The organism is Streptomyces sp. NPDC041784 (genome assembly GCF_055591025.1).
This window is the reverse complement of record NZ_JBVJAB010000003.1, coordinates 1-57,671: the sequence shown is the minus strand read 5'-3', so window position 1 is coordinate 57,671 and position 57,671 is coordinate 1. Positions and strand designations below refer to the sequence as shown.

The following is a 57,671-nucleotide window of genomic DNA, read 5'->3' as shown; positions in this document are numbered from 1 at the left end:
ATCGTCACGTTCACGGACGCGCTCCCCAAGGGTGCGACCGGCAAGATCCTCAAGCGCGAGATCGTCGTCGTGGAGCGGACGGGCACGCGGGACTCCGGCGGCCAAGAGCCGGTCTCGTGATGAACGAAGCGGCCGCTCATCACCCTCGGTCCGTCCCGGACACCACGCCCCGGTCCACCGAGGGTGCTCGGACCCCCTCGGCGGCCGGCACCCGGCCCGCGCCCGGCTCCCGGATACCCGGGCTCGCCCTCACCCTGGTCGTCGCCGTGGCCGCCACGGGAGTGGGCAGACTGCTCCCGGTCCTCGGCGGTCCGGTGAGCGGCGTGGTCATCGGCGTACTCGTCGCCGCCGTGTGCAAGCCGGGCCCACGGCTGCGTCCGGGGATCAGCGTCGCCAACAAGCCCGTGCTGCAGGCCGGAGTGGCCCTCCTCGGCGCCCAGCTGTCGCTCACCCAGGTGCTCCGGGTGGGCGGAAGCTCACTGCCGATCATGATCGGCTCGTTGGCCGCCTGCCTGACCGCCGCCTGGTTCATCGGTCGCCGCCTCGGCATCGGCGGCGACCTGCGGACCCTGATCGGAGCCGGCACCGGAATCTGCGGGGCGTCGGCGATCGCCGCGGTCACACCGGTCATCGGCGCCGCGAGCGTGGAAGTCGCCTACGCCATCTCGACGATCTTCCTGTTCAACATCGCCGCGGTGATCGCCTTCCCCGTGATCGGCCATCTGCTCGGGATGGGTCCCGATGCCTTCGGCCTCTTCGCCGGAACCGCGGTCAACGACATGTCGTCCGTGGTCGCCGTCGCCTCCGCCTACGGGCCCGCGGCGGCTGACAACGCCGTCGTGGTCAAACTCACCCGCACGCTGATGATCATCCCGATCTGTCTGGGGCTGGCGATCCTGGCCGGGCGCCGCGCCCGCGCCGCCGGCCGGGCCGCCTCCTCACCCAAGGTGCGGCCGGCCGGGCTGGTGCCCTGGTTCCTCGTGGCCTTCCTGCTGGCGGCCGCGGCCAACAGCGCCGGCCTCATCCCGGCGGCGGCCCATCCCGGCCTCAAGGAGGTCTCGGTGCTCCTCGTCACCGTCGCGCTCTGCGCGGTCGGCCTGTCCACCGACCTCTCGGCCCTGCGCCGTACCGGCCCTCGCCCGCTGCTGCTGGGGGCCTGCCTGTGGGTGGTGGTCTCCGTCTCCAGCCTCGCCCTTCAGTACGGCGTCAGGTGCCTGTGAAGAAGGCGTAGGGGCGCAGCCATTCCGTGGGAGGAGCACCCGGCGTACCGCGCCGGGTGCTCCTCCCGCAGGTGTTTCCTGGCGGGTCTCTCTCCGTGTACGGCATCGGGGTCCCGTCGAGCGTGGCCTTCCCGAGCGTGGCTTTCCCGAGCGTGGCCTTCCCGAGCGTGGCTTTCCCGAGCGTGGCCTTCCCGAGCGTGGCCTTCCCGAGCGTGGCCTTCCCGGGTGTGGGTTTCCGGGCCTGGGCGTCCTCAGCCTCGGCAACTCCCTCCTCGAAGGGGGGCGTTCCGGTGCCGAACCGGCCGCGGCGGGACACAGCCAGAAGCCGCAGGTGCGGTCCACTGGAGACACACCTGCGGCTTCGGCTGCGCCCGGCCGTGGCCGGTTCGGCGGGGTTCGCGGGACTTCGGGGCCCGCTCACCCGCCCGGCATCGAGCGGCCCGCGTAGTCGGCGAACCAGGCCAGCATCTCGGGATGGGTGACGGCGCCTTCGCTGCTGACGTCGGCGACGCGGGCGCCCTGAAGGATGCGTTTGACGGGCACCTCCAGCTTCTTCCCGGTCAGGGTGCGGGGCACGGCGGCGATCGGCACGATGGCGTCGGGCACATGGCGTGGCGACAGCCGGCGCCTGACGGCCGCGGCGATCCGCTCACGCAGCCCGTCGTCGAGAGCGGTGCCCTCGGCGGTCACGACGAACAGGGGCATGAAGTAGCCGCCGTCCGGGCGTTCCACGCCGACGACGAGGCTGTCGGCGACCTCGGGAAGCTGTTCGACGACCGCGTAGAGGTCGGCGGAGCCCATCCGTACGCCCATGCGGTTGAGCGTGGAGTCCGAGCGGCCGGACACGACGACCGACAGGTCGGGATGGACGGTGACCCAGTCGCCGTGCCGCCAGACGCCCGGGTAGGTGTCGAAATAGCTGGCCCGGTAGCGGGCCCCGTCGGGGTCGTCGACGAAGTGGAGGGGCATGGACGGCAGGGGCGCGGTCACCACGAGCTCGCCCTGTTCGCCGGCCAGCGGCTGCCCGGAGGGGTCCCAGGCGGCCAGCGCGACACCGAGCGAGGGGCAGGGGATGCGGCCCACCCGGACGGGCAGCAGTGGGGAGCCTCCCGCGAGGACGGAACAGATGTCGGTCCCGCCGCAGATCGACTGGAGCCAGGCGTCCGGCGCGAGCCGGTCGTGGACCCACCGCCAGGTGCTGTCGGGCAGCGACGACCCGGTCTGGAGGATGGAGCGCAGAGCGCCGAGATCCAGTTCGGCCGCCGGATGCGTCCCGGACTTCTCCACGGCGGCGAGGTAGGCCGCACCCACACCGACCATCGTCGCGCCGGTCTGTTCGGCGACGCGCCAGGCGCCGTTGACGTCGGGGAAGGTGGGACTGCCGTCGTAGAGGACGATCGTGCTGCCGTGCAGCAGTCCGCCGACCAGGAAGTTCCAGACCATCCAGCTCGTGGACGTGAGGAAGAGATAGCGGTCCTCGGCCCGCAGGTCGGCGCCGAGGCCGAGGGCCTTGAGCAGTTCCACCACGATGCCGCCGTGGCCCTGCACGATCCCCTTGGGCACACCGGTGGTCCCCGAGGACCACAGGATCCACAGCGGGTGGTCGAAGGGCACGTCGGCGAATTCCAGCGGCCCGTCGGCGGCCGGCAGCGCGGACCAGGAGTGCTGTGCGACCCCTGCCCGCCGCGACCACGGCTCGTCGGGCGCGGGGAAGAGCCGGTCGACCGCGAGGACGTGCCGGACGGTGGGCAGCCCGTCCACGAGTTCGGCGACGGCCGTGCGTCTGTCGTACTCCTTGCCGCCGTAGCGGTAGCCGTCCGCGGCCACGAGGACGACGGGTCGCGCCTGCCGCAGTCGGGCCAGGACGCTGGGGGTGCCGAAGTCCGGGGAGCAGGCCGTCCACACCGCGCCGACGGCGGCCGTGGCCAGCAGGGCGACGACGGTCTGCGGAAGGTTGGGAAGGTGGCCGGCCACGCAGTCGCCGGGGCCGACGCCCATCCGGCGCAGCGCCGCGGCGACGTCGGCGACCTGGTGGCGCAGTTCCGCCCAGGAGGTGTCCACGGGCGTGCCGCCCTCGGCCACGCAGACCAGCGCCGGGCGGGCGTCGGTGGCCTGCGCGAGGCACCGTTCGGCGAAGTTCAGCCGGGCCCCGGGAAACCAGGTGGCGCCCGGCATGGACGAGTCCGCCAGCACCTCGTCGTAGGTGGTGACGGCGTCCAGGCCGTAGAACTCCCACACCGCGGACCAGAAGCCGGGCAGGTCGGTGGAGCTCCACCGCCAGAGTTCCGCGTAGTCGTCGAAGCGCAGCCCCCGGTCGGTACCGAGCCACCGTATGAAGGACGCGACGGCGGAGTCCTCGGTCTCGCGGCGGCCGGGAGACCACAGCAGGTCGGGGTCGGTGTTCATCGTTGCCTTTCCGGGGGCTGCGGGTCGGATCGGGGGTTCAGCCGATGTCGAGGCGGCGGAGCAGTTCCTCCGCCTGCGGCCAGGGACCGTGGCCGGATACGGGGTTGAGGTGGCCGACCGCTCCCAGCTCCTCGAACCGGCTGCCCCAGTGCCCGGCCAGCTCGCGGACGCGCTCGACGCTGCCCAGGGGGTCGTCGGAGCTCGCCGCGACGATGCTCGGGAAGGGCAGCGGCGCCCGGGGCACCGGTGTCCAGCCGTTCTCCTCGAGTACCTCGGGCGCGGGATAGCCCTCCGGCAGCGGAGTCTCGAAGTCGGGCGGGGTGGCCAGGAGCGCGCCCCGGACGTCGGCCTTGTGCTCCTGGGACCAGTGCACGGTGGTGATCACACCGGCGCTGTGGGCGACCAGCACGACGGGCCCCGTGATCTGGGACATCACCTTGTCCAGGGCGGCGACGCGGGCCTGGCGGCTGAGCCCGTCCCGCGTCAGCGGGGGCACCGTGCGGACCGTGCGGCCGGCCTCGGCCAGCCGGCCGGCGAGCAGCGTCTGCCAATGCTCCTCGACATGGTCGCGCAGGCCGGGGACGATCACGACCGTCGATTCGGTGGTGCCGTTCATGAGGGCAGCTCCGATTCCTTCGCCTCCGGCTCGGCCGGCAGGTGGTTCTGTGTGATGCGGCGCAGGTCGCGCTCGTAGTAGTGGCGGCCGATCAGGAAGGCCGCGGTGGCGGCGATCGCGATGAGCGGGACCAGCCGCAGCGCGCCGAGCAGGCCCATCCGGTCCGCGAGCATGCCCGTGACCGCGGGGCCGGGCGCCAGGCCGAGCAGGCTGTTGGCCAGGGTGAGGGTGGCGAACGCGGTCGCGGAGATGGTCACGGGAGTCAGGTTCGCCACCATGGCGGCGGCGGGACCGGCCGTGCCGGCCGACAGCAGGGCTCCCGCCGCCAGCGCCGCGATCTGAAGGGGGCCGACGGGCAGCCGGAAGGCGGTCACCAGCAGGACGAGCGCGCCGAGGCTGCAGGTGATGGCGACGGCCCACTTCCGGATCGGGAGCACCTTGCTGATCCGGTCCGAGGCGATCCCGCCGGCGATCATCCCTATGCCGATGATCAGAGCGAAGACCCCGGCGGCCGCACCGGCCTTCGCGGTGGGCAGGTCGTAGTAGCGGCTGAAGTAGCTGGGCAGCCAGGCGATCAGGGTGCCCGCGATGAACAGCTGGAGTCCGCTGCCGACGTACGCGCTGATCACCGAGACGGAGGAGAACAGCCGTGGCAGCAGGGCGCGGAGGTGCTCGCGCGGGGCGGCGGCCCCGTCCTCGCCGGCGTCCGGGGCCGCGGCCGCCCGGGGGCGCAGTCTCTTCTCCGTGACGACGACGCCGTAGACGGCGGCGAGCACCAGCCCGAAGACGCCCATCACGCCGAACGCCCAGCGCCAGCCGAACTGCTGGGCCACGGCGCCGCCGATCGACACGCCCAGGACCGAGCCGAAGGCGCCGCCGGCGATGAAGGCACCGGAGAGCGAGGCCCTCAGCGTGGTCGGGAAGACGCTCAGCACCACGGCGATCCCGACGCTCCCGTAGGCCGCCTCCCCGATGCCGACGAAGAGCCGGCCGACGAACATCTCCCCGTAGCTCGCGGACACGGCGCACCCCAGGGTCGCCAGGCTCCACATCGTGGCGGCGAGCAGCAGGCTCTTCACCCTGCCCCAGCGGTCCGCCATGAGCGACATGGGAAAGGTGAGCAGGCCGACCATCAGTGCCACGACACCGCTGAGCGAGCCCAGCCTGGCGTCGGAGAGCAGCCATTCGGCCTTCAGCATCGGGAAGACGGCGTTGAGCACCTGCCGCGACATGTAGTCGGACAGCAGCAGCCCGAAACTCAGGGCGAAAACGATCCAGGCATAGCGGCGGGAAACCGGCCATCCGGACGGAGACGTCGTCTCCGTCTCCGGGACGGACTCCGCAGTGGTGTGAAACCCCATTGTCATCACCTCACGCGCTTCTGAAGGACAGGTCAGAACGGTCTGTCGCCCACGATCCCGGCGCGCTCCATCTTGCGGACGGCGGGCCAGTAGTCCTGGACGGCGTAGTGCTGGGTGGAGCGGTTGTCCCAGATGGCCACGCTGTTCGGCTGCCAGCGCCAGCGCACCTGGTACTCGGGGATCGCCGCCTGGCTGAGCAGGTAGTTCAGCAGGAGGCCGGCCCCGGGGGCGTAGTCCTGCCCGAAGCGCACGTTCTCGGGCGTGTGGAAGTTGACGAAGTGTGTGGCGAAGCTGTTGACGAAGAGGATCTGCTCGCCGGTCTCGGGGTGGGTGCGCACCACCGGGTGCTCCGCGTCGGGGAAACGGGCCTTCAGCTCGCGGCGCTTCTCCTGCGGCATGACCGCACCGAAGCTCGCCTCGATGCTGTGCCGGGCCCGCAGGCCCTGGATCTGGGTCTTGATGTGCTCCGGCAGCCGGCGGTAGGCCTCCACCATGTTGATCCAGATGGTGTCCCCTCCGACCGGGGGCGACTCCACGCAGCGCAGCACGGCTCCCATGGCGGGTGCTTCCCGCCAGGTTCCGTCGGTGTGCAGGGCGTTCTCGTAGTGCTCTGCCGGGCTGTCGAGGTCCTTGTAGATACGGACCAGGCCGGGGTGCTCCGGGTCGCTGCCGGCCACCGGATGGTCCTCCAGCGGGCCGAACCGCTCGGCGAACGCGATGTGCTCGGCGCGCGTGATGTCCTGGTCGCGCAGGAACAGGACCTTGTGCCGCAGGAGCAGGGCCTTGATCTCGGCGAACAGATCGTCGTCGCGCGAGGCGTCGCCGAGGTTCACGCCGAAGAGCTCGGCGCCGATGGTGCAGGTCAGTGGTTCGGCCTTGACCGAGCCGCGGGAGTGGGCGCGCACCAGTGCGGGTGCGCCCTCCAACTGGGTGAGGGTCTTTTCCATGGTGCTTCCTCCTGGAGAGGGTGCGTGAGGCACGCGGCCGGCCGCGTGCTCAGAGGACGAAGACGGACGATCCCGTGGTCTGGCCCGCCTCCAGCTCGCGGTGCGCCTGGGCGGCGTCCTCGAGCGCGAAGTGCTGGTTGACCTCGATGGCGATGCGCCCGGAGGCGACGTGGTCGAAGAGCTCGCCCGCCAGCTCGGCCCGCTCCGCGGGGTCCGCGATGTAGTCGGCCAGCGCGGGCCGGGTCACGAACAGCGAGCCGTTGACGGCCAGTTGCATGGCGTCGATGGGCGGCACCGGACCGGAGGCCGTACCGAAGCACACCAGCAGGCCGCGCCGGCGCAGCGATGCGAGGGAGCCGGCGAACGTCGACTCGCCGACACTGTCGAAGACGACGGGTACGCCTTCCCCGCCGGTCAGTTCGCGCACACGCTCGGCGACGTTCTCGCGCCGGTAGTGAATGACGTGGTCGCAGCCGTGGGCGCGGGCCAGTTCGGCCTTCTCCTCGGTGGAGACGGTGCCGATCACGGTGAGCCCCAGCAGCTTGGCCCACTGGCAGACGATGAGGCCCACGCCACCCGCCGCCGCGGTGAGCAGAATCGTGTCGCCGGCCTTCAGCGGGTGGATCCTGCGGAGCAGGTACGCGGAGGTGAGACCGCGCATGGTCATCGCCGCGGCGGTCTCGAAGCCGATCGCGTCCGGCAGCCTGATCAGGGAGCCGGCCGGCATGACCCGTTCCGTGCTGTACGCGCCGAGCGGGCTCCCGGTGTACGTCACCCGGTCGCCCTCGGTCACGTGGGTCACTCCCTCGCCCACGGCCTCGACCACGCCGGCGGCCTCGACGCCCAGTCCGGCGGGCAGCGGCGCCGGATAGAGACCGGTGCGGAAGTAGGTGTCGGCGAAGTTGAGTCCGACTGCTTCGTGCCGGATGCGCACCTCGCCCGGGCCGGGGTCGCCGACGACGACCTCTTCCCAGCGCAGGACGTCGGGTCCGCCGGTCTCCTTGAAGCGAATGGCGTGGGCCACGGTCGTGCTCCGTTGTTCGTCGCGGGCACGTCTCGCACAGGAGCGGCCGCGGGGCAGTGGGGTGAGAGGAGGAGGGCCGCCGGAGTCAGGGGAATGCTCCGGCGGCCCCCGGATCTCGGTCGCCAAAGCCGTGAGCGGGGCGGCTGCGGCGGCCGAGCGGAACCGCGCACGCCGGCTGCGGCGCGGTGGGTCCGGCGCCGCGATCAGACGTCGCGCAGCATGAATCCGCGCTGACCGGGACGGCGGTTCGGCACCATGCCGAGCCGGGCCAGGGTCTCGTCGGCGTCCGCGTAGTACTCGCCGAGCTGGTAGATCTTCTTGGCCTCGGCACCGGTCGCGATGTCACGGCCGAGCGCCTCGGAGATCTGGACCATCTGCTCGACCTGCTCGACGGTGGTCATGCGCTCACCCTTGCGGCGCCACAGGTTGTCCTCGTTGCCCACGCGCACATGCACGCCGAGCGCGATACCGATCGCGTTCATCGGCGCCACGGCACGCATCGAGCTCTCGATGGTGAGGACCGCACCGTCCGGCGTGCGGCGGACGAACTCGATCAGGTCGGCCGGGTGCCGGCCCGCGAAGCCGCCGCCGATGGCCACGTAGTTGAGGATCAGGGGACCGGTGTGGACACCGGACCGGATCAGCCGCTCCACGGTCTCCAGCTGGGCCAGCGTGGCCAGCTGGAAGTGCGGCTGGATGCCCTTGGCGCGCAGGCGCTCGAGGTGCTCCAGGTAGAAGTCGGGGCCCGCCTCGACGACCATGTCGCGGTAGGCCTTGTAGTACTCCGGCTTCGCGATCGAGGTGCCTTCGAGGTCGTCGTCGTTCATGATCTCGACGATGTTCATCTGGCTGGTGTTGATCGCGATCGTCACCTGGTCCGGCGCGGGGGTGAGGTCGGCCAGCAGGTGACGGGTGTCGTAGCTGAGCCACTTCGCCTCACTGCCCTCGTCCTCGGGGGCGAACGAGATCGACCCGCCGATCTGCAGGACCATGTCCGGCACGGCCTCGCGCAGCCGGCCCAGCAGCTCGTTGAACATGGACATCCGCTTGGAACCCTTGCCGTCGAGCTCGCGCACGTGGATGTGCAGCACGGTGGCGCCGGCGTTGTAGCAGTCGACCGCCGCCTGCACGTGCTCGTCCATCGTGAGGGGAAGGTCGTCGGCGTCACCGGGCAGCCACTCCGGCCCGTAGGGAGCGGCCTGGATCACCAGCTTTTCCTGGTTCTCGGGGAAAAGTGAGTCGTCGTGGAAGTGCACGGTGCGTCTCCTTCGTCGTATCGGTGATCACTCGCCGGGCGCGTCCGCGCATGCGGCGCGGCGCGAGGACGGGGGATGCGGGGCGAGGATCGAAGCGGGGACCGAGGACGCGGGCACGTGGCGACCTGGTCTACGGCCGACCGGCCCGAAGGGGGTGTGCACCAAGGGGAGTGGCATGCCCCCTCCGGCGGCCGACCGCGTCTCTGCGGTGCTGCCACGGTAGAGGCGACGGGCCGGGACCGCTTGACCCACGGAGACGAGCGACTTGCCATTTGGGGACAGCGCCCTGTTTGGAGTCGCGGGTGCACGGGGGTTGCGCTCGTGGGCCGGGGTGGAGGAAGGACTCGCTTGCGACGCCGGCCGCGGTGGCCCGCACCGCTCCCGGGCCCTGGATCAGGGTCCGGTCGGGCGCCCCGTCTCCTCCTGGCCTGCCACCATCGCCCGGATCACGAAGACGTCGATCGCCATCACCGTGATCGACCAGAAGGGCTGGTACGGCAGGAACAGGAACTGCGCGACCAGGCTGAGGGCCGCCAGGAGGACGGCCGGCCGGCGGGCCCGGGCGGCGTCCTTGAGGAGGCCCACCCCCGTCGCGGTGGCGAGGACGCCGAGGACCAGGTGGATCCAGCCCCAGGCGGTGAGGTTCAGGCCGTAGACGGAGGAGCCGGGGCGGGTGTAGCCGCCGTCCTCGGTGAGGGCCGGGATGCCCTGGAGGACGGCGAGGACACCGCCGCACAGCATCAGGACACCGGCGAAGGCGACGTCGCCGGTGACCCGGCCGGCGGGCGCGGGCGGCGCGGGGCGACGCGGGCCGCCGGGCGGGACGGACCAGGCGGTGCCGATCTCACCCCGAGGGTTCCTGCGGTGCGGGTCACCGGCCGACGGGGTGGGGCGCCGGCTCATGCCGGGGCCTCCCCTCCGGGGTCGCCGGTGGGGGCTTCGGCGGGTTTTTCGGCGGACAGGAAGTCGACGACGCTCAGGGCGAGGAGCAGGGCGAGCGCCAGGCCGATGACCACCCAGCCGGTCGGGTAGGGCCACAGGAGATAGGTCAGGACGGCCGCCGCGACCAGGATCCAGGTGATCCACGGACGGAATCGTCGGACGAACGGGCCGACGGGGCCGGTGCGCAGCCCCGCGCGGTCGGCGGTCGTCCGGACGGCGCCGATCCCCGCGTGCCACAGGTGCCGGACGAGGGCGGCCCGACGGCCCGGCCCGGTGAGCCAGGCGGCCACGGCGACCACCACGCCGAGGGCGACCACCACCCGCACGCTGGTGCGCAGGAAGCGGGTCAGCGTGTCGTACACGGACGCGGCGGCGGGCTGGGAGAGGCCGGCCGGGAGGGCGTCCAGGTAGACGACGCGGAACACGCTCAGGGCGACGGCGAGCAGCAGGGTGGCGAGGGCGAAGCAGAGGGCGGAGACGATCAGGGCGCGGCGGCGGTGGGTGGCGAGCAGGACGCCCGCCGCGACCAGCAGCACGGCCACGACCGGCAGCCAGAGCCCGGCCAACTCCAAGAGTCGGACGTACGTACGAATCCTGCCGATGTCGTCGGAGCGGACGAGCGTGAAGTCGGTGTGGACGGTGGGGATGCGGCGGGCGACCGTCAGGCCGTCGTCGGCGAGGCGCTTCTTGACCTCCTCGACGACCGGCGCGAGATCGAGCGTGACGCTGTCCTTCTCCAGCCTGACCGCGCCGTCCCCGCTGCCGGTGAGGGCCTTGTCCAGGGTGTCGTGGACACGGCGGTTGGCGTCGGCCCAGATCCGCTCGAAGGCGGCGGAGGCGACGACCGCCCGGGCCTTGTCGTGGACGAAGCTGCGCACCGCGTCCTGCAACGGCTCCTCCAGCGCGCCCAGGGCCTTCTCCGCCAGCGGCCGCTGGGTCGGGGCCACGCTCTGGAGCAGGGCCGGGAGGTCGAGGCGGGACATGACGGCGTCGGTGACACCGGCCGCGGCGGCGTTCTGGATGTCCGGGTCGGAGGCCAGGGGGCGGACCGTGTCGACATAGCGGTCGGTGTCCCCGACGAGTTCGGCGCTCCAGGCGGCTACGACGCCCAGCGGGGCGAGCAGACAGCCCAGCACGACGAGGACGACCGCGAGCAGGGAGCGCAGGCGGTGGCGGGCGGGGCGGAGCGCCTCGACGGGCGGGGCGGACGGGGTGGCGGGGGCAGCGGCGGTGGCGCGGGCCGTGCGGAGTTCCGTCTCCAGTACGGCGACCCGGGCGCGCAGCCGCGCCACTTCCCGTGGGTCGGCGGCACCCCCGGGCTCGGAGGGCGCACCGCTGTCCGGCATGGCGCGCTCCCTCGTCCGTCGCTCAGGTCCGGTGGCTGCTGCCAGGACATCCCGGGCGTCCGGGGACGGCGAGCGCGGCGGGGCCGTCCGGGTGAGCGGCCCCGCCTCCGGCTCACATGTTGATCATGTGGCCGGCCAGGCCGTGGACCGCCTCCTTGACAGCCTCGCCCAGCGTCGGGTGGGCGTGGACGTTGCGGGCGACCTCGTGGACGGTGAGGTCCCACTGCTGGGCCAGGGTCAGCTCCGGAAGGAGTTCGGTGACGTCGGGACCGATGAGGTGCCCGCCGATCAGCTCGCCGTACTTCGCGTCGCTGATGAGCTTGACGAAACCGGTGGTGTCGCCGAGGCCGTGGGACTTGCCGTTGGCGGTGAACGGGAACTTCGCGACCTTGACGTCGTAGCCGAGGTCGCGGGCCTGGGCCTCGGTGTAGCCGAAGCTGGCGATCTGGGGCTGGCAGTAGGTGGCGCGCGGGATCATCACGTAGTCGAGTTCCATGGTCTCGGCGTCGGCGAGGGTCTCGGCGGCGATCACGCCCATCGCCTCGGCGGCGTGCGCGAGCATCAGCTTCGCGGTGACGTCGCCGATGGCGTAGATGTGCGGGACGGAGGTACGGCAGCGGCCGTCCACGTCGATCGCGCCCCGGTCGGTGACCCTGACACCGGTGTTCTCCAGGCCGTAACCGGTGACGTTCGGGGCGAAGCCGATCGCCTGGAGGACCTTGTCGGCCTCCAGGATCTGCGGGCTGCCGTCCTTGGGTGTGACGGTGACGCGGACCTGGGGGCCGGACTCGTCGATGGCGTCCACGCGGGTGGAGGTGAGCACGTCGATGCCCAGCTTGCGGTACTGGCGGGCGAGTTCGGCGGAGACCTCGGCGTCCTCCAGCGGGGCCATGCGGTCCAGGAACTCGACGACGGTGACCTTCACGCCGTAGTGGTGCAGGACGTAGGCGAACTCGATGCCGATCGCGCCGGCGCCCGCGATGACGATCGACTGCGGGAGGTCCTCGGCGAGGATCTGCTCCTCGTAGGTCACCACGCGCGCGCTGCGCTTGGTGCCGGGGAGCAACTTGGGGGTGGCGCCGGTGGCGATGATGCAGTGGTCGAAGCCGAGGGTGCGGGTGTTGCCGTCGTAGTCGGCCACCTGGAGGGTGTGCGCGTCGACGAAGGTGCCGCGGCCGTCGAACTCGGTGATCTTGTTCTTCTTCATCAGGTAGTGGACGCCCTTGACGCGGCCGTCGGCGACCTTGCGGCTGCGGCGGTAGGCCTCGCCGTAGTCGAAGGTGACCTGGCCGTCCACCTTGATGCCGAAGGTCTTCGCCTCGTGGGTGAAGATGTGCGCCAGCTCGGCGTTGCGCAGCAGGGCCTTGGTGGGAATGCAGCCCACGTTCAGACAGACCCCGCCCCAGTACTTCTCCTCGACGACCGCGACGCGTTTGCCCAGCTGGGCGGCGCGGACCGCGGCGACGTAGCCGCCGGGGCCGGCGCCGAGGACCACGACGTCGAAGCGTTCGTCCTGCTCGACCATGGGAGGTTTCCTTTTCCGTGGAGTGCGTGACGGGTGGTGCGTGCTGCCGGTCCGATTCTTCCGCGTCGTCGGGGAGAATGCGCGAGTGATCGAACACTGCTGTGCGGAGATGGCCCGCCGGGTGGACGGGCGGTGCGAGGCGCACGCCGACGTCTTCGCCTGCCCGGACGCGCTCGTACTCTTCAGTCCGCGGTTTCGGGAGTACGGGCTGATCGTCCATGACGGGGGCACCGCGACCATCGAGATCGAGTTCTGCCCGTGGTGCGGGCGGCGCCTGCCCGAGTCCCTGCGGGACCGCTGGTTCGACGAGCTTCAGGCGCGCGGGATCGACCCGTGGGAGGACGAGGTTCCCGCGGAGTTCGAGGACGGGAGATGGCTGGGCACGGTCACCGAGGGGTGACCGTGCCCGGGCGTGCGGCGGGGGAAACGGTCACTCGGTGGTCGCCGTCGGCCGGCGCGAGGCCCGCATCGCCTCGTCGACGTCCTTCAGCGGCCGCAGCCGGTAGGTGTACGCGTAGTCGCGGTCGGCGAACAGCTTGTACTCGTCGTGGGTGTGCGCGCCCCAACTGTTGTCGCCGCCGACGCCCATCTGGCGGTGGTTGACGCGCAGTACGACCTCGGGGCGCGGGGTGAGCTGGTAGTCGTGGCGGGCCCCGACGGACAGGTCCTCGGGCGTGAAGTGCGAGGCGTTGACCTCCAGGAGCGGTTCGCCGGATACGAGCAGGCCGGTGCCGTCGCGGTCGGTGAGGGCGATCCAGCGGACGTCCGTCTTGTTGCCGTTCTCCTGCGGGCGCAGATAGGAGGTCCACTGCCCGGTGACGGTCCCGGAGTACAGGCCGACGTCGGTGGCGTTGTTGCGGTCCCAGTGGTTCTCCTCGGGGCCGCGGCCGTAGTAACGCAGGTTCTCCAGGCGGGCGGGCAGGAACAGCAGGGTGCCGACCTCCGGGATGTACGGCAGGGAGGCCGCGCCCGGGTGCAGGGTGTTGTCGACCTTGATCTCACCGTTTCCGAAGACGGTGTAGGTGGTGGTGTACGTCGATTCCGTCGTCGTGGGCAGGGTGCCGGCGACCTCGATCTCGACGGCCCGGTCGCGCAGCGCGCGGACGCTCACGCCGGTCACCGTGCGCCGGGCGCCCGCGTCGCGCCAGGTCTGGTTGCGGGTGTGCTGGCCGTTGCCCCGGTCGTTGTCGGTGGGGGCCCGCCAGAAGTTCGGGACCGGTCCCGAGGAGATCAGCTCGGCGCCGCCGGCCCGGTACGAGGTGATGACACCGGTCTTCTTGTCGACGGTGACCGAGAAGTCCCGGCCGGTGACGGTGACCGCCCCGTCGGCGTCCGTGTGGGCGAGCGCCGGGACGGCGTCCAGTGACACGGGGGTGACGGCGGGGCCGCCGGCGTCCACGGCGAGCTGCTGCCTGGCCACCTCGAAGCCGGCCGCGGCCCACTTCGTGGCCTCGCGGGTGGTGAAGGACAGCCGGAGGAAGTACTCGGCGCCCGGCGCCGGGTCGCCCGGCAGCCGGAAGGGCACGGTGACGTCCTTGCTCGACAGCGGTGCCACGTCCAGCTGGGCGCGGGTCAGCCTGCCGCGCCGGACCACCTTTCCGTCGCCGACGAGTTCCCAGTGTCCGTCGAACTCACGCAGGCCGGTGAAGAGGTACTCGTTGGTGAGGGTGACGGCCGCGCCGGGGGCGAGCCGGTCGCCCGTGGCCGGTGCGGCGCCGACGGCCTGGTAGATCCGCTTGACCTCGGCGGACTTGCCGGTGGCGCCGCGGTCGGCGGTGACGATGCCGTCGCCGGAGAAGGCGCCGTCGTTGGGGTTGTCGCCCCAGTCGCCGCCGTAGGCGAGGAACGTCTTCTGCCGGGGCTGCTTCTCGGTGACGCCGACGGTGGCGGCGTCGAACCAGAACCGTACGCCGTCGTCGTCGGGGCCCCGGCTGTCGGAGGCCAGTTCGGCGGCGGTCAGGGCGCGGGCGTGGACGCGGGCCCGGCGGATGGTGCCGCTGAACTCGCGGGTCGGGTTGTCGACGTCGGTGGCGAGGGCGAGGGACGCGGTGTTGACGCTCGGGCGCCGGGTGGTGGTGCGGGTGGCCCGCACCGCGCCGTCGACGTACAGGGTGAGGGTGCCCGCGTCCGCGTCGAAGACGCCCGCGACCTGGTGTTCGCGGCCGGTCCAGTCGTCCGGGAGCGCCCAGGTGGCGGTGATCCACTGGCCGCCGCCGTGGATGAAGAACTCCAGGTTCCGGCCCGACTGCTTGAGGGCGTACTGGGTGTCGCCCTTGGCGATGATCGGCTGGTGGTAGCCGGTTGTGCCGGGGGTGATCCAGGCTTCCAGGGTGAGGGAGCCGGTGAGGTCGAGGCGTTCGTCGCGGGCGAAGACGGTGCCGCCGTAGACACCCTTGTCCCGGCTGAAGGTGCCGGCGGGGGCGATGATCTCGCCGGTCAGCGCGCCGGGCCCGGTCTCGGTGAAGACCGTGCGGGCCGGGGTGGGCCAGCTCAGCGCCTGGTCGACGAAGTCCCAGATCCAGCCGCCCTGGAGCACGTCGTGACGGCGGACGAGGTCCCAGTACTTCTTGAAGTTGCCGTTGGAGTTCCCCATGCCGTGCGAGTACTCGATCATCACGTACGGCCGGGTGTCGCTCGTGTCCTTCGCCCGGGCCTCGACACGGGAGGGGGTGTCGTACATCTCGGAGCGGATGTCGCTGATGCCGGGGCGGTCGTCGCCCTCGTACTGGATGACGCGGGTGGTGTCGTAGGAGCGGATCCAGTCGTACATGGCGGTGAACGTGCTGCCGCCGCCCGCCTCGTTGCCGAGCGACCAGATGACGACCGAGGCGTGGTTCTTGTCGCGGTGGACCATGTTCTGGGCGCGGGCCAGGCACGCGGTGGTCCACTCGGCGTGGTTGCCGGGGTACTCGGAGCGGATGCCGTGGGTCTCGAGGTTGGTCTCGTCGACGAGGTACAGGCCGTACTCGTCGGCGAGTTCGAGCCACAGCGGGTTGTTGGGGTAGTGCGAGGTGCGGACGGTGTTGATGTTCAGCCGCTTGATGACCCCGATGTCCTGCACCATGTCGGCGCGGGTGAGGGCCGAGCCGTGGACCGGGTGCATCTCGTGCCGATTGGTGCCGCGGAAGGAGACCGGTCTGCCGTTGATGCGCATCAGGCCGTCGCGCAGCTCGAAGGTGCGCAGGCCGACGCGGTGGGAAAGGGTTTCGATCACCTTTCCGGCCGGGTCGCGCAGCCGGAGCACGGCGGTGTAGAGGTTCGGGTGTTCGGCCGACCACAGCCGCGGCTCGGGAACCTCTTTCGCGGCCTGGACGGTCTCTTCGCCGCCGGCTCCGAGGGCGACGGCCTGGGTGAGCGGTCTGGGCCACACCGGGTGCCCGTCGGCGTCGTACAGCTGGGTCTCGACGGTGTAGCGGCCGGCGCCCTGTCCGCCGTAGTCCCGCACGCTCGCGGTGACCGACAGCCGCGCCGCCGTGAAGTCGTCGCTCAGCGGGGTGTCCAGCCGGAAGTCGCGCAGGTGGACGGCCGGGGTGGAATACAGGTAGACCGAGCGGAAGATGCCGCTCAGCCGGATCATGTCCTGGTCCTCGAGCCAGTCGCCGTCGGAGTAGCGGTAGACCTCGACGGCGATCTGGTTGGTGCCCGGTTTCAGGTGCGGGGTGATGTCGTACTCGGCCGGGTCGTAGGAATCCTCGTGGTAACCGACCAACTGGCCGTTGATCCATACATAGTGGGCGGACTTGACGCCTTCGAAGTGCAGGAACGTCCGCCGCCCGGCCCAGTCCCGCGGGACGGTGAAGGTGCGGCGGTACTGGCCCACGGGGTTGTAGCGGGTGGGGGCGGCAGGCGGCTGCGCGTCCTCGCCGAGGCCGTTGGCGCCCCACCACGGATAGGTGATGTTGATGTAGATCGGGCGGTCGTACCCGTGCAGCTGCCAGACCGAGGGGACGGGAATGGTGTCCCAGCCGCTGTCGTCGACGTCGGTGCGGTGGAAGTCGGCGTCGCGGTCGTCGGGACGGTCGGCGTGGGCGAACTTCCAGGTGCCGTCGAGGCTCAGCCGGTACGGCGAGCGGGTGCGGTCGGCGGCGAGGGCCTGGGCGAGTGTGCCGTACGGCATCAGGGTGGTGTGCGCGGGTTCGGTGCCGAGGCGGAAGACGTCGATGTGGCCGTTCCACTCGGGGGTGGTGTCGGCCGCGGCGGCCCGGTGGGCGCCGGCGGGGGCGGACAGGGCGAGCGCGCCGAGGACGGCGGCGGATCCTTCGAGGAGACGACGGCGGCTGACGACCACCCGCTGGGGGCGGTCCGGCCGGTCCATGGACGACACGTGCGGGTGCGACATGACCACGACCTTCCTCGGGGCGGACCGTGCGGCTGCACGGACGGAGGGTGCGTCAGATCTTGTCGGATAGTGTTGATAAACCGAACAGTGGCGCGCCGTGATGGCCAGATTTCAACTCTCTTCGGCGCAACGCCACTTGGCCCACCCGGTGGCCGCCCGTCCCCGGCGTCAGTACACGTCCCGCACGTACCGCTTGTCGGCGGCGAGCTGCTTGACGTACGCCGCCGCCTCCCCCTCACCGAGGCCGCCGTGGACGACGGCGACCTCGCGCAGGGCCTGGTCGACGTCCTTGGCCATACGGGAGGCGTCGCCGCAGACGTAGAAGTGGGCGCCGTCCTGGAGCCAGGACCACAGCTGGGAGCCGTGCTCGCGCATCCGGTCCTGGACGTAGACCTTGGCGCGCTGGTCGCGGGAGAACGCGGTGTCCAGGCGGGCGAGGGTGCCGTCGGCCGTCAGGGCGGCCAGTTCCTCCTCGTAGTAGAAGTCCGTCGCCCGGCGCTGCTCGCCGAAGAACAGCCAGTTGGGTGCCCGGTGGCCGCGGGCCCGGCGCTCCTCGAGGAAGCCGACGAAGGGCGCCACGCCCGTGCCGGGTCCGACCATCACCATGGGTGTGGCCGGGTCGGCCGGCGGCCGGAAGTGCGGGGCGCGCTGGACGTGCACGGGGACCTCGGTGCCCGGCGCGGCGTCCGCGAGGAAGGGCGAGCAGACGCCGTGGCGGGGGCGGCCGGCCAGGTTCTCGTAGCGCACCACGGAGACGGTGAGCGAGACGAGGTGCGGGTCGGTCAGCGGGCTGGAGGATATGGAGTACAGCCGGGGCTGGAGCCGGCCCAGCACCTCGGCCCACTCCTGGGCACCGGCCCGGATCCCGAACTCGGCGGCCACGTCCACGGCCTGCCGGCCCCAGGACCACTTCGCCAGCTCCCCCTTGTTGTCCGGGCGCAGCAGCTTGCGCAGCTCGCGCGGGTCGCGGGTCCGCTCGGCGGTGAAGCGCAGCAGGGCCGGGGTGATCCGGGTGATGTCGAGGTGGCGCAGCAGCGCCTCGCCGAGGGCCAGGTCGTCCGTCCCGCCGATCCGCACCGGCGTGTGCGCGTCGAGTCCGGTGACGGTCAGCCACTCCTCCACCAGGGCCGGGGAGTTGAGCGGCCGTACGCCGAGGGCGTCGCCCGCCTCGTACACCAGCGGGGTGTCGCTGTCGCGGGTGTCGAAGGTGAAGCGCCGGACCTCCTTGCCGGAGCCGGCCAGGCTCAGCAACCGGTTACCGGTGAGGCGCGCGACGACGGGGGCGGGGCGCTTCGAGCGCGCGGGGGCAGCGGTCGGTGTCGCGGCGGGGGCAGCGGTCGGTGCCGCGGCGGGGGCGGCCTCGGTGACCGTCGTGGGCGCCGCGGACTCGACCCCCGCCGCTTCCTTGAGCGCCGTGAGCACCTGGTCCAGCCAGGCCTCGGCCTGCGGCTCGAAGTCCGGTTCGCAGTCGGTGCGCGGGGCCAGCCGGACCGCGCCGAGTTCGTCCATACGGTCGTCCAGGCGTCGGCCGTGCCCGCAGAAGTCGTTGTAGGAGGAGTCGCCGAAGGCCAGCACGGCGTAGCGGCGACCGGTGAGGCGGCCGGTGTCGAGGGCGGCGAGGCCGTCCCAGAAGCCGGCGCCGTTGTCGGGGGCGTCGCCGTCGCCGAAAGTGCTGGTGATCAGGAGCAGGTCGGCGCCGGAGGGCAGGGTGGCGGGGTCGGCCTCGTCCATGGCGACGAGGGAGGCCGCGTGGCCGCCGGCGGCGAGCCGTGCGGCGGTGGTGGCGGCGAACTCCTCGGCGTTGCCGGTCTGCGAGGCCCACAGGATCACCACGCTGCGGCGGGGGGCCTCCTCGGGCGCGGCGGCGACGGGGGCCGTGCGGGAGTACATGCCGGCGAGGGTGCCGTTGACCCACAGGGCGTGCTCGGGACTGAAGGGCGCGTCCGGGGGCAGCACGGGGACGCCGGGTGCGCCGGCCGGGATGCCCGCGAGGAAGCCGACGAGGTACTGGCGCTCGCGTTCGGTGAGGACCGGCGGCGGGGCGGGCTCCAGACCGAAGACGGAGGCGGCGGAGGGCAGGACGGCGGTGGGCAGGAGGGCGGGGGCCGAGGTGACGGTCGACGACGGTGTCACGGTCGCCGGGGCCGTGGTCGCCGGGGCCTGCACGCTCACCGGTGTGGACACCTTCGTCAGCGACACCGCGCACACCTTCAGCTCGGGCTGGAAGGAGAGCGGGTCGACGGCGTCGCTGGTCACCGCGTTGACGCTGAGGTACTCGCCGAACAGGTCGTTCCAGTGGAACGGCGCGAAGCAGGAGCCGGGCAGCACCCGGTCGGTGACCACGGCGGGCAGCACGGCGCGCCCGCGCCGTGAGGCGACCTCGACCGAGTCGCCGTCAACGACGCCGAGCGCGGCCGCGTCCTCGGGGTGGATCTCGACGAACGGGCCGGGGTCGAGCTTGTTGAGCTTGGCGACCCGGCCGGTCTTGGTCAGGGTGTGCCACTGGTGCTGGAGACGGCCGGTGTTCAGGACGAACGGGTAGTCGTCGTCCGGCATCTCGGCGGGGTCGAGGTGCGGGCGGGCGTGGAAGACGGCGCGGCCCGACGCGGTGGCGAAGGTGAGCGAACCGTCGGGGCCGACGTACCGGACGGGGTTGCGGGCGGGGCCCTCGGCGGTGGCGGCGGGCCACTGGACGGGGGTCTCGCGGAGCCGGTCGTAGGTGACTCCGCGCAGGTCGTAGCCGGTCTGCGGGTTGTGGAAGCGCTTGATCTCCTCGAAGATCTCCGCCGCGGAGTCGTAGGAGAAGCCGTCCTCGTAACCCATCGCGCGGGCCACGGCGGCGATCAGGCGCCAGTCGGCGGTGGCCTCGCCGGGCGGGTCGGCGGCGGGGCGGGCCAGGGTGAGACTGCGCTCGCTGTTGATCAGGACGCCCTCGGTCTCGGTCCACAGGGCGCCGGGCAGGACGACGTCGGCGTACGCGTTGGTCTCGGTGTCGGCGAAGACGTCCTGGACCACGACGAACTCGGCGGCCTCCAGGCCCTCGATGACGGTCCTGCGGTTGGCGACGGAGGCGACCGGGTTGGTGCAGATGATCCAGCAGGCCTTGATCTCGCCGTCGGCCATCTTCCGGAACATCTCGATGGTGCCCTTGCCGACGCCGTCGGCCCGGATCGTGCCGGGCTGAAGTCCCCACACCTCCTCGGTGAGGGCGCGGTCGGCGTCGACGAGCACGGAACGCTGGCCGGGCAGGCCGGGGCCCATGTACCCCATCTCGCGCCCGCCCATGGCGTTGGGCTGGCCGGTGAGCGAGAACGGGCCGCTGCCGGGGCGGCAGATCTTGCCCGTCGCGAGGTGCAGGTTGATCAGGGCGTTGGTGTTCCAGGTGCCGTGGGTGGACTGGTTGAGGCCCATGGTCCAGCAGCTGGTCCACTCCCCCGCCTCGCCGATCAGCCGGGCGGCCTCGCGCAGATCGGCCTCGGGGATGCCGGTCAGCTCCGCGACGGTGGCCGGCGGGTAGTCGGCGAGGAGGTCGGGCATCGCCTCCCAGCCCTCGGTGTACGCGGCGACGAACTCGGGGTCGGTGTGACCGTTCTCGTGCAGGAGGTGCAGCAGGCCGTTCAGGAGGGCGAGGTCGGTACCGGGCCTGACCTGGAGGAACAGGTCGGCCTTGGCCGCCGTGGCGGTGCGCCGCGGGTCGACGACGATCAGCTTCGCGCCCGCTTTCACCCGTTCCATCATCCGCAGGAAGAGGATCGGGTGGCAGTCGGCCATGTTGGAGCCGATGACGAAGAAGACGTCCGCCTTGTCGAGGTCCTCGTACGAACCGGGCGGGCCGTCGGCGCCCAGAGACAGCTTGTAACCGGTTCCGGCGCTCGCCATGCAGAGCCGGGAGTTCGACTCGATCTGGTTGGTGCGCAGATAGCCCTTGGTGAGTTTGTTCGCGAGGTACTGCGCTTCCAGGCTCATCTGGCCGGAGACGTAGAGGGCGACCGCGTCGGGCCCGTGCTCGTCGACGATCGCCCGCAGCCGCCAAGCCGTCTCGGCGACCGCCGCGTCCACGGGGGCGGGCTCCGGTTCCTCGCCGCGGTCCGCGCGCACGAGGGCGGTGGCCAGCCGGCCGGGGGCGGCGAGCATGTCGGCGGTGGTGGCGCCCTTGGTGCAGAGTCGGCCGTGGTTCGCGGGGTGCTCCTTGTCCCCGGTCGCCTTCAGGACCGTACGGCGTCCGTCCGGTCCGCGGCCGATGTCGAGGACCATGCCGCAGCCGACACCGCAGTACGAGCAGACCGAGCGCACCTTCGTCGCGCTGTCGGTCCGCGGGTCCGGCACGGCCACGGGCGCTCCCTTCGTTCTGACGATCGGCCTGGTGAGAGCCAGTGTGAGGGTACGAAGTGTGCATTACGCAGGTGTCTCCCGAACGGGCCGCCAGGGGTTAAGCCCGGCGCACAGGAGGGGGCGGGCGGGTGTGAGCGGGACCCCTCAGGGGTGTGAGCGGGACCCCTCAGGGGTGTGAACGGGCCCCCTTCAGGGGTGTGAGCGGGACCCTCTGCCGCTCCCCGCGCCTGCTCCCCGGCCGCTCGCTGTGGAATTCCTTTGCCTTGCCCTTGTGGCATGGACTTGTCAAACCTGTAAGGCTTCCCTCACCCGTCGCACACCGCTGCTCTCTCCGTTCGGCACACCCCACAAAGGAGCCACGTGTGAGACCCACCCCCCGCACGGCCCTGTCCGCGAGCGCGCTCGCTCTCGCCGCGGTCGCCGCCCTCTCCCTCCCCGCGACCCCGGCGGCAGCCGCACCGGCGGCCGCCGCACCGCAAGCCGAAGCCGTCTGCACCCCGGCCCAGGTGGTCGCCAACGGCGGCTTCGAGAGCGGTGCTGCCTCCTGGACCCAGTCGTCGACGTCCGTGATCACCAGCCGCACCGGGCAGACCGCCCACGGCGGCACGAGCTTCGCCTGGCTGGGCGGCACCGGGGCCACCCGCACCGACACGCTCACCCAGAGCGTGACCGTCCCCTCCGGCTGTGCCGCCGCCACCCTCACCTTCTGGCTGCACATCGACACCACCGAGACGACGTCCTCCATCGCCTACGACAAGCTGACGGCGAAGATCGGCTCGACGACCCTTGCGACCTACTCGAACCTCGACAAGAACACCGGGTACGTACAGAAGTCGTTCGACGTGTCCGCGTTCGCGGGCCAGACCGTCACGCTCGCCTTCACCGGCACCGAGGACTCCAGCCTCCGGTCGAGCTTCGTCCTCGACGACATCGCGCTGAACACCGCGGGCGACACGCCCCCGCCCGCCGACTCCACGCGGACGCCCGTCTCACCGTCGTACACGGTCAGTCTCAGCAGCAACGCCGCCGGCACGGTCTGGACCGGGCACCAGAGCGCGACCTTCACCAACGCCTCCGCCACCCCGCTCGCCGAGGTGTACCTGCGGCTGTGGGACAACTACCACGGCACCTGCTCCTCGACGCCGATCACGGTATCCAACGTCACCGGCGGGACGGCGGGCGCGCTCTCGGTCGGCTGCACGGCGCTCCCGATCACCCTGCCCACCCCCCTCGCGCAGGGGCAGAGCGCCACGATCGGTTTCGACCTGGGCATCTCGGTGCCCAGCGGCGCGGACCGCTTCGGTCACGACGGTGCCTTCAGCTTCATCGGGAACGCGCTGCCGGTGCTGGCGGTGAAGGACGGCGCAGGCTGGCACCTGGACCCGTACACCAACAACGGCGAGGCGTTCTACTCGCTGGCCGCGGACTTCCGCGTGACCCTCGACCACCCGAGCACCCTGCTGGTCCCGGCCACCGGCACCTCGGTGGACACCCCCGGCTCCAGCGGCCGCACGATCACCACCGCGACCGCGACCGAGGTCCGTGACTTCGCCTGGGCGGCGGGGCCGTTCAGCAAGATCTCCGGTACCTCGGCCGCCGGCACCCCGGTCAACGTCTACTCCGTCTCCGGCATCAGCTCCGCCGACGCCCAGTCGATGCTGACCACCGCCAGGACGGCCGTCGACGCCCACGCCTCCCGCTTCGGCGCCTACCCGTACGGGGAGCTGGACGCCGTCATCGACAACAACTTCTGGTTCGGCGGCATGGAGTACCCCGGGTTCGTCCTCGACCTGGTCAGCACCACGGCGCTCACCCATGAGATCGGCCACCAGTGGTGGTACGGCATCGTCGGCGACGACGAGTACACCAGCCCCTGGCTGGACGAGTCGTTCACCGACTACGCCACCGACCTGGCGCTCGGAAAGACCGGCAGCAACTGCTGGAACGGTGTTTCCTGGGCCTCGTCCGCCGAGAAGATCACCAACTCGATGGCCTACTGGGACGCCCACTCCTCCCGGTACTCCACCGTCGTCTACGGCTACGGCAAGTGCGCCCTGCACGACCTGCGGCGGCTGATCGGCGAGACCGCCATGGCCGGCCTGCTGAAGGACTACGCCACGGCGCACTGGTACGGCGTCTCGACCACGGCCGACTTCAAGGCGGCCGCGCAGGCCGCCACGACCACGGATCTGACGTCGTTCTGGATCACCCACCGCATCGAGGGCTGAGCGGGAAGGGCGGGAGACGGCACGGCCGCGGCCGTGCCGTCTCAGGTCACGGCGCCGCGCTCGGGCGCCGGGTCGTACGCGCCCGTCGTCACGATCTCCCGCAGGCACGTCACCGCCCTGAGCAGGTCCGTGTGCGAGAGGTAGAGGGCGTTGACGCCGAGGCGCAGCAGGTCGGGGGCGCGCATGTCACCGACGATCCCGCGGGCGGCGAGCGCCTGGACCAGGCCGTAGGCGTGCGGGTGCCGGAACGACACCTGGCTGCCCCGGCGTTCGGGGTCGGCCGGGGTGACCGGTTCGAAGCCCAGGCCGTCCAGCAGGGTGTCGGCGCAGCGCAGCAGGAAGCCGGTCAGGGAGAGGCTCTTGGCCCGCACCTGCGCCAGGTCGAGGTCGTCGAAGACGGTGAGCGCGGCCTCGAGGCAGAGCAGGGAGAGGATCGGGGGCGTGCCGACGCGGCCCCGCGCGATCCCGGGGGCCGGGGTGTAGGTGTCGTGCAGCCCGAACGGGTCGGCGTGCCCGGTCCAGCCGGTCAGGGCGGGACTCCACCGCTCGTGGTGCCGTGCGGCGACGTACAGGAAGGCGGGGGCGCCCGGGCCGCCGTTGAGGAACTTGTAGCCGCAGCCGACGGCGAAGTCCACGCCGAGCGCGTCGAGGTGGACGGGCATCGCCCCGGCCGCGTGGCACAGGTCCCACAGGACGAGCGCGCCGGCCTCGTGCACGGCCCGGGTGAGCGCGGCCATGTCGTGGAGTACGCCGGTGCGGTAGTCGACGGGCGAGTACCCGACCACGGCGACCCGGTCGCCCTCGGCGGCGAGCAGAGGGCCGAGATCGGCGGGCCGTACCCGGCGCACCTCGAGGCCGAGCCGGGCGGCCACCGAGTCGGTGATGTACCGGTCGGTGGGGAAGTGGTCGGGATCGGTGACCAGCAGGGGGCGGCCGGGGCGCAGGGCCGCGGCGGCGCCGAGGGCGTTGTAGAGCTGCACGCTGGTCGAGTCGCCGACCAGCGTCTGCCCCGGGGCGGCGCCGACGATCCGGCCCACCGTGTCCCCGACCCGGGTGGGGGCGTCCCACCAGGCGTGGGTGTTCCAGGAGGCGATGAGGTCGGTCCCCCACTGGCGGCGCAGGACGTCGTCGAGGACGGGCGGGACGGCGGCGGGCAGCGGGCCGAGCGAGTTGCCGTCGAGATACACGACGTTCTCGGGGAGCAGGAACCGGCCGCGGGTGTCCGCGAGGGGCGCGGTGGCGTCCAACTCCGAGGCCAGTGCGGTGAGTTCGGCGTGGGCGGGTGGTGCGGTGGTCACGGTCGGGGGGACTCCTCCGGTGCGGGCCCGGTGTCCCCGCTCCGGGGAGCGGACAGCCGGCGCAGGGTGTCGGCGACGGCCTGGGCGGCGGGGGCGCCGGGCTCGATCAGCGTGTAGTGGCCGGTGCCGGGCAGGACGACGGTCTCCAGGTCCCGGTGCACGGCGGCGTAGTCCGCGAACTGGGTGAGCGGGACCTCCTCGTCGACCTCGCCGTGCAGCAGCACGGTACGGACCCCGGTCGTACCGGCGTCCTTGAGCAGCGTGAGCGGGTCGACGTACGGCAGTCGCTCGCCGAACTCTGCGGGTCCGCCCAGGAGTTGGAGTGCCGCGTCCTCGCTGAGGCGGTCCCGGCGGGTGGCGTCGAGGTCGGTCAGCGGGGCGAGGGCGAGGACGGCCGGCGGCAGTCGGGTGGTGTGCCAGGGGGATGCGGGCGGCAGCAGGGCGCGGGCCGCGCACCACAGGGCGAGGTGCCCGCCCGAGCAGTGCCCGGCCAGCACGTACGGCCGTCCCTCGGGCAGGGTGTCGACGATCCGGGCGACGTCGTCGAAGGTCTCGGGGTAGCCGCCGGCGCCCCCGGACCTGCGGAAGCCGGGCAGCAGCACGGAGAAGCCCTGTCGTTGCAGGTAGGCGGCGAACGGGGTGAGGTGCATCCGGTCGTAGCGCCAGTAGCCGCCGTGCAGCAGGATCACCAGCGGTGCGGCGGGGTCCTCGGCGGGCCATGCGTCGTAGACCTGGTGCGGGTGGTCGCCGTACCGGCCGTGGACGGGTGCCAGGACCGGCCGGAGCGAGAGGACACGCTTCTCCTCCTCGGCGGCGAACGCCGAGATGACCCTAGATGTCACCGCGGACCGCCCACAGTTCGGGGAAGACCAGCCGGTCCGCGCGCGCCTTCAGGAAGTCCACCCCGGAGGAGCCCGCGCTGCCGCTCTTGGCGCCCATGGCGCGGCGCACCACCATGACGTGGTCGAAGCGCCAGCGGGTGAAGCGTTCGGCGATGTCCGTGAGGAGTTCGCCGAGCGCGAGCAGCGGGTGGTGCTGCGGGCCGGTGTACACGTGCCGCCAGGCCTCGACGACCCCGGGATCGGGCTCGTAGGGCAGCGTGACGTCCCGTTCCCGGACGTGCTCCGGCACGGGCAGGCCCTGGCGGTACAAATACGCCAGCACCTCGTCGTAGAGCGAGGGTTCCCGGTGGGCGTCGCGCAGCGCCTCGTGGACCGTCGGGTCGCCCTGGTGGGCGCGGACCAGGGTCGCGGACTTCTCGCCGAGCAGGAACTCCATGTGCCGGTACATCGACGACTGGAAGCCGGACGCCTGGCCGAACGCGGCCCGGAAGCCGTTGAACTGAACGGGTGTCAGGGCGGCGATGGGCTCCCAGGAGCTGACGAGGGCGCCGACGGCGCGGCGGCTGCGCGCCAGGGCGTCCGTGGCGGCGTCCAGGTCGTCCTTGGTGAAGGCGTCCCGGGCGGTGCGCCACTCGTGGACGATCAGGGTGAACCAGAGTTCCATCACCTGGGTGGTGACGAGGAAGCCCATCTCGTCGGCGGCCTCGGTCAGCGGCTGCTGAAGGGAGTTGAGGACCGAGGCGTGCACGTAGTCGTCGTAGGGGCTCACGCCGGGAAACGGCTGGACCAGCGGGTCGTCCGGTGACAGATCCGCGAGCGCGGACGTGCCGTCGTTCATGGATGGCTCCTTGGGGCTTCCGCTCTTGGGGGTGGGCGGGATGCGGCGAGATACGCGAGGCCCTCGGCTCAACAGGCCGAGGTGGCTCACAGGCCGGGAGTGCTCACAGGCCGAGGTGGACGCCTCCGGTGGCGTCGATCCACTGGCCGGTCACCCAGCGGGCCTCGTCGCTCGCGACGAAGGACACCACGTCGGCGATGTCCGCGGGGGCGCCGAGCCGGTTGAACACGGAGGCCGCGGCCAGCGCCTGGCGGATCTGCGGGTTCTGGAGGGTGGGGTTGATCTCGGTCTCGGTGAAGCCGGGCGCGACCGTGTTCACCGTGATGCCCCGGGGGCCGAGCTGGAGGGCCAGGGAGAGGGTGAGGCTGTCGAGCGCGGCCTTGGTCATCGAGTACGTGGCGATCGCGGGGTAGGCGATCTTCGTCGCGCCGGAGGAGATGGTGACGATCCGGCCGCCGTCCCGGAGCCGGCCGAGGGCCTGCTGGAGGATGAAGTACGGCGCCTTGGTGTTGATCGCGAAGACGCGGTCGTACTCCTCCTCGGTGACGTGCTCGATCGGCTTGGGCAGGGTGATGCCCGCGTTGTTGACGACGATGTCCACCCCGGGCTCCGCGTCGCGCGCGGCCAGGGCGCGGTCGAAGGCGTCCCACAGGGTGGCGGCGTCGCCGGGAACGCCCAGCTCGGCGTGGATCGCGAAGGCGCGGCCGCCGTCCGCCTCGATCTCCTTCACCGTGCGCTCGGCGGCGCTGTGGTCGTGCCCGTAGTGCACGGCGACCAGCGCGCCCTCGCGGGCGAGGCGTCCGGCGATGGCCCGGCCGATGCCGCGGCTGCCTCCCGTGACCAGGGCGGTCCTGTCCTGGTGTCGTCCCGTGGTGGTCAAGTGCGTGTCCTTTCAAGGGGGGCGTTCGGGGTAGCGGGCGGAGTAGCGGTCGGGGGAAGGGTGGGACGTCGAGGCCGTCCAGGTCGGCTGGGTAATCCAGGCCGTCAGGCCGTCAGGCGTCGAAGTCGAGCGTGAGGTCGTCGGTGGCGGGCCGGGCACGGCAGGCGAGGGTGTAGCCGGCCGCGAGGTCCCGCGGGTCGAGGGCGTGCTGGCGGCCCAGGGTCACCTCGCCGGACACGACGAGGGCGCGGCAGCTGCCGCACACGCCGTCGCGGCAGGCGTAGGGGACCTCCGGGCGGGCCCGGAGCACGGGGTCCAGGACGACGCGGTCGTCGGGGGCCATCGTCACGGCCGTGGTCCGGCCGCCGATCACCGCACGGACCACGCCGGACCGGGCGGACCCGGCCGTGGTGGCGGGAGCGGGGTCCGGCTCGGGGGGCGCACCGTCGGCGGAGAAGAGTTCCCAGCGGATGTTCCCGGCGGGCGCGCCCCACGCGGTGAGGGTCGTGCGCGCGGTCTCGACCAGGCCCCACGGCCCGCACAGACTGAACGTGGTGGCGCCGTCGGGGCGGGCGCCGAGCAGGGTGAGCAGACGGCGCAGCCGGTCGGCGTCGACGCGTCCGGTGAACAGGTCGCTCTCGCGGCGCTCGCGCGAGAGGACGTACAGGGCGGTGAAGCGGTCGACGAACTCATCCTTCAGTTGGGCGAGTTCGTCCGCCAGCAGGGCCGTGCCCGCCGTGCGGGCGGCGTGGATCAGGGAGACCCGGCAGCCGGGGTCGTCGCGCAGGGCGGCGGCCGCCATGGTGGCCAGCGGGGTGATGCCGCTGCCGCCGGCGAGCAGGACGTGATGGGCGCCGGGGATCGCGGGCAGGCCGAACGTCCCGGCGGGCGGGGCGAGTTCGAGGGTGTCCCCGGCGGCGAGGGCGGTGAGGGCGTGGGCGCCGAAGCCGTCGGGGGTGTTGCGCTGGATCACCAGGCGCAGGGCGCCGGGGTCGTCGGGCGGCGGGCACACCGAGTAGGTGCGCCGCAGTTCACGGCCGGGCGGCCGGTGGCGTACGACGACATGCCGGCCCGGAGCGGCGGCGAAGGTGGCGGTGAGGTCCGGGGGGACGGCCAGGGTGACGGCGACGGCGTCCTGCGTCAGCGGCTCCTTGCCGGTCACGGTGAGCCGGTGCCAGCCGGTGCGGCGGGTCGCCGTCGCGGCGGTCGCGGCCGGTGCGGGTGCGGTGGTCGTCGGAGTCGCCGTAGTCGTGGTGGACGTCGTAGTCGTGGTGGACGTCGTGGACGTGGTGGACGTGGTGGTCGTGTTCATGGTGGCGCCTCACACCGTGGCCAGGTACGGGAACGTCTCGCGGCAGGACGTGCACACCAGGACCGACTGGCAGCGGGTCGGCCCGAACGGTGAGTGCGGGCGGGTGGCCCGGCTGCCGCAGTTCGGGCAGGGTGCGCCGAGACCGATCCGGACGGATCTCGGGGCGGTGGTCGGTCCGGGCGGGGCGATGCCGTGCTCGGCGAGCGCGCGCCGCCCGGCGGGGGTGATCTGGTCCGTGCTCCAGGCCGGGGTGAGCACCTGGCGGACCCGGCCGTCCGGGTGCCCGCACTCCGCGAGCGCCTCGGCGAGGGCGGTGGCGATCTCGGCCAGGGCGGGGCAGCCGAGGAAGGTGGGGGTGAACTCGACCTCCATCCGGCCGTCCGGCGCGGTGAACACGCCCCGGACGACGCCGAGTTCGCCGAGGGTGACGAACGGCAGCTCGGGGTCGGGGACGGCGTGCACCCGGGCGCGGACCTCGTCGGCGGAGAGCGGCCGCACCTCGGCCGCGGAGGCAGTGGCGGAGGCGGAGGCGGAGGCGGCGACGGTGCCGCGAACCGGGCCGGTCACCAGATGCCTCCGGGGAACTGCCGGTGCACCGACTGGAGTTCGGCGACCAGCGGCGCGAACTCCTCGCCGTGCAGACCCTGTCGGCCGCCGCGCGCCTCCCAGTGCGGGGCGGGCACGGTCAGTCCGGCGCGCTCCACCACCGTGCGCACCCGCTCCCGCCACACCGCGTGCAGCGGGCCGGGCGACGCGGCGGCCCCGGTCCCGGCCAGCCGGACCACCAGGTCGTCCTCGTCGAACAGCTCGGCCGTGTACGGCCACACCCGGTCCAGGCCCGCCTGCATGCGCCGACCGCTCTCGGCGGTGCCGAGGCCCAGGCGTACGGTCCAGCCGTCGGCGTGGCGCCGGTGGTAGTCGGCCTCCTTGGCGGCCCGGGCGGCGCAGGCCGCGAGCCCCGGTTCGGTGCTGCCGGCGAGCGCCTCGTAATAGAGGACGGCGTAGTGGCTGTAGGCGAGCTGGCGGGCGACGGTCACCGCGAAGTCGCCGCCCGGCAGCGCGGTGAGCAGGGTGTTGCGGAACTCCCGGTCCGAGCGGTCGTAGGCGAGGTCGTCCTCGGTGCGGCCGGTGCCGTCCAGGGTGCCGCTGAGGGTCAGCAGGGCGCGGGCGTGGCCGATCAGGTCGAGGGCGATGTTCGAGAGGGCCAGGTCCTCCTCGATCGTCGGAGCCCGGGTGATCCACTGGCACAGGCGCTGGCCGAGGACGAGGGCGTCGTCGCCGAGGCGGAGGGTGAGCAGGGCGAGGTCCTGGGCGTGCCGCGTCTCAGTCGTCGTCATCGTGGTCGCCTCCCCCGGTCAGCGGGGCGAAGTGCTCGGGATAGCGGTACGGCTTGTGGCGGGCGTTGCTGAAGAACGGGTCGCGTTCGGTGGGCGAGGCGGCGTGCACGTCGGCGGAGCGCACCACCCACAGCGACAGCGGTTCGCCCCGCCGGGTGTACAGGTCGCGCGCGTGTTCCAGGGCCATGTCCGCGTCGCTCGCCCGGACGGCGCCGACGTGCTGGTGGGACAGGCCGCGGCGGGGCCGCAGGAACACTTCCCAGGACGCCATCGCGCCCTCCGTCTCCCGGCTCACAGCGCGGCCTCCAGAGTGTCTTCCCGGGCGTCTTGCGGAGCGTCGTCCAGGGCGTCTTCCGGGTCTCCCTCGCGGGCGGCGTACGCCGCGGCCGCCTCCCGGACCCAGGCGCCGTCCTCGTGCGCGGCGACCCGGTGGGCGACGCGCCGGCGGGCGGTGTGGGAGTCGTCGGCGAGGGCGCCCCGGTAGCTCTCCCAGTCGATGGGCCCGAAGTCGTAGTGGCCGCGTTCCTCGTTCCAGCGGATGCCGGGGTCGGGGAGGGTCAGGCCGAGGCTCTCCGCCTGCGGCACGCAGTGGTCGACGAAGCGCTGGCGCAGTTCGTCGTTGGTGTGCCGTTTGATGCCCCAGGCGATGGCCTGCCGGGACACCCGGGCCCCGAGGGCGGCCGTCCGTTCGTCGGCGCCGCCGGCGAGCGTGTCGGGCGGGCCGAACATCAGGGCCACGGCCGGCAGCCACCACCGGTCCACGGCGTCCTGGGCCATCTCCCGCTGGGCGGGGGTGCCCTCGCACAGGGCCTTCATCAGGTCGTAGCCCTGGCGGACGTGGAAGGCCTCCTCCTGGCAGACCCGGCGCATCGCGCGGGCGTAGGGGCCGTACGACGTCCTGGTCAGCGGTGCCTGGTTGACGACGGCGGCGCCGTCCGTGAGCCAGGCGATGGCGCCGGTGTCGGCCCAGGTCAGCGCCGGGTGGTTGAAGGTGGCGGCGTAGCGCTGCTGGCCCCGGTGGAGGGCGTCCAGCAGGTCGACGCGGTCGACGCCGAGGGTCTCGGCGGCGGCGTACAGGTACAGACCGTGGCCGGCCTCGTCCTGGACCTTGGCGAGCAGCACGGACTTGCGGTGCAGGGAGGGAGCCCGGGTGAGCCAGGAGCCCTCCGGCTGCATGCCGATGATCTCGGAATGGGCGTGCTGGGCGATCTGCCGCAGCAGCATGCGGCGGTAGCCGTCGGGCATCCAGTCGCGCGGTTCGACGGTCTCGCCCGCCCGCAGCAGCGCCTCGAAGTGCGCGGTGAGGGCGGCCTCCGTGTCCGGCCCGGCGTCCGTGCCCGGCGCGGCGCCCGTACCCGGCACGGAACCGGTAACCGGCACGGCCTCCGTATCCGGCGCGGTACCGGCCGCCTGAACGCTCGCCTCGGCCGTGTCCACCATCACTCCCTCGCCTCGGGCGTCCCCGGGGCGTACCTCCCCGGGGGCTCTCACCGATACAAGAGGCGGCGGAGGCGGCCCGCTATCCCGGCCGCCCGCGGCATGACCGCGTGACACATGTCACCCGTGGTGCCGGGGAGTGTGCGGCGGCGTCCCCTCCTCTTCCCCTGATGACACGCAGGACGAGCAGGACGAGATCGAATCGAAGGGGAAGTCATGAGCTCCATCAGGGAGTTGCTGGTCGAACTCACCGGCACGGTCGAGTACGCGGAGACCATCGGCGACGAGGTCGACCTGGCGGGCAGCGGGATCGACTCCGGTGACCTGGTGCGGCTGGTGCTGCTGGTAGAGCAGCGTACGGGCGTGGAGATCACCGCCGAGGACATGGAGAAGCTCCGTACGATCGGCGACTACGAGCGGTTCGTCGCCGAGCGCGCCGCCGGCGGTGTGTCGGGCGGCGCGTGATGTGGCTGACCCAGCTCCTGGAGCGCAACCGGCAGTGCTTCCCCGACCGGTTGGCCCTCGTCGACGAGCAACGCTCGGTCACCTGGGCGGAGTTCGACGCCCGTACCGCCGAACTCGCCCGGGGTCTGGGCGAGCTGGGCATCGAGCGAGGTGACCGGGTCGCGGTGCTCTCCCTGGACCGGATCGAGGTGCTGGAGAGCTACTTCGCGCTGGCCCGGCTCGGCGCGGTGTTCGTCCCGCTCAACCACAGCCTCGCGGTGCCGGAGGTGGCCGGGATCATCGAGCGGGTCGGCGCGGTCGCGGTGCTCGGCGAGTCCGCGCTGCTGGACCGGCACACCGAGCTGCCCGCCTGCGTCCGGATCCGGGTGGCGCTCGACAAGCCCGTCTTCACCGCCCTCGGCACGGTCGCGGCGCCCGCCGAGCTGCCCGTCGTTCCCGACACCGACCCGGTCGCCATCCTGCACACCTCGGCGACCACCGGCCAGGCCAAGGGTGTCACCGTCGACGAGGGGTCGTTCCGGGCCATCGCGCTGGGCTGGCTGGCCGTCGCCCGGCCCACCGACGACATCGTGATGGTCAACTGCTGCCCCCTGTACCACGGCAGCATGGTCGTCTCCCTCACCTATCTGGCCGCCGGGGCCACCGTCGTGCTGATGCCCGGCTTCACCCCGCAGCGGGCCCTGGCCGCCGTGGAACGGCACCGGGCCACCCATGTCTGGCTGGTCCCGCAGATGCTGCGGTTCCTGCTCCAGGCGAAGGCCTCGCACAGCGCCGACCTGTCCTCGCTGCGGGAGATCCTCTACGGCGCCGCGCCGATGCCCCTCGACGTGTACGCCACCGCCGTGGACCGCCTGGGCTGCGGCTTCCGGCAGGTGTACGGCATGACGGAGGTCGGCGGCCCGTTCGTCACGCTCGGCCCGGAGGAGCATCCCGCGCCGGGTGACGTCAGCGCCCGCATCCCGTGCGGCCGGGTCGTCCCGGGCATGTCGGCGCGCTCCCTCGGCAAGGACGGCCGGGAGGTCGCCCGCGGCGAGGTCGGGGAGATCGTGGTGCGCGGCCCCGGGCTGATGCAGGGGTACTGGAACGACCCCGCGGCCACCGAGGAGACCACCACCGACGGCTGGGTGCGCACCGGGGACCTCGGGTTCCTCGACGAGGCGGGCCGGATCCATCTGGTCGACCGCAGCAAGGACCTGATCATCCGGGCCGGGCAGAACGTCTACCCCTCGGAGATCGAACGCGTCCTGCTGACCCATCCGGCGGTCGAGGACGCGGCGGTCGTCGGCATCCCGGACGAGGACTTCGGCGAGGTGCCGCTGGCGTATGTGGTGGCCGCGGAGGGCACCGACGCCCGGACGCTGCTCGGGTTCCTCGGCGAGAACCTCGCCCCCTACAAGCGGCCCCGGAGCATCGAGTTCATCGAGCAGGTGCCGCGCAACCCCGCCGGGAAGATCATCAAGAAGCTGCTCCGGGCCGGAGGCTGAGACCGGCAGCGGTCCACCACCGCACGACCGGCACGACCGGGACACGAGGAGGGGCCGGCGACTTGAAGTCGCCGGCCCCTCCTCGTCGTTCACGCGTCCGCGTTGACCAGGACCGCCATGTTGCCCGCCGGGTGCCGGTTCTCGTGCAGCAGCTGGTGGGCCAGGCCGATCTCCTCGAAGCCGAACGTCCGCGACAGGCACGGGTCGATCGCGCCCTGCTCGATCAGCCGGGTCACCTCGCGGGCCTCGCGCCGGCTGGCCACGTGCGAGCCCTGGAGCCGCTTCTGCCGCATCCACAGGAAGCGCAGGTCGACGTCGCCGTTGTAGCCGGTGGTGCCGCCGCAGATGACGACCATGCCCGCGTTGTCGACCATGTAGATCGAGGTCGGGATGGTGTCGGCGCCGGAGTGCTCCAGCACGATGCGCGGGGCCCGGCGCTCCCCGAGCACCTCCCAGTAGCGGCGGCCGAAGGCGCGGGCGCCGGACAGCCAGGCGCTCATGGCGGCCTCGTCGTCGGTGTGCGGCAGCCGGCCCCAGTGGTCGAACTCCCGGCGGTCGATCCACCCCTTGGCGCCCAGCCGCACGCAGAACTCGCCGCGTTCCTCGCTGGAGACGACGGCGACCGGGATGCCACCGACGTGCTTGACGAGCTGGATGGCGATGCTGCCCAGACCGCCGGCGCCGCCCCAGATGAGGACGGGGTCGCCGGGCCGTACGGTGTGCGGCTGCCAGCCGAACAGCTGGCGGTAGGCGGTGGCCGCCGTCGCCATGTAGCAGGCCGCCTCGGCCCAGCTCAGCCGGGCGGGCTTGGGGTGGACCATGTAGTCGTCGACGACCGCGAACTGGGCGAACGAGCCGTAGTTCTCCTCGTAGCCCCAGACCCGCAGGGAGGAGGAGGTGACCGGGTCGCCGCCGAGCCGGATGTCCTCGGCCGACTCGTCCCAGCGGCACGCGAGGACGGTCACCTCGTCGCCGAGCTTCACCCCGCGCGCGCCCTCCCCGACGGCCCACACGATGCCGGACAGGTCGGAGCCGCCGATGTGGAAGTCCTCGGTGGCGCCCTGCTTCTGCCGGGCGCCGATCACGTCGAGCGGTGAACCGAGCGCCGCCCACACGTTGTTGTAGTTGACACCGGCCGCCATCACCTTGATAAGGACCTGGCCCGGCAGCAGCGGCGGCACGTCCACCACCTCGGTGCGGAAGGCGCCGATCGGCTCACCGTAGCGCTCCTGACGGATGAGCGAGGCGTACATCCGCTGGGGTGCCGTGCCGAGTTCGGGGGCGTCGCCGAGTTCGTACAGGTCCTTTTTCACGGGGAGTCTCCTGAGCGTCGGTTCGGTGGCCGGCGGTGAGGCCGTCCGGTGGTGCGAAGGGGAAGCGGCGGTCGGCGGGGAGGTGCGGTCAGCCGGCGGCGGGGCGCAGGGACTTGGCCACCGCCTCGCCGATCAGGGCCATCGGCGCGGGTTCGGTCATCTCGTAATGGCCGCAGGGCACGGCGTGGTCGTCGAGCGAGCCGTCGACGTACGGGCGCCAGCTGTCGGCCTTGTCGGGGGCGAGCGAGAGGTCGTCGCCGGCGCCGGGGGTGTCCTGGCTCGCGCTGAAGAAGAGCACGTCGCCGTGGAACACGCCGGGCCGGAACTGGGGTGCGATCCGCAGGTTGTTGCGCATCACGGCGGCGATCGCCGCGGCCTCGGCGCGGGTCACGGGCGCGGCCGCGGGGTCGTCGGCGGGGTCCTCGGGGATCCGCCGGAGCACGGCGTCGACGTCGAGGTCGGGGACGTCCAGTCCCGCCACGCGGGCCAGGAGCGCCGCCACCTGCCGTTCGGCCTGGGCGGGGTCGTGGGCGGTGCCGTGCGGCTGGGGCGCGTCCAGCAGGGCGAGCAACTCGACGTCCTCGCCCTGTTCCTGGAGCGCGCAGGCCATCGCGTGGGCCACGAACCCTCCGTAGGACCAGCCCAACAGCCGGTACGGTCCCCGCGGCTGGGCCTCGCGGACCAGCTCGACGTAGGAGGCGACCATGGCGGCGGCGTCCGGGGCGGGCGGCCGGGTGCCGTCGAGGCCGAACGCCTGGACGCCGAACACCGGCTGCCGTTCGCCGAGATGGGGCAGCAGTCCGGTGTACCGCCAGGAGACGCCGGCGCCCGGGTGGACGCAGAACAGGGGTGCCTCGGTGCCCTCGGCGCGCAGCGCCAGCAGCGGGCGCAGGGCCTTGGGGCCCGGCTCCTGCTGTGCGGCGGCGGCCAGCAGGCCGGCGACGGTGGGGGTGGCCAGCAGCGAGGCCGCGGGCACGTCCAGCACCCCGGCCTGGCGGAGGCGTCCGGACAGCAGCACGGCGCGCATCGAGTCGCCGCCGAGGTCGAAGAAGTTGTCGTGCACGCCGATCCCGTGGACGCCGAGAGCCTCCTCCCACAGCTCGGTCACCGCGTGCTCCCGCGAGGTGCGCGGCGCCAGGTGCTCGGTGGTCAGCTGCGGGCGGGGGACGCGCGCGCCGGCCGGGTCGGGGGCGCGCTCGTCGTCGTGCGCGGCCGCGGTGGCGCCGGGGGCGTCGATCCAGTGCCGGCGCCGTTCGAAGGCGTATCCGGGCAGCTGCGCCCGGCGCCGGGACTCGCCGTCACGACCCTCGTCGTCGGACCCGGCGGCGTCGGGCAGGGCGGTGTCCACCCCGGCGGCCCACAGCCGGCCGAGCGCCCCGGACAGGACGAAGCCGTCGGGGCCCTCGGCCTTGGCGTGCCGCATGGTCGTGACGGTCACCGGCTCCTGGTCCGCGAGCCGGGCGCGGGCCAGTTTGACCATGCCGTCGCCGGGTCCGATCTCCACCAGGACGGGCCGGTCGCGTTCCCAGAGGGCGGCGATGCCGTCGGCGAAGCGCACCGTGCGCCGGGTGTGGGCGACCCAGTGGTCGACGTCGGTGGCCTGGGCGTCGGTGATCCAGGTGCCGGTGACGTTGGTGACGTAGGGGATGGTCGGCGGCCGCAGGCGCAGGGTGCGCAGGTGGTCGGCGAAGGTGCCGAGGATGGGATCGAGGACGTGGGAGTGGGCGGCGGCGGGCATCCGCAGCCGTCGGAACGGCACGCCGCGGCGGGTGAGTTCGGCCTCCAGCCGGTCCACCGCCTCGCCGCGGCCCGCGACCGTGCAGGCCTCGGGGCCGTTGACGGCGGCCAGCGACAGGTCGGGGCCGAGCAGCGGGGCGAGGTCGTCGGCCGGGGCGGCGATCCCGACGGTGGCGCCGCCGCAGGCCGCGATGAGCCGGATGCGTTCGGCGACCACGGGCAGCATGGCGTCGAGGTCCATGACGCCGGCCAGGCAGGCCGCGGTGTACTCGCCCAGGGAGTGCCCGATGAGGGCGTCCGGGCGCACGCCCTGTTCCATGAGGGTGCGGGCGACGGCGTACTCGGTGACGACCAGGGCCAGGAAGGCGGAGGTGCTGCCCGGTTCGACCCGCTCGAACAGCGCGGTGCGCAGGTCGTCGCCGGTCACCGGCCGCAGGATGCGGGCGCACTCGTCCACGACGTCCCGGTAGACGTCGTGGTCGCGGTACAGCTCGGCGCCCATACCGACGTACTGGGTGCCGCCGCCCGGCAGCAGGAACGCCACCCGGGGCGGGTCGTCGGGGACGGGCGGCAGGGGCGGCCAGGGGGTGCGCAGCGCGGCCACGGCCTCGGCGGTGGTGGCGGCGGTGACGGCGGCGCGGTGGCGCAGGGCCGGGCGGTCGGTGCGCAGGGCGTGCGCGATGTCGTCCAGCCGGAGTCCGGGATCGCGTTCCAGGTGGCGGGCGAGGGCCTCGGCCTGGCCGCGCAGGGCGCCCGCGGTGCGCGCGGACAGCGGCAGGACGTGCCGGCGCGGGACCTCGGCGGGCCGGGGCGCCTCGGCGGTCGCGGGCGCCTCCTCCAGGATCAGGTGGGCGTTGGTGCCGCCGACGCCGAAGGCGCTGACGGCCGCGCGCCGGGGGTGGCCGGCGGCCGGCCACTCCTCCAGCGTGGTCGGCACCCGGAACGGTCCGGAGGCGAAGTCGATGAGCGGGTTGGGCTGGTCGAAGTGAAGGCTGGGCGGGATCCGGCGGTGTTCCAGGGCGAGGACGGCCTTGACGAACCCGGCCATGCCGGCGGCGGCGCCGAGGTGTCCGATGTTCGTCTTCACCGACCCCAGGGCGCAGAATCCGCGCCGGTCGGTGCTCTGCCGGAACGCCTCGGTGAGCGCGGAGACCTCGATGGGGTCGCCGATGTGGGTGGCGGTGCCGTGCGCCTCGACCAGGCCGATGGTGCCGGCGTCGATGTCGGCCTCGGCCTGGGCGGCGAGGATGACCTCGGTCTGGCCCTCGGCGCTCGGCGCGGTGAAGCCGACCTTGCGGCGGCCGTCGTTGTTCACCGCCGAGCCCCGGACGACCGCGCGGATGCGGTCGCCGTCGGCGAGGGCGTCCTCCAGCCGTTTGAGGACGACGGCGCCGACGCCGTCGCCCGAGGAGGTGCCGGCCGCGTCCGCCGCGAAGGCCCGGCAGCGCCCGTCCGGCGAGAACGGCCCGCCGGGCACGTGCCGGTAGCCGAGGAGTGCCGAGGGATTGAGGGAGACGGCGGCGGCGAGCGCGGTGTCGCAGCGGTGGTCGAGCAGGTCCTGGCAGGCGGTGTGCAGGGCGACCAGCGCGGTCGAGCAGGCCGTCTGCAGGGACAGGCTCGGTCCGGTCAGGCCCAGCTCGTAGGAGATCCGGGTGGCCAGGGTGCCCAGGGAGTTGGCGGTGGCCGCGTGGACCAGCGCCACCGAGCCGGGCTGCCCGGCGTAGCGCGGGTGCAGGTGGGCGGGGTAGTAGCGGCTGTCGCCGGCGCCCGCGTACACGCCCGTGGTGCCGTCCTGGGCGGCGCGCAGACAGCCGGCGTCCTCCAGCGCGTGGTAGGCGGTCTCCAGCAGGAGCCGCTGCTGCGGGTCGACGACGGCCGCCTCGGCGGGGCTGTAGCCGAAGAACTCCGCGTCGAAGCGGTCGATGCCCTCGACGACGGACGCCATCCGCACGAGGCTCGGGTCGTCGAGGTCCCGGGGGTCGCCGCCCGCCGCGAGGAACTCCTCGTCGGTGACGGGCCGTACGGCGTCCCGGCCGGCCGCGAGGTTCTCCCAGAACGTGTCGATGTCGTCGGCGCCCGGGAAGCGGGCCGCCATGCCGATCACGGCTACGGCCGGCAGGTCGTCGCCGTCCTGCCCGGTGTGGTTCTCCGCCGTGGCCTCAGCCATCGCGCCGGTCCTTTCGTTCGCGTGCGGAGCGGGCGGAGCGGCGTGCGCCGCGGGCCGTCCGCTGCCGTTGTGCCTGCTGTCGGGCCTGGTCGAGGGCGGTCGACGGGGCTGCCTGCGATGTGGTCGGCGATGCGCCCGGCGCCGCGGATTCCGGGGCGTCGCCGCCCTCGCCGTCCCCCACCGCCGTCGCGGGTACGGCGGTCGTGGCGGCCAGGTGCCGGGCGAGCGCGCGCACGGTCGGGCGGGCGAACAGGTCGACGACGCCCAGATCGCAGCCGAGGGCCTCGTTGACCGCGGACCGGGTGCCGACCAGGAGCAGTGAATTGCCGCCCAGGTCGAAGAAGTTGTCGTCGCGGCCCACCCGGTCCCGGCCCAGCACCCGGCACCAGATCTCGGCCAGCCGGGTCTCCAGCCGGCGCAGATCCTCGTCGGCGCCCGGGTCGGCGGCCCGCTGCGCGGTGCCCGCCGAGCGCAGCGCCCAGGCTCCCGCGAGCGGCTCCGCGCCCTGCGCCGCCGCGGTGTACAGGGCGGCGAGGTCGGTGCCGTCGTCGAGTCCGACGCGGGCGGCGGCCCGCCGCACCTGCCGTACGGGGCCCGTGACATGGCTGCGGACCCAGGGCGCGGTGCGGTCGGCGCCGATCAGGAGGTGGGGTTCGTCGAGGGAGCGCGCGAAGTCGAAGGAGCGCAGTGCGGCGGCGGTGTCGAGGACCCGGTAGCCGCGGGCCTCGGTGAGGGAGGTGAGTCCGTAGCCGCGGCTCATGCCGGTCTCCCGCCACATGCTCCACGCCAGGCTCTGCGCGGGCAGTCCGGAGCGTCGGCGGTGCACGGCGAGGGCGTCGAGGTAGGCGTTGGCGGCCGCGTAGGCGGAGGTCATCGATCCGCCGAACCAGCCGTTGACGGAGGAGAAGGTGACGAAGGACTCGACGGGGTGTTCGGCGGCCACCTGGTGCAGGGCCCAGGCGCCGCGCACCTTGGCGTCCAGGGCGGCGCGCCAGCCGTCGCGGTCCAGGTCGCGGGCGGGCCGTTCGTCGAAGGCGCCCGCGAGGTGCAGGACCGAGGTGAGCGGCACGCCCCAGGCCTCGGCCGCCTCGCGCACGGCGGCCCGTACCCGGTCGGGGTCGGTGACGTCGGCGCGGGCGTAGCGCACCTCGCCGAGCCGGCCGAGGCGGTCCAGGGCGGCGGCCCCGGACTCCCCTCGCGCTGTGCCCGGTTCACTGCGGCCGATGAGCAGCAGCCGGGTGCCGGGTGTCCTGAGCAGGTGGGCGGCCACCTCGGTGCCGACCCCGCCCAGGCCGCCGCTGACCAGGTGGAAGCCCTCGGTGGACGGGAGCGTCACGCGGGGCGGCGAGTCGGGCAGGGGGGCCAGCCGGCGGACATGGCGGTGCCCGTCGCGGTGGGCGACCTCCGTGTCGACGGGCGGGGTCGCCGCCTCGGCGAGCAGCGCGGCCACGGTCTCCGTCTCCCTGGGCGGGGACGCCGGGAGGTCGACGTGGACGCCGCGCAGCCACGGCTGTTCCTCGCGCAGCGACTTCAGCAGGCCCACCGCCGGGGCGTGGGCGCAGGCCGGTGCCGGGTCGTCGGGCACGACGGCCTGCGCGCCACTCGTCACGAGGACCAGGGTCAAGGGTGCGGCCCGGTCGCCGTCGTGACGGTCCGTCAGCGCGCGGGTGAGCGCCAACAAGGACAGGGCGGGGTCGTTCTCGGGGTCCGCGGCGGGGTCCGGCAGACCGGCCCGAGCGTCCAGTGCGCCCAGGTGCAGGACGGCGTCCACGGCACGCCCGTCGGCGGCGAGCGCGTCCAGCAGCCTGCCGTGGTCGTCCACGTCGGTGGGCCGCACCCGGTAGCGGGCGGCGTCCAGGCGCTGGTACGCCGGTCCGTGCTCGACGACCGTGCACAGGCCGCCCTCGGCGCGCAGTCGTGCGGCGGCGAGCGCGGCCAGGGCGGCGGCCGGCGTCCCGGCCCGCCCCGCCAGGACCAGGGTGTGGCGGCCGGCCGGGGGCGCCGGCGGGTGCAGGATGCCGGCGCGCTGCCACACGGGCCGCAGGAACCAGTCGGGCAGGGTGGCGGCGGTGCCGAGCAGCACCTGGGACTCGCGCACCTTCTCGTCGAAGTCGCCCGCCTCGAAGCTCTTGCGGAGCTTGGTGCGCTGGATCTTGCCGATCTCCGTCTTGGGGATGTCCTCGGCGGCGACCGGGACCAGGAAGGCGGGGCTGACGCCGATCTCGCGGGTCACCTTGCCGCCGATCTCGCGCAGGGCGCCGGCCGGGTCCTGCCCGGGGGCGAGGTGGAGGAAGAGGGCGAGTTCGTCGGTGGTCGCGGCGGGGTCGCTGCGGACCGCGACGGCGGCGGTGAAGCTCCGTACCACGTGCGGGAGTTGCTCGACGCAGGACTCGATCTCGTGGCTGTAGTGGTTGACGCCGTTGACGATGATGACGTCCTTCACCCGGCCGGTGATGTACAGCTCGCCGTCGCGCAGGAACGCCAGGTCGCCGGTGTCGAACCAGCCGTCGTCGGTGAACGCCTCGGCGTTGGCCTTGGCGTTGTCGTGGTAGCCGGTGGTGACGGAGGTGCCGCGGACCTGGAAGCGGCCGACCTCACCCTCGGCGAGCACGGTGTCGCGGTCGTCGACGACCCGCATGGCGAACCCGGGGTAGGGCAGCCCGCAGCTGACGAACGCCTCGTCGCGGGACGGGGGTTCGGACGGCAGGACGGCGTCGGTCACCACGGAGCAGGTCTCGGACATGCCCCAGCCGGGGTGCATCACGTCCTGCGGCAGGCCGAACGGGCGCAGGGTGTGCAGGAAGGCCCGGGCGGCGGAGGCGACGACGACCTCGCCGGCGTTCATCACCAGCCGCATCGGCGACAGGTCCCAGGTCCGGTCCGCGAACCGGTCGGCCTGGCTGGCGAGCAGTCCGAACGCGAAGTTGGGCGCCCAGGTGACGCTGACCCGGTGCCGGTCGGCGAGGTCCATCCAGCGCGTCGGGTCCTCGAGGATCCAGGTGGTCGGCGCGTGGATCTGGCGGCAGCCGAGGTAGACGTCCCTCAGGTGGAACATGACCACGCCGGTGACATGGTCCATCGGGATCCAGTTGAGGCTGACGTCGTGCTCGCCGAGGCCGTTCATGGCCTCGGTCGCGGCGGAGCGGGTGAGCACGCCCCGGTGGGTGATCCGGACGGCCTTGGGCAGGCCGGTGCTGCCGGAGGTCATCAGCATCAGGATCAGGTCGTCGGGCCGGGCGGGGTGCCAGTCGCGGTCCTCGGGCGCCTCGCGCAGCACGTCGGCGGTGGTCAGCCGCAGACCGGACAGTTCACCGCCGGCGGCCAGCTCCCGCAGGCCCGGGGCCTCGGAGGGCGAGGCGACGATCCACGGCCGGTCCAGCATCCGCCAGATGCCCTCCAGTTTGATGCGGGCGGCCGAGGCCGTCGCGTAGGAGACGGGCACGGTCAGCGGCACGGCGGTGAACCCGCCGAGGACGCAGCCCCAGAGCACGGCGACGAAGTCCTCGGTGTCGGAGCACTGGAGGATGACCTTGTCGCCGGGGCGCAGTCCGTTCGCGCGCAGTCCGGCGAGGACCCGGGAGGCCTCCGCGACGAGCGAGGCGTAGCTGCGGCGGGTCTCGGAGCCGTCGGCGCGGACGTGCACGATCTCGCCGCGCGCCCGCTCGGCGGCCCGGGTCAGCGCCTCGGCCCAGCCGGGCACGGACGGTTCGGGCAGCGGGCCGCCCTCGCTGAGCGCCGGGACACGGTCCTCCGGTACGGCGTCCCGGTCGGGGGCGCCGTGCTCGGCGGGCGCCTCGGTGCGGGGCGTTCCGGCGTGCACGCGGCCCAGTTCCTCGGTGAGGTCCTCCGGCTCGGCCTCGGCGGTGTGGACGCCGGGGATCCGGGTGAGGAGGTCCGCCCACGCGGCGGCGGCGGCGCGGTCGACGGCGGGCAGGGCGCGCAGGGCGTCGGTGTCGAGGGCGCCGTCGGGCGTGCGCGGCAGCGCGTTGACGGCGGTGACGCGGGCGGGGGGCGCGGCGTCGCCGGTCAGGAGCTGTTCGACCTGGTCGGCGGCGCCCGCCCGGCCGGGCACGACGTACAGCGACGGCGGTCCGGACTCCCCCGGCGCCGGCAGGGCGATCGCGTCGCGGACGCCCGCCACGGACCGGGCGGTCGCCGCCAGGTCCGCCGGGTCGGCGGCCACGGCCGTGGCGCCCCCGGTGCCGGGGGGCGGGGCGGGGAGGGAGCCGACGGGGAGGCCGGGGTCGGCGCAGACCGCCTCCAGGGCTGCCGTCAGGGCCTCGGTGAACCGGGCGACGGTGTCGGCGGCGTACAGGTCCGTGGCGTACTCGACATGGAGGTCGAGGCCGTCGGGCGTGCCGTGTTCGTCGTGCCGTTCGAGGACGTCGACGAAGAGGTCGAACTTGGCGGTGCCGGTCGCCGTGGGCCGCAGCGGGGTGCGCTGCCCGCCGAGGCGGAGCACGGCCGGCTCGTTGTTCTGCAGGGCCAGCATGACCTGGAAGAGGGGGTGGCGGGCCGGGTGCCGGCGGGGGTTGAGGGCGTCGACCAGAAGGTCGAACGGCAGGTCCTGGTGGTCGAGGGCCGCGAGGTCCGAGCGGGTCGCGCGGGCCAGGAGGTCCCGGAAGGCGGGGTCCGCGGCGGTGTCGGTGCGCAGGACGAGGGTGTTGGTGATCAGGCCGATCACGTCGTCCAGGGCGGGTTCGGAGCGCCCGGCGACCGGTGTGCCGATCGCCACGTCCGGCCCGGCGCCCCAGCGGGAGAGCAGCGCGCCGAGCACGGTGTGCAGCACCATGAAGAGGCTGGTGTCCTCGGTCTCGGCCAGCCGCAGCAGCCTGTGGTGCAGCGCGGGGTCCACGACGGCGGACACGCTCGCGCCGCGGCCCGCGGCGGTGGCGGGCCGGGGCCGGTCGGCGGGCAGGGTGCTCTCCTCGGGCAGTCCGGCCAGCGCGTCCCGCCAGAACGCGGTGAGGCGGTCGGCCCGGCCCGGCCCGTCGGGCCCGGTCGCCAGCACGCGGCGCTGCCACAGGGCGTAGTCGGCGTACTGCACCGGCAGTGGTTTGCCGTGCGGCGCGCGGCCCTCGCGGCGCGCCTCGTAGGCGGCGCTCAGGTCCTCGGCGAGCGGGCGCAGCGACCAGCCGTCGGCGGCGCTGTGGTGGAGCACGAGCAGCAGGGTGCGGGTGTCGCCGCCGCCGAAGACGCCCGCCCACAGGGCGCTCTCCCGGGTGAGGTCGAAGCGGCGGCGGGCGGCGGCGGCCACGTGCGCCGCGACCTCCTCGGCCGGGCAGTCCACGATCCGCAAGCCGGGCCGCAGCGCGCCGGGCGGCAGGATCCGCTGGTACGGCCCGCCCGCCTCCCGCGGACCGTGGGCGCCGTCGTCGGCGATGACGGTGCGCAGGCTCTCGTGCCGGTCGACGACGTCGGCCAGGGCGGCGCGCAGCGCCGTGTCGTCGAGGGGCTCCGCCAGCGGCACGACCAGCGGGATGTTGTACGTGGCCGCCGCGCCGTCGAGCCGGTTGAGGACCCACATGCGTTCCTGGGCGAAGGACAGCGGCACGCGCTCGGGCCTCTGTGCGGCTTCCAGCGCGGGCAGCCGGGGCGCGGACTCGGCGTCCGCGACGAGCCGGGCGGCGAGCGCGGCCGGGGTGGGCGTGTCGAAGAGGACGGTCAGCGGGATCTCACGGCCCGCCTCGGTGCGCAGCCGGGACAGCAGGCGCACGGCGAGCAGGGAGTGCCCGCCCAGGTCGAAGAAGCTGTCGGTGACGCCCACGGAGTCGGCGGGCAGCCGCAGCACCTCGGCGAACAGGGCGCAGACGAGGGTCTGTTCGGGGGTGGTGGGCCGCTGGGCGGGGGCCGCCGCGGTGAACTGCGGGGCGGGCAGGGCGCGGACGTCGAGCTTGCCGTTCGCGGTCAGGGGCAGCGCGTCGAGCAGGACGGTCGCGGCCGGGACCATGTGGGCGGGCAGCCGCTCGGCCAGGTGGGCGCGCAGCTCGGCCGGCTCGGGCGGCTCGGCACCGGTGGACGGGACGGCGTACGCGACGAGCTGCGTCTCGCCGTCCTCGGTCGGGCGCGGGACGACGGCCGCGGCGGCGACCGCGTGGTGCTCGGCGAGGACGGCCTCGATCTCGCCGGGTTCGACGCGGAACCCGCGGATCTTCACCTGCTGGTCGGCGCGCCCGACGTAGGCGAGCAGGCCGTCGGCGGTGCGCCGGGCGAGGTCGCCGGTGCGGTACATCAGCGCGCCGGGCGGCCCGTAGGGGTCGGGCAGGAAGCGTTCGGCGGTCAGCTCCGGGCGGTCCAGGTAGCCGGGGGCCACGCCGGCCCCGGACACGTACATCTCGCCGGTCACGCCCGGGGGCACGGGCCGCCGGGCCGGGTCGAGCAGGTGGACGCAGAGGTCGGCGAGCGGGACGCCGATCACGCTGGTGCGGCGCGGGTCGTCGAGGTCGGCGGTGGTGAGGCGGTGGAAGGTGACGTGGACGGTCGTCTCGGTGATGCCGTACATGTTGACCAGCGCGGGCGTGTCCAGCCCGTACCGGTCGGCCCACGGGCGCAGCCGCTCCGGGCGCAGCGCCTCGCCGCCGAAGACGACGTACCGCAGATCGTTTCCGGGCTCGTCGTCGAGGTCTGCCTGGATCAGCTGTTCGAAGGCGGACGGGGTCTGGCTGAGGACGGTGACGCGTTCGGCGCGCAGCAGCCGCAGGAAGTCCCGCGGCGAGCGGCTCACGGCGTAGGGCACCACGACGAGCCGTCCGCCGTGCAGCAGCGGCCCCCAGATCTCCCAGACGGAGAAGTCGAAGGCGTACGAGTGGAACATCGTCCACACGTCGTCCGCGCCGAAGTCGAAGTGTTCGGCGGCGGCCGCGAACAGCCGCAGCACGTGGGCGTGGGGAATCGGCACGCCCTTGGGGCGGCCGGTGGAGCCCGAGGTGTGGATGATGTACGCGAGGTCGTCCGGCCCGGTGGTGCCGGTGCGTTCGGCGTCGGTGAGGTCCCCGGCCGGGCGTCCGGCGAGGTCGGCGGTCACCTCCGGGGTGCCGAGCACGACGGTGGGGGCGGGGAGGGGCGGGAGCGATCCGGCGGTTTCGGCGTCGGTGACGAGGACGGCGGGCGGCACGTCCTCGGTGACCAGGCGCAGCCGTTCGGCGGGGTGCCCGGTGTCCAGGGGCAGGTAGGCGGCGCCGGTCTTCAGGACGGCGAGCAGGGCGACGACCAGACGGGTGGAGCGGGGCAGCGCGAGCGCCACCACACGGCCCGGTCCGGCGCCGTGGCCGATGAGCAGCCGGGCGAGCCGGTTGGCCTCCGCGTTGAGGTCGGCGTAGCTGAGGGTCTCGTCGTCGCACGTCAGGGCGGGCGCGTCGGGCACCCGGGCGGCCTGCTCCTCGAAGTGCCCGGTGAGGGTGGTGGTGACCGGGTAGGCGCGCGCGGGCCGGGTGACGGGCTCCTCGCCCGGCAGCAGCAGCGCGAGGTCCGCCACGGGCGACTCGCCGGGGACGACGGCGAGTTGGGCCAGCAGCTGGAGGAACCGCCGCAGGTGCAGGTCGAGTTCGGCCTGTTCGTAGATGGCCGGATTGGCGTCGAAGGCGATCCACAGGCCGCCGGGCTCGGCACCCGGGCGGACGGAGATCTGGAGGTCCTCGACCGCGCCGCCGGACAGGTGGTGGGAGGTCGAGGGGTGCCCGGCGAAGACCAGGTCCTCGGAGAACGGCACGATGTTCACCACGGGGCCGTGGACCCGGTTGCCCGCGCCCAGCAGGCCCAGCTCGCGGCGGACGAACTCGCCCCGGTACTGCTGGTGGGTCCGCAGCGCGCGCAGTTCGCCGGCCACGTGCCGGGCGAGTTCGCCGACCGGTGCGTGGGAGGTGGCGGTCACCCGCAGCGGCAGGATGTCGGAGGCGGTGCCGGGGGTGCGCAGCGCGGCGGAACCCAGCCGGCTCATGGTCGCGAGGCCCAGCACGAGGTCGTCGGCGCCGGTCATGCGGTGCAGGTAGGCGGCGACGGCCGCGACCAGCAGGTCGGTGCGGGAGACCGCCGACCGCCGGGCCGCGGCGGCCAGTGCGCCGGCCTTGGCGGGGGTGAGGTCGTGGGTGGCGCGCAGGAAGGGCGCGGTGGGCGGCGCGGTGCGCTCGGTGAGCCGTACCGGCGCGGGCAGGCCGGCCAGCCGGGCGGCCCAGTGGTCCCGGTCGCGGGCGTGCCGCGGCGAGGCGAGGTAGGCCTCCTCCTCGTCGGCCAGCCGGGTGACCGACTCGAAGCCGGCGGGCGGCGGCTCGGCACCGGCGGCCAGCGCGGTGTAGGTGTCGGCGAGCCGGCGCGCGACGAGCTTGTAGCTGTAGCCGTCGAGCAGGATGTGATGGGCCCTCAGGAACCACAGGTGCCGGTCGGGCGCGACGGTGATCAGCGCGTGCGAGAACAGCGGCCCCGCCACGAGATCGCAGGGGATCGCGAGGTCCCGCCGGATCCAGTCCTCCGCGGCCGCCCCGGGGTCGGGTTCGGCACTGACGTCGACGCGGTGCAGCGGCCATTCGTCGGGCGCCGCGGCCCACTCCCGGCGCGGCCCGTCCGGAGTGTCGGCGAAGCGCAGCGCGAAGGTGTCGGCCTCCGCCACGGTCCGCCGCAGCGCGGTCTCGAACAGCGCCGGGTCGACGGGGCCGTGGATCTCCACGTACTCGCCGGTGTTGTACGCGGCGGTGTGCGGAGCGAGCCGCCCGGCGAACCAGAGTCCCTCCTGGGCTCCCGACAGCGGTCGACGTTCGTGCTCGTGGACTGACATGGCACCAACCCTCAACTGGCGAGCGGGACTTCACAGGCCTCGTCGCACGCGGAACTCCGGCGGGCGGCAGGGGCGGTGAAGCCGGACAGGCGTATGCGCCGCCACCGGCCGGCCGCGCACCGGACCGGCGCGCACTGGACCGGCGCGCGGGTGAATACGGTGGCGGATACGTCGGCTCGGCGGCGGCCGATAAGGCGTAAGTAAACGGATGCGCGCGGCGGCGCGGGAATCGTCTGGTCGGGGAACGATCATCTGCCGACGCATCACTCTGCACGACCGGTCGGCGGACCGTCAAGGCGCCCCGATGTGTGCAGAATGACGCACGGAAAACGTCCTCGGAACAATTTTCGGCCGCATCGGCAACGCCTCTCGGCCCGAGGAATTGATTTCAGACATCCTTCCCGGGCGCCCTGTTGCCAGCCGCCCGGACACGCTGTTGACCTGCCGTTACTGCGCCCGGATGCTGAAACGGGCCCGGTGGACAGCCGCTCCACACCCGGGGTGCAAGCGCGATCCTGGTTGTGAATCAGTCAACTTGAGGTGTTCATCTGCGGGGTGGCGGATACCTTGTGTGGGTGTCCGCACTCGTGAGGGATTCGACGGCAGGAGCAATGGAGAACCCCGGTTCTTTCCACTGAGTGGAAAGCCCATGGATCCTCCGCTTTCCACTGGATGGAAAGCGCATCCAGTCACCGGCGCCTTTCCTCCGGGGCAGGCCCGAGCGGACGCGTCACCCTCGACAACACGTGAAGTAACCGTCGGCAGACCGGCAGTCGGGCGTGAATCCGACGGGAAGAAAGGCTGAACGTATGCGACGCGAGCTGTGCCCGGTGGAAACCCTGTACGTCCCCCAGCGGAGCCGGGCGGTCCTGTCCTGCACCCTGGCCGGCCCCGTCGACGCGTCGGCCCTGGCCACGGCGTTCGAGGCCGTGACCGCCGAGCAGCCGACCCTGCTCACCCGCATCGTCGCGGCCGACGGGGGTCACGCCCTCGAACTGCTCCCGGAGTCCGAGCGGCCACGGCTGCGCACCCGGCCCGCGGACGAGGACGCCTACGCCGAGGAGCTGAACACCCCGCTGACCGTGGGCGGTCCGCTGGTCAGGGCCGTCCTGATCGGCGACCCGGGCGGGGACACGCACACGTTCGTGCTGTCGGTGGACCATGTGATCACCGACGGGCACAGCGGCATCACGCTGCTCAACCGGATCTGGGACCGGTACGGACAGGTCCTCGGGGCGGACTCCGACAACGATGCCCTGCCCACGACCACGGACGTTCCCGCCTGGCCGGCCCCCGTCAGCAGCCTGCTCCCGCCGACCGACCCGGCGGAGACCGCTAAGTACCTGGAGCGCCGGTCCGAGGAGGCCCGCCGCCACCCGGTCGAGCTGCTCCGGTACGACGTGCCGCCGGCCGCGGAGAGCGGCGAGGGGCGGCCGGAACACCGGGTCGAGGTGGCGCGGCTGCGGCTGGACGCCGACGACACCCTGCGGCTGCGTGAACTGGCCCGGTCCGCCGGCCTGTCCGTGCACGGCCTCATCGGCGCCGCCCTGCTGACCGCGGTCCGCCGACGCATGGACGGTGACGGCCCGCGGGTCCTGGGCTGCATGTCCCCCGTGGACGTCCGCTCCCGTCTGGACCCGCCGCTGTCCGCCGAGGTCATGGTGGCCGCCGTCACCGCGCATCTGCACACCCTGGAGGTGAGCCCGGACAGCTCCCCGCTGGCGCTCGCCCGTGAGCTGGGCGCCGCGCTCGGCAACTACATCGAACGCGGTGACCACTTCCAGGAGATGCGGATCATGCCGGAGGTGCCGCGCAATCCGGCCCTCCAGATGGGCACGGTGATCAACACCAACATGGGTGTGGTGTCCGGCCCGCGCCTCCCCGACGGCCTGCGGGTGACCGACGTACGGCTGGTCCCCGCCCGTGAGCACTACTTCCCGCAGGCGGGCCGCAGCCCCCTCATGGCCTGCGTGACCTCCTTCGACGGCCGTCTGGCCATCGAGTTCCCGCACCACACCGCGTGTTTCGGCACGGAGTTCATGGCCGCGCTGCGCGACGACGTCCGCGCCACGCTCCTCGGCCTGCTCGACGCGGCCGGGACACGGCCGCTGTCGGAGGCCACGGCCTGAGGCGGTCCGCACCCGGGGCGCCGGCCCCGTCGCGTGGCCGGCGCCGCCCCGTCCGCTGTTTCCCCCTGACCCACCTCTGTGTTGCCGGCCGTACCGACGTCGCGGCCGTGGCACGTTCCCGGCTTTCCCTTCCCAAGGAGCGACCCTCCGCGATGAAGACCGAGCACGAACCCCCCACCGCCGTCGCCGTACTGCTGTCCCGGGCGCGGGCCGGCGACGCGCAGGCGATGAACGACCTGCTCACCGAGATCACCCCGTACGTCGCCCACGTCTGCTTCCCGATCGCCCGTGACAACGCCTCGGACGCCGTCCAGGAGGCGCTGCTGGCCATCTACCGGGGCCTGGGCACCCTGCGGGAGCCGGCCGCGTTCTACGGCTGGGTCCGCTCCGTGACCGTCCGGGAGGCGGTGCGCACGGCCAAGCGTCTCAAGGTGGAGGCGGCGTGTTCGGAGGTGGAATCCGGGCATCCGGCCAATCCCCTCGACGCGGTCCACATCAACGACGTACTGGACCGTCTCTCCGAACAGCACCGGCAGGTTCTCGCCCTGCGCTTCTACGGTCTGAACGAGGACGAGATGGCGGCCACGCTCTCCCTTCCCGTGGGCACCGTGCGTTCCCGGCTCTACCGGGCCCGCCGCCGTTTCCAGGAGGCCTGGCAGCCCCACGCCGCCTGACCGGGAAGGGGACGGGGCCGTCGTCGGCCACACCGTTTTCTCACCTTCTCCGTCGCCTGCCGCAAGGATCGACGGGGAAAAGTACCTGAGAATTTCTGATTCTCTCAAAGACTTCTCCTTCAGCACCTTCCGGGAGTCTCATGCCGACCGTGGTTCACGCGATCCAATTCAATGTTCTGGGTCCTTTGAATGTTTCCTTGCACGGCCGTCCGGTCCATCCCGGGTCCGCGCGTCAGCGGGCGGTGCTCTCCGCTCTTCTCCTCGCTCCGGGCCGGCCCATGACGGCGGAGGAACTGACCGAGGCGATATGGCCGCAGCGAGCACCGGCCGGCGCCGCCGGGTGCCTGCACAGTTACGTCTCTCATCTTCGCCGCGTCCTGGAACCGCAGCGGGCGCCCCGCGAGCGGGACAATCTGTTGCGCCGTCAACCGAATGGCTATGTTCTCGCGGTCACCCCGGAAAGCCTGGACGCATTCCGTTTCGAGCGCCTGATCCAGGAGGGCCGGGCCCAGTTGTCGGCCGGACGGCCCCAGCAGGCGAGCCGCACGATGCGGGACGCGCTCGCCCTCTGGCGCGGCGGACCGCACCCCGAGGTGAGCGACTTTCCGGCGGCCGCGCAAGTCACCGCCCGCTACGAGGAATTGCGGCTCCTCGCGCTGGAAACGCTGTGGGAGTCGGAACTGGCCTCGGAGCACGGAACGTCACTCCTGACGGACGAACTGCCCGCCCTCAGCCGGAAGTTCCCCACCCGGGAACGGTTCAGCTGGCTGCTGATGAAGGCGCTCTACCGGTCGGGGCGACGGGCCGAGGCCATCGACGCCTACCATCACACGCGCCGTACGCTCGCCGAGGAGTACGGGATCGATCCCGGCGCGGAGTTGCAGGAGTTGTTCGGCCGTATCATCTGCGGCGATCCGCTGGCGGGCTGACCAGCCCCCTCCCCACCCCCAGACACCGCCTGACCTGCGAGAACCTTCCCGCGCGCAAGTCGGCTGCAAGGTGACTTCAAGTCTCCTGCAAGTCGCCCGTGGCAAGGTGCTGTTGATCAACGTCACCGGTGTGCACGGCCCCTGAACCCGCCTTTTTCCGACAGGCCATCACAACGACGTGGGCCGTATGTCCCGGGTGCGGGCGGGGCCACACCGTGGACGCGCGCCTTGCCCCGGAGGAGACGCGCGACGAGTCGAGCGAGGAAGCCGAGTAAGCCGTGCCCCAGACAGAGCCCCGGCCCGCACCTGACCACACCGTCGGCGGCCCCACCACGACGACCGCCCCCGCGGCGGAGCCCTTGGCCCGGGTGGACGACGGGGACGGGGTGGACGACGTGGATGGGGTGGATGGGGTGGACGCGATCGACGCGGTGGACGCGGTGGATGACGTGGACGAGGGCGTACCGCCGGTCGTGTCGTCCCTCGTGCCGCTCGTGCTGGCGGCTCGTGACGACGCCGCGCTGGCCGCGCGGGCCCGGCAGCTTCTCGCGCTGGTCGAGGGCGATCCGGAGCTGGGCCCGTGGGACCTGGGCCGGGCGCTGGGCCGGGCCCTGGCTGCGACCAGTGCGGGGGTGGGCGAGCGGCAGGCGGACGAGCGGCGGGACGGCGAGCGGCGAGCGGCCTTGCGGAGAGCGGTGCTGCTGGTCGCCGACCGGGCGGACGTGGTGCGGGGACTGCGGGCCCTGTCCGAAGGCGGCTTCGCACCGCTTCTGTTCCGCACCGGCCCGGGCGGCCTGGGCGGCCCCGTCGGCGTCGGCCCCGTGGATGCGGGGCGCGCGGTCCATGTCTTCCCCGGCCAGGGCTCCCAGTGGCCCGGAATGGCCCTCGACCTACTGGACGCCTCCGCGGTGTTCCGGGAGCGGATGGAGGCCTGCGCGCGGGCGTTGGAACCGTATGTGCCGTGGGCGCTGTTCGACGTGCTGCGCGGTGTCGAGGGGGCGCCGGCGCTGGTGAGCGTGGACGTCGTCCAGCCCGTGCTGTTCGCGGTGACGGTGTCGCTGTCGGCGCTGTGGCGGGCGTGTGGTGTGGAGCCGGCGGCGGTCGTCGGCGCCAGCCTGGGCGAGATCGCCGCCGCGCAGGTCGCGGGAGCGCTCACACTGGACGAGGCGGCTCGCGTCGTGGCGCTGTGGAGCCGGATGCAGGCCCTGGCCGACGGCGAGGGCGACCTGGCCTCCGCGCTGCTGTCCCGCGAGGAACTGGGGGCACGGCTCGACGCCCCGCACCGGCGCGGCCGGGTCCACTTCGCGGGCGCCAACGGCCCGCGCACGCTGCTGTTCAGCGGCGAACGGGCGGCCGTGGCCGAGCTGGTCGACGCGCTCACCGCCGAGGGCTTCCGGGCCCGGACGCTCAGCAACGGTCTGGCCGCCCACGCACCGGACCTGGCCGTGGACCCCACCGACCTGATCACCGGCACCGCCTCGATCCGGCCCGCCGCGACCACGGTTCCGTTCCACTCCTCGCTGGCCGGCGGGCCGGTCCCGACGACATCGCTCGACGGCGCGTACTGGCACCGCAACATCACCTCGGCCATCCGGTTCGAGGAGGCCGTACGGGGCTTGATCGCGGCCGGTCACGTCACGTTCCTGGAGGTCGGCCCGCATCCGGTGCTGATCGGCGGGGTGCAGGAGACCTTGGAGGACGCGCTGCCCGGTCGGGCGGAGGCGGGCACGGGAGCGGCGCGGGCCGGAGCGGGAGCCGGAGGGGTGGCCGCAGGGGTGGCCGGAGTGGGAGCCTTCGGCACGCTGCGGCGCGGTGAGGACTCGGTGACCGGACTGCTCACCGCGATGGCGGAGCTGTACGTCCGGGGTGTCGCCGTCGACTGGGCGTTGCTTTTCCGAGGCACTGGCGTACGGCGGATCACCCTGCCGCCGCCCCCCTCCCCCAGCACCGCCGCACCGCACGGGGACGACTCCCCCCGGGCCCGGTACGCACGACTCTCGGAGGCCGAACGTCGGCTCTGGGTACGGGAGTTGGTGCGGTCCCAGGTCGCCGCCGCCGCGCCGCACGGCGGGACCGGGCAGGGGCAGGGGCAGGGGCACGAGGGGACGGGAGGCGCGCGGACCGCTTTCAAGGACTTGGGCTTCGACTCGGTCACAGCGGTGGCGCTGCGCAACCGGCTGGTCGAGGCGACCGGGCTGCCCTTGCCCGTCACGCTGCTGTTCGAGCGCCCGACGATCGGCGACCTGACCGATCACCTGCATGCCGAACTCCTCGGCCTGGGAGATGATTCGGCACCGGCGCCGGCGAGTGCCGGTGGCGTGGACGAACCCGTGGCGATCGTCGGCATGGCGTGCCGTTTCCCCGGCGGTGCCGACTCCCCCGAGGCGCTGTGGCGGCTGGTGTCCCAGGGCGAGGACGCCATCTCGGGGTTCCCCGGCAACCGGGGGTGGGACGTCGGTTCGCTGTACGACCCGGACCCGGACGCGCCGGGCAGGACGTACGTCCGTGAAGGCGGTTTCCTGCACGACGCCGACCGGTTCGACGCGGCCTTCTTCGGGATCGCCCCGCGCGAGGCCCTGGCCATGGACCCGCAGCAGCGCCTGCTCCTCGAGGTGTCCTGGGAGGCGTTCGAACGGGCGGGCATCGACCCGACGGCACTGCGCGGCAGCCGCAGCGGTGTGTTCATCGGCGCGATGACCCAGGACTACGGCCCCCGCATGCACGAGGCGGACGAGCGTGTCCAGGGGCACGTGCTGACCGGCACGACCGTCAGTGTGCTGTCCGGGCGGCTGGCGTACGTCTTCGGCCTGGAGGGCCCGGCGGTCACCGTCGACACGGCCTGCTCCTCCTCCTTGGTGGCGCTCCACCAGGCGGTTCGGTCGCTGCGGCGCGGCGAGTCCACCCTCGCGCTGGCGGGCGGGGCGGCCGTGATGGCGGCGCCCGGGATGTTCGTGGAGTTCAGCCGGCAGCGCGGTCTCGCGCCCGACGGCCGCTGCAAGGCCTTCGCCGCGTCGGCCGACGGTACGGCCTGGGCGGAGGGCGTCGGCGTCCTCGTACTGGAGCGGCTGTCGGACGCCCGGCGGCACGGTCACCGGGTGCTGGCCGTGGTCCGGGGCTCGGCCGTCAACCAGGACGGCGCCGGCAACGGCCTCACCGCCCCCAACGGACTCGCCCAGCAGAAGGCCGTCCGCGCGGCCCTCGCCGACGCAGGCCTCGGCCCGTCGGAGGTGGACGCCGTCGAGGCGCACGGCACCGGGACGCGACTCGGCGACCCGATCGAGGCGCAGGCGCTCCTGGCGACCTACGGACAGGACCGTCCGGCCGAACAGCCCTTGTGGCTGGGCTCGTTGAAGTCGAACATCGGGCATGCCCAGGCCGCCGCAGGGGTCGGCGGTGTCATCAAGATGGTGATGGCCCTGGAGCACGGGGTGCTGCCGCGCACGCTCCACGTGGACGAGCCGACGCCGAACGTCGACTGGACGACCGGGGCCGTGTCGCTGCTCACCGAGCGGCGCGAGTGGCCCGAGGTGGACCGTCCGCGCCGGGCCGCCGTGTCGTCCTTCGGCATCAGCGGGACGAACGCCCACGTCATCCTGGAACAGGCACCGGAAGCCGAGGCACAGGTGGGGGCTGTGTCTGTGGCGACCCCGCCGGTCGTTCCGCTCGTGTTGTCGGCCCATGACACCGGTGCGCTGCGGGCCCAGGCGGAGCGGCTGGGTGCGTTCCTTCGCCAGAACTCCCCCGACGTTCGGCTCGTCGCCGGGGAGTTGATACACGGCCGGGCCGTACTGTCCCGTCGTGCGGTCGTCCTGGGCGGAGACCGGGACCAACTGCTCTCCGGACTGGACGCGTTGGCGGCGGGCGTCGAGGCGCCGGGTGTCGTCACCGGGCGTGGGGACGCCGGGGAACCGGTGTTCGTGTTTCCCGGTCAGGGGTCTCAGTGGACGGGGATGGCCGTCGAACTCCTCGACACATCCCAGGTGTTCGCCGAGTCGATCGCCGCATGCGAGGCCGCGCTCGCCCCGTATGTGGAGTGGTCGCTGAGCGAAGTGCTGCGTGACGGCCAGCCGTTGACCCGGGTCGACGTCGTCCAGCCCGCGCTGTTCGCGGTGATGGTGTCACTGGCCGCCGTGTGGCGGTCTCTGGGAGTCGAGCCGGCCGCTGTGGTGGGGCACTCGCAGGGCGAGATCGCCGCCGCCGTCGTCGCCGGGGCGCTGACACTCGAAGACGGCGCGAAAGTAGCCGCCCTGCGCAGCCGGGCGATCCTCAAGATCGCCGGACGCGGCGGAATGGTGTCGCTTCCCCTGGCATCGGCCGACGCGACCGAACTCATCGAGCGCTGGGACGGCCGCATCTTCATCGCCGCCCTCAACGGACCGAACGCCACGGTCGTCGCCGGAGACGCGATAGCGCTGGACGAGCTGACGGCCCACTGCGAGGCAGAGGAAATCCGCGCCCGCCGCATCGACGTCGACTACGCCTCCCACACCCCCCACGTCGAAGCCATAGAAACCGACCTCGCCGAACTCCTCGCCGGCATCAGCCCCCGCACGAGCACCGTGCCCTTCTACTCGACGGTCACGGGCACCTTGATCGGCACCGCACAACTCGACGCCGCCTACTGGTACACCAACCTCCGCCAGACCGTCCTCCTCGAACCCACCCTCAAGCTCCTCACGACCGACGGACACACCGCATTCCTCGAATGCAGCCCCCACCCGGTCCTCGTCCCCGCAATCGACGAAACCATCCAAGGTACGGTCACCGGCACCCTCCGCCGCGACGAAGGCGGCTGGCAACGCCTCCTCACCTCCGCAGCCCACCTCCACACCCACGGAACGTCCCTCACCTGGCCCACCGGACCAGCACCGGCCACCCCCACCGACCTCCCTACCTACCCCTTCCAACGCGACCGTTACTGGCTCGACCCCACGCCCTCGGCGCCGGTTGCAGACCCCGTCGGCCACCCCTTCCTCACCCTCACCACCACGCTTCCCGACCACACCGACCTGCGTACGGGCCGGCTCACCCCCGACACCCACACCTGGCTGGTCGACCACGCCGTCCACGGCACGCCGCTGGTTCCCGGTACCGCCCTCCTCGATCTGGCTCTCCACGCCGGTGAACACACGGGTGCCCCGCATGTCGAGGAACTGACGCTCCACGCGCCGCTTCCCCTCCACCCCACCGAGCCCCAGACGCTCCAGCTCATCACCACCGCGCCCGACCCCACGACCGGTCACCGCACCCTCACGCTGCACAGCACCACCGACCACCGCACGTTCACCCATCACATCACCGCCACCCTCACCACCCCCGCCCCTGGCCTTGCCGCGACCCCGGCCGTGCGTCCCTGGTCGGAGGCCGAGCAGAAGGTGCTCGCGCCGGTCGAGGGGCTGTACGAACGGCTGGCCGAGGTCGGGTTCGGGTACGGTCCCGCGTTCCGCGGGCTGCGGTCCCGGGGGCGGCTCGGCGCGGACCTGCTCGCGGAGGTGCGGCTGCCGGAGGAACTGCGTGAGGACGCGGGCCGGTTCGGGGTTCATCCCGCACTGCTGGACGCCGCCCTGCACGCGTGCCTGCCGGACGGCACGGACGACGACGCGGACGACGTCCGGCTGCCCTTCGTGTGGAGCGGGGTCACCCTGCACGCCACGGGCGCGGACACCCTGCGGGTACGGCTGTCGCCTGCCGGGCCGGACGCCGTGTCCCTGACGGCGTTCGACGAGGCGGGGCACCTGGTGGTGTCGGTCGCGTCGGTGACACTGCGGCCGGTGACGGCGGAGCGGTTCCGGGCCGCCGTACGGGCGCAGCGACGGGACCCGCTGTACGAGGTGCGGTGGACGCCGTTGCCGCGGGTCGAGGGTGTTGCGGGCGCGGGGACGGGAACGGGGACGGGAACGGCCGTGCTCGTCGGTCCTGCGTTCGCGGGGCTGCCCGCGCCCTCGTACCCGGATCTCGCGGCGCTGGCCGCCGACGACGGGGCGGTGCCGTCGACCGTGGTCGTGGGCTGTGCGGGTACCCCGGACGAGGGCTCGATGACGGTGGCCGTGCACGCTGTGCTGGGCCGGGCGCTGGAGTCGTTGCGGCAGTGGCTGGCGGACGAGCGGTGCGCGGGCTCGCGGCTGATGCTGCTCACCCGGGGCGCGGTGGCCGTCCGGGACGGTGAGCGCGTCTCCGACCTGGCGGCGGCGGCCGTATGGGGTCTGGTGCGGTCCGCGCAGTCCGAGCATCCGGGCCGTCTCGTGGTCGCCGACGTGGACGACGATCCGGAGTCGTACCGGGCACTGACGGCGTTCGTCGAGACGCTCGTCGAGCGCGGGGGTGCCGTGGAGCCGCAGCTCGCGGTGCGTGCGGGTGAGGTGTTCGGGGCGCGGCTGGGCGAGGTCGACCCGGTGTCCGTCGGCGGAGCCCCGGCGGGCGAGGCCGCGCGGTGGGATCCGGAGGGCACCGTCCTGATCACGGGCGGGACCGGCACCCTCGGTTCGCTGCTCGCCCACCACCTCGTCACCCACCACGGCGT

General features: G+C 73.1%; 34 protein-coding genes (1 of these 34 running past the window's edge). 10 read left to right on the top strand and 24 right to left on the bottom strand.

What is annotated here, in order from left to right:
• Both ACZ6D7_RS07015 and ACZ6D7_RS07010 read left to right on the top strand, forming a co-directional pair.
• A protein-coding gene (locus ACZ6D7_RS07015) for a long-chain-fatty-acid--CoA ligase (protein WP_469484698.1) crosses the window boundary here: on the top strand, positions 1–120 show its end. 1,413 nt of this gene lie to the left of the window's left edge; 120 of the gene's 1,533 nt are visible here — the last part of the coding sequence; its start codon lies off the left edge, out of view; its stop codon occupies positions 118–120.
• Positions 120–1,220 carry a YeiH family protein gene (locus ACZ6D7_RS07010; RefSeq protein WP_469484695.1) on the top strand — a complete coding sequence of 367 codons (1,101 nt, stop codon included), beginning with the start codon at positions 120–122 and terminating at the stop codon, positions 1,218–1,220. Before ACZ6D7_RS07015 ends, ACZ6D7_RS07010 begins: the two co-directional genes overlap by 1 nt.
• Here ACZ6D7_RS07010 and ACZ6D7_RS07005 read toward each other — a convergent pair.
• The 10 genes from ACZ6D7_RS07005 to lpdA all read right to left on the bottom strand — a co-directional run bounded on the left by ACZ6D7_RS07005 (position 1,207) and on the right by lpdA (position 12,643).
• A complete protein-coding gene (locus ACZ6D7_RS07005; RefSeq protein WP_469484692.1) occupies positions 1,207–1,536 on the bottom strand; it encodes a hypothetical protein in 330 nt (109 codons plus the stop codon). The two genes, ACZ6D7_RS07010 and ACZ6D7_RS07005, sit on opposite strands and share 14 nt — an antisense overlap.
• A 101-nt stretch (positions 1,537–1,637) precedes the next feature.
• On the bottom strand, positions 1,638–3,626 hold the full coding sequence (locus ACZ6D7_RS07000; protein WP_469484689.1) for an acetoacetate--CoA ligase: 1,989 nt from the start codon (positions 3,624–3,626) through the stop codon (positions 1,638–1,640).
• A gap of 37 nt (positions 3,627–3,663) precedes the next feature.
• Positions 3,664–4,242 (bottom strand): RBBP9/YdeN family alpha/beta hydrolase, encoded by a 579-nt coding sequence (locus ACZ6D7_RS06995; RefSeq protein ID WP_469484686.1) that lies wholly within the window; start codon positions 4,240–4,242, stop codon positions 3,664–3,666.
• The gene (locus tag ACZ6D7_RS06990) at positions 4,239–5,603 is read right to left on the bottom strand and encodes an MFS transporter (protein ID WP_469484683.1); all 1,365 of its coding nucleotides are present in this window, start codon (positions 5,601–5,603) and stop codon (positions 4,239–4,241) included. Before ACZ6D7_RS06990 ends, ACZ6D7_RS06995 begins: the two co-directional genes overlap by 4 nt.
• 32 nt (positions 5,604–5,635) lie before the next feature.
• Entirely contained in the window at positions 5,636–6,550 is a 915-nt protein-coding gene (locus tag ACZ6D7_RS06985; protein ID WP_469484680.1) for a TauD/TfdA dioxygenase family protein, read from the bottom strand.
• A gap of 49 nt (positions 6,551–6,599) precedes the next feature.
• Positions 6,600–7,574 carry a quinone oxidoreductase family protein gene (locus ACZ6D7_RS06980; protein WP_469484677.1) on the bottom strand — a complete coding sequence of 325 codons (975 nt, stop codon included), beginning with the start codon at positions 7,572–7,574 and terminating at the stop codon, positions 6,600–6,602.
• Between the two features lie 203 nt (positions 7,575–7,777).
• Positions 7,778–8,830: a beta-keto acid cleavage family enzyme gene (locus ACZ6D7_RS06975; protein ID WP_469484674.1), complete on the bottom strand. Its 1,053-nt coding sequence runs from the start codon at positions 8,828–8,830 to the stop codon at positions 7,778–7,780.
• Positions 8,831–9,223: 393 nt separating this feature from the next.
• Positions 9,224–9,733, bottom strand: a complete 510-nt coding sequence (locus ACZ6D7_RS06970; protein ID WP_469484671.1) for a DUF7144 family membrane protein — start codon at positions 9,731–9,733, stop codon at positions 9,224–9,226.
• Positions 9,730–11,118 (bottom strand): hypothetical protein, encoded by a 1,389-nt coding sequence (locus ACZ6D7_RS06965; protein WP_469484669.1) that lies wholly within the window; start codon positions 11,116–11,118, stop codon positions 9,730–9,732. Before ACZ6D7_RS06965 ends, ACZ6D7_RS06970 begins: the two co-directional genes overlap by 4 nt.
• Before the next feature lie 112 nt (positions 11,119–11,230).
• The gene (lpdA, locus tag ACZ6D7_RS06960; RefSeq protein ID WP_469484666.1) at positions 11,231–12,643 is read right to left on the bottom strand and encodes a dihydrolipoyl dehydrogenase; all 1,413 of its coding nucleotides are present in this window, start codon (positions 12,641–12,643) and stop codon (positions 11,231–11,233) included.
• Between the two features lie 85 nt (positions 12,644–12,728).
• On the opposite strand from lpdA, the gene ACZ6D7_RS06955 reads away from it, so the two are divergent.
• Positions 12,729–13,043 (top strand): DUF6980 family protein, encoded by a 315-nt coding sequence (locus ACZ6D7_RS06955; protein WP_469484664.1) that lies wholly within the window; start codon positions 12,729–12,731, stop codon positions 13,041–13,043.
• Positions 13,044–13,073: 30 nt separating this feature from the next.
• Here ACZ6D7_RS06955 and ACZ6D7_RS06950 read toward each other — a convergent pair whose 3' ends face one another.
• Both ACZ6D7_RS06950 and ACZ6D7_RS06945 read right to left on the bottom strand, forming a co-directional pair.
• Entirely contained in the window at positions 13,074–16,982 is a 3,909-nt protein-coding gene (locus ACZ6D7_RS06950) for a glycoside hydrolase family 2 TIM barrel-domain containing protein (RefSeq protein ID WP_469484661.1), read from the bottom strand.
• 168 nt (positions 16,983–17,150) lie between these two features.
• Positions 17,151–21,236: a molybdopterin-dependent oxidoreductase gene (locus tag ACZ6D7_RS06945; protein ID WP_469485971.1), complete on the bottom strand. Its 4,086-nt coding sequence runs from the start codon at positions 21,234–21,236 to the stop codon at positions 17,151–17,153.
• A gap of 440 nt (positions 21,237–21,676) precedes the next feature.
• On the opposite strand from ACZ6D7_RS06945, the gene ACZ6D7_RS06940 reads away from it, so the two are divergent.
• Positions 21,677–23,542 carry a M1 family metallopeptidase gene (locus ACZ6D7_RS06940; RefSeq protein WP_469484655.1) on the top strand — a complete coding sequence of 622 codons (1,866 nt, stop codon included), beginning with the start codon at positions 21,677–21,679 and terminating at the stop codon, positions 23,540–23,542.
• Positions 23,543–23,583: 41 nt separating this feature from the next.
• Here ACZ6D7_RS06940 and kynU read toward each other — a convergent pair whose 3' ends face one another.
• The 9 genes from kynU to paaA form a co-directional block, all read right to left on the bottom strand.
• The gene (gene kynU, locus ACZ6D7_RS06935; protein ID WP_469484652.1) at positions 23,584–24,840 is read right to left on the bottom strand and encodes a kynureninase; all 1,257 of its coding nucleotides are present in this window, start codon (positions 24,838–24,840) and stop codon (positions 23,584–23,586) included.
• Positions 24,837–25,682, bottom strand: a complete 846-nt coding sequence (locus ACZ6D7_RS06930; RefSeq protein WP_469484649.1) for an alpha/beta hydrolase family protein — start codon at positions 25,680–25,682, stop codon at positions 24,837–24,839. The genes kynU and ACZ6D7_RS06930 overlap by 4 nt, the downstream gene beginning before the upstream one ends.
• On the bottom strand, positions 25,672–26,520 hold the full coding sequence (locus ACZ6D7_RS06925; protein ID WP_469484646.1) for a tryptophan 2,3-dioxygenase: 849 nt from the start codon (positions 26,518–26,520) through the stop codon (positions 25,672–25,674). Before ACZ6D7_RS06925 ends, ACZ6D7_RS06930 begins: the two co-directional genes overlap by 11 nt.
• 103 nt (positions 26,521–26,623) lie before the next feature.
• The gene (locus ACZ6D7_RS06920; RefSeq protein ID WP_469484643.1) at positions 26,624–27,400 is read right to left on the bottom strand and encodes an SDR family oxidoreductase; all 777 of its coding nucleotides are present in this window, start codon (positions 27,398–27,400) and stop codon (positions 26,624–26,626) included.
• A gap of 112 nt (positions 27,401–27,512) precedes the next feature.
• A complete protein-coding gene (locus tag ACZ6D7_RS06915) occupies positions 27,513–28,712 on the bottom strand; it encodes a 2Fe-2S iron-sulfur cluster-binding protein (RefSeq protein ID WP_469484640.1) in 1,200 nt (399 codons plus the stop codon).
• Between the two features lie 9 nt (positions 28,713–28,721).
• Positions 28,722–29,210 carry a 1,2-phenylacetyl-CoA epoxidase subunit PaaD gene (gene paaD, locus ACZ6D7_RS06910; RefSeq protein WP_469485969.1) on the bottom strand — a complete coding sequence of 163 codons (489 nt, stop codon included), beginning with the start codon at positions 29,208–29,210 and terminating at the stop codon, positions 28,722–28,724.
• A 65-nt stretch (positions 29,211–29,275) separates the two neighbouring features.
• Positions 29,276–30,049, bottom strand: coding sequence for a 1,2-phenylacetyl-CoA epoxidase subunit PaaC (gene paaC / locus ACZ6D7_RS06905; protein WP_469484637.1), 774 nt, complete (start codon positions 30,047–30,049; stop codon positions 29,276–29,278).
• Positions 30,036–30,344: a 1,2-phenylacetyl-CoA epoxidase subunit PaaB gene (paaB, locus tag ACZ6D7_RS06900; RefSeq protein ID WP_469484634.1), complete on the bottom strand. Its 309-nt coding sequence runs from the start codon at positions 30,342–30,344 to the stop codon at positions 30,036–30,038. The genes paaC and paaB overlap by 14 nt, the downstream gene beginning before the upstream one ends.
• Complete coding sequence (paaA, locus tag ACZ6D7_RS06895) at positions 30,341–31,489, bottom strand: 1,2-phenylacetyl-CoA epoxidase subunit PaaA (RefSeq protein ID WP_469484632.1); 1,149 nt, start codon at positions 31,487–31,489, stop codon at positions 30,341–30,343. Before paaA ends, paaB begins: the two co-directional genes overlap by 4 nt.
• A 213-nt stretch (positions 31,490–31,702) precedes the next feature.
• Here paaA and ACZ6D7_RS06890 point away from each other — a divergent pair, with 213 nt between their 5' ends.
• The gene (locus tag ACZ6D7_RS06890) at positions 31,703–31,951 is read left to right on the top strand and encodes an acyl carrier protein (protein ID WP_469484629.1); all 249 of its coding nucleotides are present in this window, start codon (positions 31,703–31,705) and stop codon (positions 31,949–31,951) included.
• Positions 31,951–33,435, top strand: a complete 1,485-nt coding sequence (locus ACZ6D7_RS06885) for a class I adenylate-forming enzyme family protein (RefSeq protein WP_469485966.1) — start codon at positions 31,951–31,953, stop codon at positions 33,433–33,435. Before ACZ6D7_RS06890 ends, ACZ6D7_RS06885 begins: the two co-directional genes overlap by 1 nt.
• An 89-nt stretch (positions 33,436–33,524) precedes the next feature.
• Here the strand turns inward: ACZ6D7_RS06885 and ccrA are convergent, their stop codons facing one another.
• The 3 genes from ccrA to ACZ6D7_RS06870 form a co-directional block, all read right to left on the bottom strand.
• Entirely contained in the window at positions 33,525–34,748 is a 1,224-nt protein-coding gene (gene ccrA / locus ACZ6D7_RS06880; protein WP_469484626.1) for a crotonyl-CoA carboxylase/reductase, read from the bottom strand.
• Between the two features lie 88 nt (positions 34,749–34,836).
• Positions 34,837–38,652, bottom strand: a complete 3,816-nt coding sequence (locus tag ACZ6D7_RS06875) for a type I polyketide synthase (protein ID WP_469484623.1) — start codon at positions 38,650–38,652, stop codon at positions 34,837–34,839.
• Positions 38,645–47,419 carry an amino acid adenylation domain-containing protein gene (locus tag ACZ6D7_RS06870; protein WP_469484621.1) on the bottom strand — a complete coding sequence of 2,925 codons (8,775 nt, stop codon included), beginning with the start codon at positions 47,417–47,419 and terminating at the stop codon, positions 38,645–38,647. Before ACZ6D7_RS06870 ends, ACZ6D7_RS06875 begins: the two co-directional genes overlap by 8 nt.
• Before the next feature lie 809 nt (positions 47,420–48,228).
• On the opposite strand from ACZ6D7_RS06870, the gene ACZ6D7_RS06865 reads away from it, so the two are divergent.
• The 4 genes from ACZ6D7_RS06865 to ACZ6D7_RS06850 form a co-directional block, all read left to right on the top strand.
• Positions 48,229–49,548, top strand: a complete 1,320-nt coding sequence (locus ACZ6D7_RS06865) for a phthiocerol/phthiodiolone dimycocerosyl transferase family protein (protein WP_469484618.1) — start codon at positions 48,229–48,231, stop codon at positions 49,546–49,548.
• A 152-nt stretch (positions 49,549–49,700) separates the two neighbouring features.
• Entirely contained in the window at positions 49,701–50,222 is a 522-nt protein-coding gene (locus tag ACZ6D7_RS06860) for an RNA polymerase sigma factor (RefSeq protein ID WP_469484615.1), read from the top strand.
• Between the two features lie 140 nt (positions 50,223–50,362).
• Positions 50,363–51,151 (top strand): AfsR/SARP family transcriptional regulator, encoded by a 789-nt coding sequence (locus ACZ6D7_RS06855; protein ID WP_469484613.1) that lies wholly within the window; start codon positions 50,363–50,365, stop codon positions 51,149–51,151.
• Positions 51,152–51,429: 278 nt separating this feature from the next.
• The coding region (locus tag ACZ6D7_RS06850; RefSeq protein ID WP_469484610.1) for an acyltransferase domain-containing protein at positions 51,430–57,671 on the top strand (6,242 nt) is incomplete at its 3' end.

Excerpts from the sequence above, each read along its gene's own strand:
- ACZ6D7_RS06925 (WP_469484646.1), bottom strand. The coding sequence starts at position 26,520 with ATGAACGACGGCACGTCCGCGCTCGCGGATCTGTCACCGGACGACCCG.
- ACZ6D7_RS06870 (WP_469484621.1), bottom strand. The coding sequence starts at position 47,419 with ATGTCAGTCCACGAGCACGAACGTCGACCGCTGTCGGGAGCCCAGGAG.
- ACZ6D7_RS06990 (WP_469484683.1), bottom strand. The coding sequence starts at position 5,603 with ATGGGGTTTCACACCACTGCGGAGTCCGTCCCGGAGACGGAGACGACG.
- ACZ6D7_RS06885 (WP_469485966.1), top strand. The coding sequence starts at position 31,951 with ATGTGGCTGACCCAGCTCCTGGAGCGCAACCGGCAGTGCTTCCCCGAC.
- ACZ6D7_RS06985 (WP_469484680.1), bottom strand. The coding sequence starts at position 6,550 with ATGGAAAAGACCCTCACCCAGTTGGAGGGCGCACCCGCACTGGTGCGC.
- ACZ6D7_RS06945 (WP_469485971.1), bottom strand. The coding sequence starts at position 21,236 with ATGGTCCTCGACATCGGCCGCGGACCGGACGGACGCCGTACGGTCCTG.
- ACZ6D7_RS06875 (WP_469484623.1), bottom strand. The coding sequence starts at position 38,652 with ATGGCTGAGGCCACGGCGGAGAACCACACCGGGCAGGACGGCGACGAC.
- ACZ6D7_RS06865 (WP_469484618.1), top strand. The coding sequence starts at position 48,229 with ATGCGACGCGAGCTGTGCCCGGTGGAAACCCTGTACGTCCCCCAGCGG.
- ACZ6D7_RS06890 (WP_469484629.1), top strand. The coding sequence starts at position 31,703 with ATGAGCTCCATCAGGGAGTTGCTGGTCGAACTCACCGGCACGGTCGAG.
- ACZ6D7_RS06915 (WP_469484640.1), bottom strand. The coding sequence starts at position 28,712 with ATGAACACGACCACCACGTCCACCACGTCCACGACGTCCACCACGACT.
- lpdA (WP_469484666.1), bottom strand. The coding sequence starts at position 12,643 with ATGGTCGAGCAGGACGAACGCTTCGACGTCGTGGTCCTCGGCGCCGGC.
- ACZ6D7_RS07000 (WP_469484689.1), bottom strand. The coding sequence starts at position 3,626 with ATGAACACCGACCCCGACCTGCTGTGGTCTCCCGGCCGCCGCGAGACC.
- paaC (WP_469484637.1), bottom strand. The coding sequence starts at position 30,049 with ATGACGACGACTGAGACGCGGCACGCCCAGGACCTCGCCCTGCTCACC.
- paaA (WP_469484632.1), bottom strand. The coding sequence starts at position 31,489 with ATGGTGGACACGGCCGAGGCGAGCGTTCAGGCGGCCGGTACCGCGCCG.
- ACZ6D7_RS06860 (WP_469484615.1), top strand. The coding sequence starts at position 49,701 with ATGAAGACCGAGCACGAACCCCCCACCGCCGTCGCCGTACTGCTGTCC.
- ACZ6D7_RS07010 (WP_469484695.1), top strand. The coding sequence starts at position 120 with ATGAACGAAGCGGCCGCTCATCACCCTCGGTCCGTCCCGGACACCACG.
- ACZ6D7_RS06965 (WP_469484669.1), bottom strand. The coding sequence starts at position 11,118 with ATGCCGGACAGCGGTGCGCCCTCCGAGCCCGGGGGTGCCGCCGACCCA.
- ACZ6D7_RS06970 (WP_469484671.1), bottom strand. The coding sequence starts at position 9,733 with ATGAGCCGGCGCCCCACCCCGTCGGCCGGTGACCCGCACCGCAGGAAC.
- ACZ6D7_RS06855 (WP_469484613.1), top strand. The coding sequence starts at position 50,363 with ATGCCGACCGTGGTTCACGCGATCCAATTCAATGTTCTGGGTCCTTTG.
- ACZ6D7_RS06995 (WP_469484686.1), bottom strand. The coding sequence starts at position 4,242 with ATGAACGGCACCACCGAATCGACGGTCGTGATCGTCCCCGGCCTGCGC.
- ACZ6D7_RS06950 (WP_469484661.1), bottom strand. The coding sequence starts at position 16,982 with ATGTCGCACCCGCACGTGTCGTCCATGGACCGGCCGGACCGCCCCCAG.